This window comes from Arthrobacter sp. HMSC08H08 (assembly GCF_001807575.1).
GTDB lineage: Bacteria > Actinomycetota > Actinomycetes > Actinomycetales > Micrococcaceae > Pseudoglutamicibacter > Pseudoglutamicibacter albus.
In genome coordinates this window covers 57,672-107,095 of the sequence record NZ_KV789376.1, presented here as the reverse complement: position 1 = coordinate 107,095, position 49,424 = coordinate 57,672, and the positions used below count along the sequence as shown (strand labels likewise).

The following is a 49,424-nucleotide window of genomic DNA, read 5'->3' as shown; positions in this document are numbered from 1 at the left end:
GGCGGATTGCGTTGATACGCAATCCGCCCGCCGTTTAGTTTCTCGGTTGTTTAGTTTTTCGTTTGATGAGTTTCTTCTACCGCTTCCCGTGGGGCGGCTGGCTTGTTCTTTTTCGAGTTGATGCGGTGACGCACGGCCTCGAAGATGATCGGGGTGATGGAGAGCAAAACGATCGCGATGAAGATGATGTCGATGTTCTTGCCGACCCATTCGAAACGGCCCAGCCACGCACCTAGCAGGGTCACGCCGCCGCCCCACAAGACGGCGCCGATCACGTTGTAGAGGAAGAACTTGGCTTTGTTCATGCCGGCAACACCGATGATCACCGGAACGAAGGTGCGAACAATCGGGATGAAACGCGCCAGAATCAGGGCTTTGCCGCCGTGGCGTTCAAAGAAGTCGTGCGCCTTGACCACGTGCTCGCGTTTGAAGACCTTGGAATCGTCGCGGCTGTAGAGGGCTGGGCCGGTTTTCTCGCCGATATAGAAACCGAGTTGGTTACCCACGATCGCGGCGATGATGATCGCGGGGATCGCAACCCATAGTGGGGTTTCGATCGCCCCGGTTGCCATCAGCATGCCCGCGGTGAACAGCATGGAGTCACCCGGTAGGAAGAAACCTAGCAATAAACCGGTCTCAGCGAAGATGATGCCGACGACCAGCGCGATGACCCACGGACCTAACCCTGAATCACGCAAGAAAACGTCAGGGTTCAACCAGTCAGGTAGGAACGCGGCACCGACATTAACGACGTTGGTCACGGCCTCAGGCGAGACCAAACCAGTGAATAGATTGCTCAGCATGAGAAGAATTCTACGTGGCTATCCGTGAGGAGCCGCATCGGGGCTTATATGATCCGCATCGGGGTAGAATAGGCTCACGTGGCTGTGGATTTTGTAGCAATTGACTTTGAGACCGCTAATGGTTTTCGTGGTTCTGCGTGCGCCGTGGGGCTCGTGAGGGTCCGTGATGGGGCAGTGGTCGATACCTATGCGTCGTTGCTACAGCCGCCTGCGGGTTTTGATCATTTTGATCCCCGCAACGTCTCGATCCACGGGATCCATCCCGAGCAGGTTGAAACGGCGCCGCGTTTTGCAGACGCCTATCCTGAGATTGCCGAGTTCATCGGCGGTGACCTTGTCCTGGCGCATAATGCGGCTTTCGATATCGGCGTGATCCGTGCCGGTCTGCAGGCGTGTGGTGTTGGTGCGCAGAAGTTGGTGTATGCCTGCACGGTCCAGTTGGCCCGTAAGGTCTATGACTTGATGTCTTATTCCTTGCCTTTTGCAGCACATGCCGCGGGCTTCGACTTGACCTCACATCACGATGCGTTGGCGGATGCGCGCGCGTGCGCGGCCATCGGGGTCGATGCGGCCCGCAGGCTCGGTGCCAGCACGATGACCGAGGCTGTGGAACAGGCTGGCTTGCAGGTCTCGACGATGGCGAGCTTCAAGCCGGGGGACCCTGAGTGCAAAGCGTTGCGTGACGCGCGCGGATGGCGGGTTGCCGGGCACGCTGTTCCGCAACAGCTGGATGCTCCGTGGCCGGTTGAAGGCCCTAACCCTGAACCGAATCACGACGCAGACCCTGCGAATCCGCTCTTCGGTCAACGCGTGGTGTTTACTGGCGAGCTTGGTATTCCCCGGAACGAGGCGAAAGAGCGCGCCGCCGCGGTGGGCGCTCAAACAGCTGACAGGGTGTCTACCACCACGAGTGTTCTGGTTGTTGGCGACGGTTTCGTTGCCGAAGACCTCACATCAGGCCGCATGACGCGCAAGGCACGCCATGCATTGGCGCGCCGCGACATGGGGCAAGACATTTCAGTGATGTCCGAGGCGGAGTTCCTCCAAGCCGTTGGCGGCCACTGGCCTTTGGGTGTTTGATACCGGCCAGTGAACACGCGGCGCTAGCCAGGCCAGTGCAGGCTCAGAACATGAGTTCTGCGAGCTTCTTCGAGTATTCCTCGATGAGCGGGTAGTGGTGGCGGGTGCCTGACTTGCCGGTCACGGCGGCGATGAGAGCGGCGGCGAACATGCCGGCCTGGAGGTAGCCTTCATCGGCGAGCGCGGTCCCTACGTCGGTAGCGTGCGCCTCACTTGCATCTGTGCCTAATGCGTTGAGGGCTACACCGGCAGCCAAGGTGAGGTTCGAGCGCGCAACACCGTCGTTGTTGTGGTCTGCCCGTTGGGCATGGTGGTCTGGCTGTTGAGCGCTGGGGTCTGGTTGCTGGGTGTGTTCGCCAACTTCGGCGGCGCGTTCGAGTGCCTGGATGAACGAGTTTTCTCCGGCGTCTTGGGGCATCTGGTGGGTGGCGCGGACGATCAGTTCCGCGGCATCCGCGCACGCGGCGTGGGCCTGTGGGGATCCGTGGGAGAGGGCTGCGGCGGCTGTTGCGAAGGAACGGGTCTGCTCGGTGGGCAGATAAGGGACCACTCCGAGTGCAATGGCGCGTGCCAGGACGCCGGGACCGTCTGTTGCAGCGAGCTCGGGAACGCTTGCGGCGGGACGGTTAAACGGGCGATGCGGAAGACTCATCTCGGGGGAGCGTAACCCAACGATGTTCTGCGGGTCCCCGCCTTCCTGGACGCCGAGCGCGAGCATGTGGTCCGTGAACGGGCGCGCTGGAGGGACCGGGGCTCCGTCCGGAAGTTCACGGTCAACTGCGCGGATCCAACGCAGTGCACCGAGCCACATGCATGCTGGCTCATCGGAGGTTACCCCGTCGTGGGCCCATTCGAGGGCTTCCATGAGGCCGTCTCCGATCGAGAGCATCAGCATCGATTCAGGCCCGAGCTGATGGACCTCGGTGGTGTGGGTACGTTCAACCTCTGCCGCGGCACTGAGCACAGCGTAGACGAGCTCGGCGTATCCTGAAGGGTCGGATGGGCGTGGTGTTGGTGCGGAGTCTGCGGGAGAATTGCTCATGCCTCCAGCCTAGCGGTGTTCGTCATCAAAATCTCAGGGGTGCTGGGTAGGGTGAAGCCATGAAGTTCCTGCACACATCGGACTGGCATTTGGGCCGTAATTTCCACGGTGAGTCCCTCGAAGCGGCTCAACGTAAGGCGTTGGGTGATGTGGTCGATGCCGCCCGTGAGCACGCGGTCGATGCGGTCTTGATCGCCGGTGATGTGTATGACCGCACGGTCCCGCCTGAACGAGCGGTCACGATGTTTGAAGACACACTTGAAGAACTCGTGCGCCTGGGTATCAGCGTGGTGGTGACGAGCGGGAATCATGACTCGGCGCGCAGGATGTCTTTCGGTAGCAGCTTCATGTCCGCTGCTGGCGTGCACTTCCGCACGAGCCTGGAGGACAGCATCGTCCCTATCCGCTTCACGCAACGCAGTGGCAACGGCGGAAGGGTAACGGTTAGCAGCGACGCCGAGAACGGGGTTCATGGTGCGGGCGGCGAGGTGGTTCAGCACGTTGATGTGTATGGGCTTCCGTACCTTGAACCGCGGGTTGTCGCAGTGCAATTGGGGGTTGAGAAACTCACTCATCACGATGTGGTTGCCGCCGCGGTAGCGAGAATCCGCGAGGTTGCCCAGCAACGCGAAAGCCAAGCCGGGGAAGTTCCGGTCAGGACGGTCATCATGGCGCACCTCTTCGCGGCCGGCAGCATGCCCACCGATTCGGAAGCAGTATTGTCTGTGGGGCAACTGGATCAGGTTTCAGCCGGGCTTTTCGCTTGGAGTGACTACACGGCCTTGGGGCATCTGCACGGTCCGCAAAGCCCCCTACCGAACGTGAAATATAGTGGCTCGCCGCTGCCCTATTCCTTCTCTGAAGCGCATCAAGAAAAAGGCGGGTGGATCGTGGAGATCAACCCGGGTGAGGATGTGAGCGCATCCTGGGTTGCGTGGCCGCCAGCGGTGCCGCTCGCGATCCTTAGAGGACCTATCGAGGAGCTTCTCACCAAAGAAGAACACGCCTGGGCCGAGCAAGCGTATTGTCAGATCACGCTGACAGATGCCCAGCGCCCAGAGCGCCCCATGGAACGGCTGCGGGAACGTTTTCCTAAGACCTTGGTGCTCCAACACGAAAACCGTGCAACCTCCCACGGCGCTGAAACCTACCGGGCACGGATGAAAAAGGCGGAGAATCCGCAACAGATCGCCGAAGGGTTCCTGGAATTCGTGCGCGAGCGCAGCCCGAATGAAGAAGAGACGAAACTCATCGAAGAACTCATCGAGCAGGCACGTGTTGAACAAGCAGGTGCCCAACAATTAGGCGTTGGGCAGAGGCAGGTAGATGGGCGGAGACAGGTAGATGGGCAGAGACAGGTAGAACAGTCCCACAGCGGGGCGGACGCGCAGAAGGGCCGGGCATGAAACTCCACACCCTCACGATGACTGCCTTCGGCCCGTACGCCGGAACCGAAACCATCGACTTCGATGCGCTCTCCGGAACCGGCCTGTTCTTGCTGCAAGGGGACACCGGGGCCGGGAAAACCACCATTCTCGACGCCGTGTGCTTCGCCCTCTACGGGAAGCTTCCCGGCGCCAGAAGCGAACTGGGAACCAACCCGCCCGTCAGAAGCAGCTACGCTCCCGCATCCCTCGCCGCTTCCGTAGAACTCGAATTCTCAATTGATGCGCAACGCTATCGAGTCAAACGTTCCCCGGCATGGAACCGACCGAAGAAACGCGGCACTGGAACCACCGCAGAGAACGCGAAAGCCTACGTCGAAGAGCTGGTGGATGGCCACTGGGTCAGCCGCGGCGCCAAACCCGCTGACGTCAACGTCTTCCTTGACGGCGCACAAGGCCTCCTAGGCCTCACCCTCGACCAATTCACTCGCGTGGCACTGCTACCACAAGGGGAGTTCGCCCAGTTCCTCAAAAGCAGCACGAATGAACGCGACGCACTGCTCTCAACCCTGTTCGATGTGTCCCTCTACGAGAACCTGCAGAAAACCGCGAACGAACATTCCAAACATCTCGAAGCCCAAACCCGGGACACTCAAGAAGCCTATGAACGCTGCATCGAAGACCTTGAAGAGCTCGCCGTGCGCTTTTGTCTTGAACCAGCGGATCTGGAAGGCGCAAGCGATGATCTCGGGTGGGCTGAAGGCCTGACCGAGGCGGCATCGCAGCTCATCCAGCGGCGCAGCGAGGCTCACCAAACGGCAACACAGCACTACGGGGATGCGAAAGATAAGCTCGCCCGCCTGGAATCCGTGGCGCGGGACGCCCGTGAATATGAAAACTACCGGCAGGCCCGCGCCGAACTAGAGGCCGGAGAGGCAGAAGCCGAGAAGAAACGGCAGGCCTTAGTACTCCATGAGCGCGCACGTGAAGCTCAGCGCTTCATGGAGGCAGAAGCGAACGCGGCCAGCACGGTTGCGAAACTCAGCGATGCATTCGAGCAAGCTCGCTTGGAACTACCTCGTACGCTTCCGGTGGATCATCCCGAACAGGCCTACCCATACCGGGAACTGACCCGAGGCAATGATGCATCTGAAACTCATGCCGCGAGTCTCGCGCTCTCACAACCTGTGCACGAGTTCACCGCGTGGGAAGAAGCCATTGCTCAAGCGCGCACACGGCAGCGGGAACTCATCACAAGCCAGGAAGCATGCAAAGCATCTGCGGCTACACTTCACCGCGCCCAGGCCGAGAGCGAAAAGCGTCAAGCCCACGTTGAGCAGGCAAACGAGACCCTCACACAAGCACACACCAGCTATGAGCGGGCACTCGAACAAGTTCAAGCGTGCCAGAAGCCGGAACAAGGCGCGTCCCAGCTGGAAGAACGGCTCCACAAGCTCACCAAGCAAGCACAAGCGGCCCGGGCTGTCGAAGACGCCGAGGCAGCCCACAAGGCGGCGCGTGAACGCGGCGAAGAAACCCAAACCTCACTCGACGCTGCCCGGGCATACGAACATGACCTCTACTCCCAGCGTGAGGCGTACCTCGTGGCGAGCCTTGCCCAAGATCTCACACCAGGTGAGCCGTGTAGCGTGTGCGGCGCGACCGAGCATCCCTCCCCAGCCACCCATACACAGGCCGCGACCAATGAAACGGAGACCACCGGCTCGGATCCAACCACAGCCATCCCAACGGTCACCGAACACGACATCGAAGAAGCCCAGCAGGCCAGAAAGCGTGCCGAGCGTGAGAACAGCGCGGCACAAGACCACGCGCGTGGCAGCTACGAGGCGCTCAGTGCGGCCCGAACCCAAGCCGGCGGCTTGAGCCTGAAGCAAGCCCAAGAATCCATCGCGGAGCTGGCGAACAAGCTGGAATCGGTGCGTGAGCAAGAAGACGCATTCGAGCGGGCAGAGACCGCCGTCACTTCAGCTGAAAAAGCCGTTGACGAAGCTCGCAGCCGACTCAAACACGCACAAACCGAAGCCGCCGCGAGCCGGCAAACCCTCGAAGAAGCAAGCCAAGAGGATGAGCGGCGTCGCCACAAACAGCTCGCACAGCAAGGGGAGTGGGAGAGCATCGAGGCCCTGAGTGCGGCACTCACACGTTTCACTGACACCATGCGGCGCTGCATCGACCTACATGCCCGTACAACAGATGCACAAGAGCAGATGAATGAAGCACGCGCAAAGGCTGAAACGTACCTCACCCATCACAAACTCACCCGCACAGAAGCAGAGAGAAACCTCCTCGAAGATGAGGAAGCAGAGCAGCTGAAGAAGGACATCAAAGCCCGTGCCGATCTTGAAGCACGGTCAGAAGCGCTTGGCTCGCTCGAATCCGTTCAGCGCGCAATCCAACGCATCGAAGACCGCGAGAGCACCCCAACGGAAGAACAGCTGACCGAACAGCGCGGGCGAGTCCAGCAAGCGGCGGAACGTAAAGATGAAGCGCTCGCCGCCCACATTGAAGCCCGGCACGTCAGCGAATCGATCGATCAGGCTTGCGCAGAACTGCGCGATGCAGATTCCCGGCGCGGCGAGCTCGGGGCGCAAGCGCAACGAGCCAAAGCTATAGCGGCGGCCCTCAACGGGACCGGCGGTGAGAACCTCAAGTCCATGAGCATTCGCGCCTATGTTCTAGCGGCCCGGCTTGAAGCGGTAGCTGAGGCGGCGACCCAGCGGCTCAACGTCCTCTCCGATGGCCGCTACAGGATCCTGCATGATGACACGAAGAGCCGTAACAGGAAAGCGGGCCTCGACCTCGTGGTCGAAGACTCCTGGAACAGCGTGGTCCGCCCCACTGCGACCCTCTCCGGGGGTGAAACCTTCCTGGTATCCCTCGCGTTAGCGCTGGGCCTTGCTGACATCGTGCAGGAAGAAACCGGCGGCATCACCATCGAGACGCTTTTCGTCGATGAAGGGTTCGGGACACTCGATAAAGAAACACTCGATAAAGCGATGACCGGCATCGAACGGCTCCGGCAAGACGGACGGATGATCGGCATCGTCTCCCACGTCGAAGAGTTACGCAGCCAGATCCCTGACCAGATCTATGTCCATAAGACCCGGAAGGGTTCACAAGTGAAAGTCATCACAGCAGACCAGCCGCAAACTTGAAAGACGGCCGGACGCGTGTAGGCAAGGGCTAGCATGAGAGGCATATGACACCAGTACAAGGCCCAACTGAAGAAGCGCCCCAATCAGCTACGAGTTTCCGCCGCCTCGCTCAAGACGCCGGGGCGCTCTATTTTCCGATCTCGCTGTTAGCTCGCTTGCCGATGTCGATGCTCGGCATGGCGTGCCTGACCTACATCGTCGCCTCGGCTGAAGACTTCACAACCCCAGGGCTCGTGACCGCGATCGGCGGGGTAGGGGCAGCGATCGGCACGCCCATCTCCGGGGCCCTCTCAGACAAACTGGGGCAAAAACCAACGCTGCTCGGCCTGTGTCTTATCCATGTTCTCGCCCTCATCGGGGTTCTGTACTTCGGCTCCGGTAGCGACGGGCCGGTCACGCTCACCCCGCAGCTGATGATCATCGCGTTGATTGCGGGGGCGAGCATCCCGCCATCCGGGCCCATGACGCGAGTGCGTTGGATCAACAGGTACGGGGCTGACCTTCACCAGCTACGCACACTGGAGGCAGCGCAAAGCTACGAGTCCACGATGGATGAGCTCTCTTTCGTACTCGGCCCCGCATCGGTCGGAATCCTCGCGGCAACCTTCGGCCCAGCGGTGCCGATCTATGTTGCGATGGCGTTGTGCATCGTGATCATCCCGGCCTTCGCGTTCCATCACACCGAGGCCTATTCACGCTTCAAGAAGCCGCGCACAACCGTTACGGAAACTACGCCGGCCACCCAGAAGCCACCGCGGAGAGGCAACGCTACGCTCATCGCTATCACCGTGATCGGGATGCTCGGGGTCGGGACCGTCTTCGGCTCGCTGGCCACGATCCTCACCTACTTCGCCGACTACACCGGCAACCCGGGAACCGGCGGGCTGATCTATGCGGTCATGGGCATCACATCGGGCCTGGCTGCCCTTTCTGTAGCGCGCTGGCCTGTCACGTTCTCTCACCCAGCCAGGCTCTTGACAGGGGCTGTCACTCTCGTGCCTCTCGTGATCGTGCTGTGGCTACCGGAAACTCCGCTTTCGATGAGCCTTGCGATCCTTTTACTCGGTGTTCCTATCGGGCCTATCCTGGTCACGAACTTCACGCTCGCCTCCAGCATCACCCCGTCGCACCGGATGGGATTCGTGATGACTCTGCTCTCGGCAGCGATCACGTTGGGAACATCGGCAGGAAACTCGATTGCAGGCCGCCTCACGGACGCCGGCGGACACCACCTCGCCCTCGTGGCAACGCTGGGCGCATCGGTTCTCGTCTTCATATGCGCGTTTTCGTATACAGTCCTGAACAAGCAAAAACAGCGTTAGAGACTTGGTACAGTGACTCCTATGATGAACCGCACCTATCTGGGATCCCGTGTGATTGGTCTCGGACATTTTCAGCCAGAGAAAATTTTGTCCAACCATGATCTCGAAAAACTCGTCGACACCAACGACGAATGGATCCAGGCCCGCACCGGTATCAAAGAGCGCCGCATGGTCGGTGAGAACGACACGGTGGTGAGCATGGCCGTCGAGGCGGCACGTATGGCACTCAAGGACGCCGACGTCGCGACTGTCGATCTCATCGTGGTTGCATCCACAACCTCCCAGAACCGCACTCCGAACGTCGCATCCCGTGTAGCGGAGGCTCTCGGATTGGAGCGCCCAGGTGTTCTCGATATCAACACCGCGTGCTCGGGCTTCGAATATGCGGTTGCGGTAGCGGATCAGTTCGTCTCTTCGGGCGTTTCTGAGCGGGCGCTCGTGATCGGTTCTGAAGCGCTGACTAACTTCACGGACTACACCGACCGCACAACGTGCGTGCTGACCGCCGATGGTGCGGGAGCTTTCGTGCTGGAACGCACTGAGGAGCCTGAGATCAGCCCGGTCGCGTGGGGATCGATCCCCGAGCTAGGGGATGCGGTTGTGATCGCTGGCGAGCCGGAATACTTCAGCCAGAACGGCCGTAACGTGATGCGTTGGGCTCTGACCGGGGCGGTCAAGGAAGCGCAGAAGGTGCTCGAGAAGGCTGGTCTCACGATCGATGATATCGACGTGCTGGCTTTCCATCAGGCCAACCTGCGTATCATCGAGCCTCTCGCTAAGGGGCTTGGGGCGAAAGATCAGATTGTGATCAAGGACGTTGTGAATTCCGGAAACACTTCCGCTGCGTCCGTGCCGCTTGGTCTTTCTAAAGCGTGGCACGCCGGCGAGCTTCCGCGCGGTGGGCGGACGTTGCTTTTCGGGTTCGGCGGCGGGTTCACCTTCGCGGGCCAAGTCATCAAGTTGCCAGCCTAAACTGCGGCGGCTGAAAGCGACAACGCTTTTCGTGGCCTACAACATGTCTTGTGCATGACGCAAAAGTTTCACTCTCTATCGTGGTGATGTGACGCGTGTCGCATTAGATCTGTGTATGATGTGGTGACCGTCACAACCGAATGATCGTTCGGTTGGCAATAGTAAAAGTCAGGCCCTACCTTCATCACAAGGGTCTGCTGTGGCCAAAGAAGGACATCATGACCACAACATCTGCACCCACGGCACATTTGGATGCCGCGACCAAGCGCAAGGAAGAACGTCGCGTCCTTGCCGGAACCCTCGTCGGAACCTCGATCGAGTGGTACGACTTCTTCATCTACGCGCAGGCAGCATCGCTTGTCTTCGCGAACCTCTATTTTGATCCGCTAGCTAAAGATGCCCCAGGTTTGACGCAGGTCATCTCGCTTGCCACGATCGGTATTTCCTTCCTCTTCCGTCCACTCGGGGCCGTGGTTGCCGGACACCTCGGCGACAAGCTCGGGCGTAAGAAGATGCTCGTCTTGACCCTCATGATGATGGGCTTCGCCACCGCTGCGATCGGCTTGGTCCCAACCTATGCGACTATCGGTGTTGCTGCTCCGATCCTGCTGATGCTCCTGCGCATTCTCCAGGGCTTCTCCGCCGGTGGTGAATGGGGTGGAGCGGCGCTCATGGCTGTTGAGCACGCGCCTAAGGGCCGCCGGTCGCTCTTTGGCGCCTACCCGCAGATCGGTGTCCCGATCGGCATGATTCTGGCAACCGGTGTGATCTTCGCTCTCCAGCAGATCCTCGGCATGCAGGCCTTCCTTGAGTGGGGCTGGCGCATCACGTTCCTGATCTCGATCCTGCTGGTTGTGGTGGGCTACATGATCCGCCGGTCTGTCTCTGAGTCTCCTGTTTTCGAGGAACTGCAGGAGCGCCGCGCCGAGTCCTCTGCTCCGCTGGGCAAGCTCATGAAGCAGAACAAGCGCGAGGTCTTCCTCTCGGCATTCATCTTCATCGCTAACAACGCGATCGGCTACCTGCTTATCGCGTTCTTCATCGGCTTCCTCGCCAAGCGTGAAGAGAACCCGCTACCACTCGGTCCGGTCCTTGGCGCGACGATGGTCGGCTCCTTCGGCTGGCTGACCTTCACCTTCGTCGGGGGCTGGCTTGGCGACAAGATCGGCCGTGTACGCACCTTCCAGCTCGGCTATGCACTCTTGGCGGTATGGGCTATCCCGATGTGGATGATCATCAAGGAAGTCAAGACCGTTGACGATCTGTGGATGTACGTGCTCGCAGTGTTGCTCATGACTGTCGGCTTGGGGCTGTCCTACGGTCCGCAGGCGGCACTGTACGCGGAGATGTTCCCGTCTTCGGTTCGCTACTCGGGCGTCTCGATCGGTTACGCGCTCGGTACCGTGCTGGGTGGTGCGTTCGCTCCGATGATTTCGCAGATGATCCTCAACCGCACCGGTGAACCGAACATGATCGGTGTCTACATGATTATTGTCTCGGTTATCTCCTTCGTTGCTGTGACGATGGTCAAGGACCGCCCGGACCGCGACCTCAACGTCGATAGCGCAGACCAGATGCGCGAAGAGAACCGCCGCACCACGTTGCGTAGCTTCCGCGACTAAATCGCTGAATAGCTGACTACTCAATAGTTGGATCCGAAATAACTGAATACTGACTAACTGTGGCGCCCCGGCGGTTCAACCGCCAGGGCGCCACAGCTACGCCTGGATGAGTTCGAAATCCACTAGCTCGCCTTCATGCCCGTTGATCACCAGGCTTAAAGCCTGGGTGCCCGGGTTGTAGGTGCGTGTGCTGGTGACCCGAAACGGGTGCGTTTTGGTTACCACACGGGTTTCACCTGGCGCCAGCGTGTATTTGCCGAGGCGGAACACGCTCGGCTTCCTGGTGCGGTTCTTTTTCAAGAAGTGCACGCGATACTCTGCAAGCACGTTGGCGGGGGTACCGCCTGTGTTGGTGAGTGTCGCTGAAAGGGTCGCTTTATCCCCAACGGCAACGGTGTCGGGGAATTCGGGACGGGTTGCGGTGATCGCGGTAGTGGGCGCGAATCCGACAAGCTCCAAGGCCTCAGGGTGGCCGCACTTGATCAGCCCGCGCAACCCTTGCTCCACGACCCGCTTTGCGTGCGGCCCGCCACTGGTTGCCCAGCGTTGGGCCGTGGCGAGAGCTAACTCAGGGTGCGTGCGGCCGATATCGTTGAGGTTGTTAGCGACGGATTTGCGAACAAACAGCGACGGATCCTCGTGTAGCCGGTCCAAGACCGGAAGGATTGGGGAGGGGTCCGCAACAAACGGTCTATGCACCTTCGCCCACGGAAGGCGCGGGCGGATGCCCTCGGAGGCGAGCCGGCGCACATTATGGCTATCTGAATCCGCCCATTGATGCACGCGTGCCATCGTTAGCTCCGGGTAGCGCTCCAGGTAGGGACGCACTGCCCACTCGCCGGTAAACGCCCTCGTGAGCGCCTCGATCGCGTCTAAGGAAACCTCCGGTTCATCCACTCCGTACAGTTCGATGAATCGGCTCACCGGCCACAAGTGGAATGCGTGGTTGAAGTAGCCTTCCCCCTCCGCGAGTTCGGGCCCCAGTTTATTGAGAAGCCCGTTGACCGCGTCTGTATAGTCCCGCGCGAGCCGCTCACGAAGACCCTGAGCGAACACGGTTACGCGGTCCAGGATTTCTAAACCCTCGATGCGTGGAGCGACCCACTCGGCGTATTCTTCAGCATCGATACCAAGCTGCGCACCGAGCCTTCGCGCGGTGTCAGGGTTGAAGTAGTTCTTCATTCTGGTCCTTGATTTTGCTTTCGCGTTTGAGTCGTTTGCGTTCGCGGCGGCCTTCAACGAGCCGGTAGAGGACCGGAACAAGGATCAAGGTCAATAGCGTCGATGAGATGAGGCCACCGATCACCACGACCGCGAGAGGCTGCGAGATGAATCCACCGCTACCGCCCGTCATACCGAAAGCGGTTGGGACCATCGCGCCGATCGTCGCCATCGCCGTCATCAAGATCGGACGCAACCTGCGCAACGCACCCAGCTCGATCGCCTGGTTCAGCGGCATCGCGTCGCGTTCACCTTCAGCGCGGTGCGCGGCGGGGTCGCGGTACTGGTTGATGAGGTCGATCAGGACGATCGCGTTGGTGACAACAATGCCAACCAGCATCAACATGCCGATCAAGGACGGCAGGCCCAACGGGATCTGCGTGATCAACAACGCAAGCAACGAGCCGATGAACGCGAACGGAATCGAAACCAACAGAATGAACGGCTGGATGAGTGAGCGGAAGGTCGCGACCATGATGATGTAGACGATCGCGATAGCAAGCAGGACCGCGATCCCCAACTGCATGAACGCATCTTCCTGCTGGGTTGCCGCCCCTCCGATGCTTGCGTGGGCGCTGTCAGGCAACTCGATTTGGTCCAGCCGTTGGCTCACTTCAGCCGATACAGCGCCGAGGCCGGCGGCCGTAGGAGAGATCGTGACTTGCGCAATGCGGTCGGTGTTGCGCGAAACCACAACGGTTTCTTTCTCCTGCTGAGAAACCTTAGCGATGTCGGAGACAGTGACCTCACCGGTTGCGGTAGGGATCTTCAGCTTCTCAAGGTCCTCGAGTGAAGCGATCGTCTTACCTTCACCGATCTTGATCGTGTAGGTCTGGAAGCCGAGGGTGGTGCGGCCAGCTTCCAGGGGTTCGATGGTGCCGTTGAGCAACGCGCCCACTTGCTGCGCGCTCAACCCCTTTTCAGCTGCCTTCTTCCGGTCCACGTCAACGCGTACGGTCGGCTGGGTTGTGGTGAGGTCATTCTTGATCGCGGTCACCTCAGGGATGTCCCGCATCGTGTCCGTGACCTTCTTGGTCGCTTCCGCGAGAGTTTCAGGTGTGTTGCCTTGCACCTCGATCGTGATGTCCTGGTTGAAACCACCACCGGTTCCTGGGGCGGAGACCTCGAACTCGGCGTCCTTATCGAGGCCTTCGAGCTCTCCGATCTGCTTTTCGACCTCGGAGCGCGCTTCATTGACTTTGGATGAGTCTTCGACCACCACAATGAACTGGGCCGTGTCCGAGCCTTGCCCGCCCATCATCACGGAAAGCTGGTCGGTGCCCGAGCCGACCGTGTACTGGACGTCGCGGACACCATCGACCCCCTCAATCTTCTCGGAGACCATACGGGCTTGCTTTTCGGTGGTATCCAGCGAGGAACCTGCAGGCAGGGCGAGCTCGGCGTCGAAAGAGGTCTCACCCATGTCACCGAACATGTTCGTTTTGATGAACGGAGTCAACGCGATAGACCCGGCGAGCAACACCACGGATGCCACGAGCGTGATGACGGGATGCTTCTGCGTGGAACGAAGGACGGGACGGTACGCCCGCTGCAGGGCCGGTAAACGCTCGGCGGCATCAGTATTGCGGCTCTTGCGGTTCCGAGAGGTCTTTTCGCCGGAGATGAACCAGTAGGCGAGCACCGGAACGATCGTGAGCGAGACCACCAGGGATGCAAGCAGCGCGATGCTCACTGTGAGGGCGAACGGACGGAACAGTTCACCGGCAAGTCCGGATACGAAAGCGATCGGCGCGAACACCGCAACGGTCGTCAACGTCGATGCGGTGATGGCTCCGGCCACTTCGCGGACAGCGTGGATGATGCTCTCACGGCGGGAGACGACAGTTCCGTCGCGTTCGGTCCGCGCATCGAGTGCGTCATTGGCGAGGTGGCGACGAATATTTTCGATCACAACGATCGCGTCATCGACCACTCGGCCGATCGAGATGGTGAGCGCACCCAAGGTCAGCATGTTCAGTGAATAACCGAAACCGAACAGGCCGATGAACGTGGCAAGCAAGGACAGCGGGATCGAGATCGCGGTGACAAGCGTTGCCCGGAAAGAAAGCAAGAAGATCAAGATCACGAGGATCGCGAAGACGAGGCCAAGCAGGCCTTCCTTTGTCAGGTCAGAAACCGCATCGGTGATCGGTTCGGCTTGATCGAAGATCACCACGCCTTCGGCGTCGGCGTCCTTGAGCAGGCCCGGCAGGGTTTCCTTGATCTTCTCGACGATCCTGACGGTGTCAGCCTCGGGTGTCTTGGTGATGGAGAGCGCAAGCGAGAGCTCCCCGTTGGTGCGGGTGATCGAGGAGCTGGCCTCATCCGCAAGCTCGACTGTGGCAACATCACCCAGCAACGAGACCTTGGGGTTGCGGTCTTGCGGTGCCTGCGGGGCTGAGCCCCGCGGCGCCGCGGCGGCTATGGGGAGTTTCCGCCACGCATCGAGGTCCGCTGGGGCACCGTTGGTCTCGGCCGGCAGACTCAACGTACCTTTTTCAATCGACCCCAGAGGGACTGAGCTACCGACTTCGCTGATCGCTTTCTGCAGGTCTTGCTCGCTCAGGCCCGCATCTTTCATCTTCTTTTTGTCAGGGGTGACCTTGACGTACTGGGAATCAGCGCCCGTGAGTTGGGCCTGGCGGACCCCGTCGAGACGTTCAATCTCAGGGATGACGTTGGCGCTCACACGGTCTGCGACAGCGGAGAGCGAGCCGTCACCGGAGACGGCGTAATACACGACCGGGAAGTCGCTGAAAGACCCTGCGAAAGAGGTGGGCGAGACGCCCTCGGGCAACATGTCGCTGGCGTTCGAGATGGCTCGTTCAACCTGGTTTCGTGCACGGTCCATGTTGGTCCCGTAATCCAGGGAAAGCTGGATGGTCGTCAGCCCTGTCCGGGATGTCGATTTGGTGGATTCAAGCCCCTCGACCGCCTGCAGTGAGCGTTCCAGCGGTTGCGCCACCTGTTCGTCCATGACTTGCGGGAAGCTCCCGGGTGCTGCGCTGCCACGGAGATCATCGGGAACTCAACCGATGGCATGAGCTGTTGTTTCAACTGGTTCATCGAAACAACGCCGAACGTGCTCACGAACAGTGTGATCAAGATGATCAGAGCCCGGTTTCGCAGCGAGACTTTCGCCAGGTGGTGCATGAGGATCCTTGATGTAAGGCCGGAAAAGGGAGATGGGGGCGTGCCCGCAACGAAACGTTACGGACACGCCCCCATCCTATGCGTTGTTGGAGCGAGTAGTGGACAGACCTAGTTCAGCCCCAGGACCTTATCGGTGCGGTCCTTGACCTCGCTGTAGAGGGAAGCGTTGTTGTTGAGTTTCTGACCCAGCGATGGAATGAGCTCCTTGACCTGGTCTTCCCAGCCAGCCCACTTATCAGCGAAGCAGGTCTTGAGCAGGTTGACCATGATCGGTGCTGCAGTGGATGCGCCAGGGGAAGCGCCGAGTAGGCCAGCGATGCTGCCGTCAGCCGAGGAGACAACCTCGGTACCGAATGCGAGGACCGCCTTGCCGTTAGGGCCCTTCTTCATGGTCTGGACGCGCTGGCCCGCGGTGATCATCTCCCAGTCGCCCTTCTGAGCGGCGGGGTAGTAGGCGCGCATCGCTTCCATCTGCTGGTTGCGGGTCTTAGCGAGCTCGGATACGAGGTAGGTCACGAGGTCGAAGTTGGACTTCGCGACACCGAGCATCGTGCCGAGGTTGTGTACACGAACCGAGAACGGAAGGTCGAAGAAAGAACCGGACTTGAGGAATTTAGGCGAGAAACCGCCGTAAGGACCGAACATGAGGGACTTCTTGCCGTCCACGTAACGGGTGTCCAGGTGTGGAACGGACATCGGAGGGGCACCCACGGACGCCTGGCCGTAGACCTTGGCTTCGTGGCGGGCGATGACCGATTCGTTGGTGCAACGCAGGAATTCACCTGAAACTGGGAAGCCGCCGTAGCCCTTGATCTCATCGATACCGGACTTCTGCAACAGTGGGAGAGCGCCACCACCGGCACCCACAAAGACGAACTTGGCGTTGACTTCGAGGGTCTGCTTGGAAGCCTTGTCCTTCACGGTCACAACCCAGCCGTTGCCTGCGCGCTTGAGGTTGGTGACCTTGTGGTTGTAGAAGACGTCGGTGGAGTTCTTAGCGTCCATCGCGTCGAGTAGCTGGCGGGTTAGGGAACCGAAGTTGACGTCGGTGCCGGATGCGGAGCGGGTCATCGCGACGTTGTTGTTGGTGCGGCCTTCAGCTACCAGCGGGGTCCACTCGGCGATCTGGTCGATGTCGGTGGTGTGCTGGAAGTCCTGGAACAGAACGTTCTGTTTGAGGGTCTCGTAGCGGGTCTGCAGGTAGCGCTTGTGGTCTTCACCGATCACGAAAGAAGCGTGCGGCAACGCGTTGATGAAGCTCGATGGGTCCTTGACGATGCCCTGCTCGACGAGCCACGCGTAGAACTGGCGGGACTGCTGGAACTGTTCGGCGATGCCGAGCGCCTTGGTCGGGTCGACGGAGCCGTCGGCAGCCGCTGGAGAGTAGTTGAGTTCGCACAGTGCGGAGTGGCCCGTACCGGCGTTGTTCCATGGGTCGGAGGATTCGGCGCCAGCGCGGTCAAGGCTTTCGAACACGCCGATGCTCCACCCCGGCTCCACATGGTTGAGGAAGGTTCCGAGCGTTGCGCTCATGATGCCGCCGCCGATCAGTGCGACGTCGAGGGAGATCTTCTGGTTGGTCGAAGACACGGATGCAACTCCATCTGACATGTTTGTAGGTAAACCTTAATAAGTCTACGTCTCACAGTACCGCCGGGCCCTGTATAGGTGAAACGTATGGCGGCCTTTTAAGGGCCCAAAGTTACTAGCGCCACGTTCTGCGGTAACTTCTCAGCGCCCGCCTAGTCCTAGCTCAGCAAGAGGCGCCCCAGCGTAGCTAGCGGGCGCTATCTGCGGCGAGCTTTTACCGCATTGTCACGAGTTCTAGTGGCTCTTCAAGGTATGGGTTCAAGGGGTAGTTCGTGACGTCGCTAGAGAGGCCGAGGGCCGATGCCGGCAAAAGTAGCGGGTGCAGCGGAAGATCGGCTATGAGGTCGGTTTCGATGTTTCGGTAGGTCTCGCGGCGTTGGCTCGCTGAAGCGATGGCAAGGGCCGCATCGAGACGGTGCGGGATGTCAGTCAGGCGTGCGTTGCACAGGGGCCGGGGTCCGCTGAAGAGGCGAGCGAGCATGTCGTGCGGCGAACGGTAGAGCCCGTGTAGACCGAAGAGGAAGAGCCCAGTGAGTCTTCCCTCGAGTAGCGCTGGCAGGAATTCGGTGTCCCAGTGCATGGGTTTCAACTGGGTTGTGATGTGCACTTCCGCGAGTTGTTTCTGGATGCCTTGCGCGGTCAATTCGGGTAGCGGGAAGTAGGGGAGGCGTACGCCGGTCGGGTAGGCGATCGGGATGTTTTCTCCGCCGTATTTGGCTGTCTTGAGTAGATCGGTGGTTGCTTTTTCATCCCGGATCGCGGGGCGTTCAGGCTGTACCCCTAGAGAAGCTGGCGTGTATCCGTTAGCACTTAAGGTCGATTCTGGGAACTGGTCTTTGAGCAGTTGCCGTTCGTCGATGTTTTGCACGATCGCTTGGCGCATCGCGCGTTGTTTGAGGTTCTCGTCGTTGTGGTTGAAGCCGAGGTAGACCACGGAGAACGGGTCGCGGTGCATAACCCGCAAGCCGGCTTGGGCGATCTCTTTTTGTTCTTTCGCTGCCACCGCGTCGACGACGTCGGCATGCATCGGATTGTCGTGTTTGCTTGCCAGCCACTGGGCCGGTGTCGCTGAAAGGCTTGAGTGGATGAACGCGATAGTGGCTGGGGCTTTGCCTTCGGCAGGTGCTGGACGCAACGGCACCCCGCCGTCGTGGTTGGAGTCCCGGCCATAGTCTGGGGAGCCTTGGCTCGCGCTCTCGCTGTGTGTTGCACTAGCCGATGCGGCGGCGGATTCACGCTCGCTACGGAACTCTGCGCGTAGCTTCAGGCGTGTGGTGTTAGCTTCTTCGCGGTGAGGTGCGGTCTTGGTCGCTTTCGCTTCAAGGGTGTATGCGCCGGCGCCAATAGGTGTGGCGACAGGTTCGGTTGAGTCCTTGCCGAAAGCTGCCGGGGAGAGGACCCCGAGTCCGGGGTGTGTTAGCGCGTCTGGGAATGCGAAGCATGGGCGGGCGAAGTGCACATCGAGTACGTGTTTGCCCGGAGTTTTATAGCTCTTGATGAGCGGGGCCGAAGCCGAATCGGCGAGGATCGTGTCGATCGCCGAAGGCGTGGCGGCTGTGGAAGCGATCTTCTGCCAGCGTTCAAAATTGGCTTTGAGTGCAGCGGAATCGAGTTCTGTTCCATCGGAGAAGGTCAGGCCGTGTGCGAGCGTGATGCGCAGACGAGTGCCGTCCTCGTTGAGGTTTGCCGTGCGCGCTAGGATGCCGGTGAGGTTGCCGTCGGCGGAGTTGATGCTCACTAGCGGCGGGCAGATTTGTTGGATGATGCGCTGATCGAGTGGATCGTGGATAAACGCCGGATCCCAGACCCGAGGGGGTGCTGCGGCGAGGAAAGTGAGTTCTGTGCGGCTGCTTTTGCCCGGTGAGGGGGCACCGTTGGCGCATCCTGCCGCCATGAGCGCGAAAAGCCCCCATCCTAGGACTGCGCGGCGGCTAGGGCCTGCAGAAGCGTGGTCCTCACGCGAGGAGCGACCTTTGTTGTGTGGGGGGAGTGCGCTATGTGGCATCTGTTCACCATCCCAGGGTGATGGCTTACATGAATGTTATGTGTAAGCGAATGAACGCATAAAGCAGAAAGTGCGGGCGGAGGGACTTGAACCCTCACGTCAAAGACACTGGAACCTAAATCCAGCGCGTCTACCAATTCCGCCACGCCCGCGGACGGCACCTGAGCCGGTGCCGCTGATCTATATTAGACCAGTTTCAGATCTCGTTGAAGTTTAGCAACGTGTCCTTTAGCTCGCACGTTGTATTGCGCGAGTTCTACGGTTCCGTTTTCATCGATCACGATGGTCGAGCGGATGAGGCCCTCATATTCGCGGCCGTAGTTCTTTTTGATGCCCCACGCGCCGTAGGCTTCTGCGACGGCGTGGTTTTCATCGGAGAGTAGCGGGAAGTTCAGCTGATCGCGTTCCACGAACTTAGCGAGCTTATCCACCGGATCGGGGGAGATCCCGACAACCTTGTAGCCGTGTGCAGCCAGAGATTCGAGCGAGTCACGGAAATCGCATGCCTGGGTTGTGCACCCTGGGGTCATCGCTTTCGGGTAGAAGTAGACGATGGCTTTGGTTCCGTTGGTGAGCTCACCAAGGCTCACGGTGCTTCCGTCAGCTGCAGTGAGTGTGAAGTCGGGTGCCGGTTGGCCTGGCTCAAGACGGTTGGTCATGGATCCTCCTTGAAGCGCGCTTGATACGCGAAAGGCTGAAACTGTTGTACAGTTTCAGCCTTTCATATTGGTGCGCCCTCCGGGACTCGAACCCGGAACCTATTGATTAAGAGTCAAGTGCTCTACCAATTGAGCTAAAGGCGCCCGTCTCGCGTTGTGATGCTTGTTGTGTTTGCGGTTCTTACTGAATCGCTGGGCATCGCTTGCGGCGACCTGTTCAACATTACAGTCAGTTTTCGTAAACGCCAAATCGGAGCCAACGGTTGAGCGCTTTTGTGAGATACAGCATATTGCTGGGGCTCATGAAGCCGTGCCGCGTCCTATGTTCCCGTGCTCCGGCGCGGCGCCCATTTAGGGGGCGGTGCCGGCCTCGACGGCGTCGGCGAAGAAGTTGATGAACTCTGCGAAATCGACTGATTCGCCGTACTGGTCCAGGGTCACTGCTGGGGTACGTTCGGTTCCAGAGCTTGATGCTTCTAGCAGCACGGTCGGGTACGGCGGGCAGGTGACGCGGAAGGTGCGTCCGGTGGTCATTTCGAGTTCCACTGAATCTGCGGAGTAGATCCCTACCGCGCTGATGTTGGTGAGGTTGATGCTGACTGCGGACTCGCTGGCTTGAAGAGTGTGGGCGTCGATGGGTGCAACCACGAGTTCGATTGGCTGGTTCCTGAACCCTATGAGGCACGGGCCACCCGAACCTGCCAGCCCAAACGCGTATGCGATGTTGAAGGAACCGTAGTTGGGGATTTGCTCATCGAACACTGCGCGCAAGCGGGCGCGTAGCTCGTCTTGCACTACAGGTTCGCTGGTTGGGACGGGTTCATTTGTGTCCATGTTCTTCACCATACGGGAATGCCCTGCCGCACCGGCGGAAAGCGGTGGGGCAGGGCATTCTCCATTCACTTGGGTTGCGCTTAGCTGGGCGGTTTAGAGATCTTGTGGGCGTGCGATGCGTTCCAGCGCGCTGATGTCGCGCACGGCTCCGCGGTCGGCTGAGGTGGCCATGAGCGCGTATGCGCGTAGCGCGCGGCTGACCTCGCGGTCGCGTTTGAGCGGCTGGTATCCGTGGCCGGCCTCGAGTTGAGCGCGGCGGGCCTGCATCTGTTCGTCTGAGATCTCAAGCTGGATTGAGCGGTTGGGGATGTCGATCGTGATGGTGTCGCCGTCCTGGATGAGCGCGATCTCGCCACCCGAGGCGGCTTCGGGGGAGACGTGGCCGATAGACAAGCCCGAAGTGCCGCCGGAGAAGCGGCCGTCGGTGATGAGGGCGCACTTCGCGCCAAGTCCCAGGCCTTTCAGATACGAGGTTGGGTAGAGCATTTCCTGCATGCCTGGGCCACCGCGCGGGCCTTCATAGCGGATGACAACTACGTCGCCTTCCTTGATCTCTTTAGACAAGATCTTGAAGACGGCCTCGTCTTGGGATTCGCACACCACCGCTGGGCCGGAGAACGTCCAGATGGATTCATCCACGCCGGCGGTCTTCACGACGCATCCGTTGCGTGCGATGTTGCCGTGCAGAACAGCGAGGCCGCCGTCGGCGGAGTATGCGTTTTCGGCGTTGCGGATGCAGCCATTTTCCGCGTCGGTGTCAAGGCTGTCCCACACTTCGGACTGCGAGAACGCGGACGAGGAACGCTTGCCACCCGGGGCTGCATACCAGAGCTTTTGGGCTTCTTCGCTGGCTTTGCCGCCGCGGATGTCCCATTCATCGAGCCAGCTAGTGAGGTCGGGGGAGTGTACGGCATGCACGTTGGTGTGCAACATGCCGGCGCGGTTGAGCTCCCCGAGCAGGGCAGGGATGCCGCCTGCCCGGTGGACGTCCTCCATGTAGTAGGTCCGCTCACCGGCAACGTTGGGCGCAACCTTGGCCAGGCACGGGACCTCGCGGGACTTCTTATCGATGTCCGGCAGGGTGTAGTCGACCTCGCCTTCCTGTGCTGCGGCAAGCAGGTGGAGGATCGTGTTGGTTGAGCCACCCATCGCGATATCGAGTGCCATTGCGTTATCGAAGGCTTCGCGGGTTGCGATGTTGCGCGGCAAAACGGAAGCGTCGTCGTCTTCGTAGTAGCGCTTGGTGATGTCCACGATGGTGGCCCCTGCGCGTTCGTATAGCTCCTTGCGCGCGGTGTGGGTTGCCAGAACGGAGCCGTTGCCAGGGAGCGCAAGCCCGATCGCTTCGGTGAGGCAGTTCATCGAGTTCGCGGTGAACATGCCGGAGCAGGAACCGCAGGTTGGGCATGCGTTCTCTTCGATCGAGAGCATGTCGGCATCAGATACGGATTCGTCCACGGCGTCAGCGATCGCGTTGACGAGGTCGAGGCTTTTCACGGTCCCGTCAGTCAATACGGCGCGGCCTGATTCCATGGGGCCGCCGGATACGAAGACGGTGGGAATGTTGAGGCGCAGTGCGGCTAGCAGCATGCCCGGTGTGATCTTGTCGCAGTTGGAGATGCACACGAGCGCGTCTGCGCAGTGGGCGTTGGCCATGTATTCGACGCTGTCGGCGATGATGTCGCGGCTTGGTAGCGAGTACAGCATTCCGCCGTGGCCCATCGCGATCCCGTCATCGACTGCGATCGTGTTGAATTCGCGTGCGACCGCACCTGCGTTGTGGATCGCTTCGGAGACGATGCGGCCCACGGGGGCTAGGTGGGTGTGGCCTGGCACGAACTCTGTGAAGGAGTTGGCGACGGCGATGATCGGCTTGCCGATGTCCTGGTTGGCGACACCGGATGCGCGCATGAGTGCGCGGGCTCCTGCCATGTTGCGGCCGTGGGTGACTGTGCGTGAACGAAGTGCTGGCATGTCTCTAGTCAAACATGCGCAGCGAGGCGGGTGCTGTTGATTTAAGACGTATGACGCACGTGTGAAGCGTTCACATACTGGTCTGTGGTCCAGTATGTGAGATTGTTACGGGCTCGGTTTGGATGTCCTAGATCACTATTGAGACGATTGGGAAACGTGCTTGAGGCCACATGGTAGGCCTCGCTTTCCGGCCGCGATACAACGCGAGCGGGAGTAGCGCATCCGGGATGACCTTCCAGTTGCGCATCGGCACGGGAGTACCAAACACAGCTACTAGTACATCACTCGGTGAGAAGGGACAGCATCATGGGGCAGGCGAACGCTGCATCCGATGCGTCTGCGGGAAAGAACTCCCGCAAGACACACCACCCCCGCGGGCACGCGGTGGACGTCATGGGGCCTAATCGGAGCGTAGATCCGATTGAGATGACGGGCGCGCAGGCTATTGTGCGTTCCCTTCAGGAACTAGGTATTGAGTCTGTCTTTGGTCTTCCGGGTGGAGCTATTCTGCCAACCTATGACCCGCTGTTGGAGGCACCGGAACTCAACCACGTGCTGGTGCGCCACGAACAGGGGGCTGGGCACGCGGCTCAGGGTTATGCGATGGTGACTGGCCGTCCGGGTGTCGCGATCGCAACCTCCGGGCCAGGTGCAACCAACCTAGTGACCGCGCTCGCGGATGCCCATATGGACTCCGTCCCGATGGTCGCTATTACCGGTCAGGTGAACTCCAAGGTCATCGGTACTGACGCGTTCCAAGAAGCTGACATCGTGGGTATCACGATGCCGATCACCAAGCATTCGTTCCTGGTGACCAACGCCCAGGATGTCCCGGACACGCTCGCGAAGGCTTTCTATCTGGCGACCACAGGCCGTCCCGGCCCGGTTCTGGTCGATGTGACCAAGGACGCCCAAGAAGGCCTGATGACGTTCACGTGGCCTCCGCAGCCAGCCATGGCAGGCTATAAGCCGACCTCTAAGGGTCATATCAAGCAGGTGCGTGAGGCCGCTAAATACATCGCTTCCTCGATCCGCCCGGTGTTCTATGTCGGTGGTGGCGTGATCAAGGCCGATGCGGCCGAAGAATTGCGTGAGCTTGCCGAGCTGGTGGGCGCACCCGTGGTGACCACGCTGACTGCCCGCGGTGCGTTCCCGGACTCCCACGATCAGCATCTGGGCATGCCGGGTATGCACGGTTCAGTTGCTGCGGTGTCCTCGCTTCAGCAGGCGGACCTGCTGATCACCCTCGGAGCGCGTTTCGATGACCGTGTGACCGGCGTGCTGGATTCTTTCGCACCGGAAGCACGCGTGATCCACGTGGATGTGGATCCGGCGGAGATCTCTAAGAACCGTAACGCTGATGTTCCGATCGTGGGGGATCTGAAGAGGATCCTCCCGGACCTGACCGAGGCGTATCGCGAACGCAAGGATGAGGGGGAAGCCCCGGATCTTGAGCCGTGGTGGGAGATCCTCAACCGCATCCGCGATACGTATCCGCTCGGCTACACCAAGACAACCGACGGCGCGCTCGCCCCGCAGCACATCATCCAGCGTCTGGGTGAGATTGCTGGTCCTGAAGCGATCTATGTTGCAGGTGTTGGCCAGCACCAGATGTGGGCTGCTCAGTTCGTGAAGTACGAGCGGCCTCGCCAGTGGCTGAACTCCGCAGGCTTGGGCACTATGGGCTATTCGATCCCGGCGGCGATGGGTGCCAAGGTCGGTAACCCGGACCGTGTTGTGTGGGCCATCGATGGTGACGGCTGCTTCCAGATGACTAACCAGGAGTTGGCGACGTGTGTGATCAACAAGATCCCGATCAAGGTTGCGCTCATCAACAACTCGTCACTCGGCATGGTTCGGCAGTGGCAGACGCTGTTCTATGACGGCCGCTACTCCAACACCGAGCTGAACACGGGTAAGGATTCGATCCGTGTCCCGGACTTCGTGAAGATGGCGGATGCCTATGGTTGCGTTGGTATCCGTGTGGAGACCGAAGACGAGATTGATGCGGCGATCGAGAAGGCGATGTCCATCAACGACCGCCCCGTGCTGATCGACTTCATCGTCTCCAAGGACGCCATGGTGTGGCCGATGGTCCCTTCAGGTGTTTCAAATAACGAGATTCAGGTGGCACGAGGCATGACGCCTCAGTGGGAAGAGGAATAGGACTACATCAATGGCACGCCATACTTTATCGGTACTGGTCGAGGACGTCCCCGGTGCGTTGACTCGCGTCGCTGGCCTCTTCGCCCGCCGTGCATTCAATATTGATTCTTTGGCTGTAGGCCCCACCGAGACTCCAGGGCTTTCGCGCATGACCGTAGTGGTTCAGGCGGATGAGAAGCTATTGGAGCAGGTGACTAAGCAGCTGAATAAGCTCGTCAACGTGATCAAGATTGTTGAGCTTGAGCAGACACACTCCGTGCAGCGTGAGCATGTGCTGATCAAGGTCAACGCTGACGCGGAGACACGCACCCAGGTGACGCAGGCGGCGGATTACTTCCGTGCCCGTGTGGTGGATGTTTCACCGGACACCGTGGTGCTTGAAGCGACCGGTTCGGGCGAGAAAATCTCTGCACTCTTTGACGTTTTGGAGCCGTTCGGTATCCGCGAGATCGTGCAGGCTGGAACGTTGGCTATCGCACGCGGACGCAAGTCGCTGTCGCATCGGGCTTTGCACTCGATTTCGGCCTAGCTGGGGCATCGATCTGGGGCATCGAGTTGCGACACATCGCAGCCGATAAGTGACCGAGAAAATTTTTAGACCTAGAAGAACTCAAACTGTAAGGAATGGTTTCGTGAGCACCACCATGTACTACGAAGAAGACGCAGATCTGAGCAAGCTCAGCGATAAGAAGGTAGCCGTTATCGGTTACGGTTCCCAGGGCCACGCTCATGCGCTTTCGCTGCGTGATTCGGGCGTGGATGTCCGTGTTGGTCTTGCTGAGGGCTCCAAGTCCCGCGCTAAGGCTGAAGCTGAAGGCCTCAAGGTCCTCAACGTTGCTGATGCCGCGGCTGAGGCTGACGTCATCATGATCTTGGTTCCAGATCAGGTTCAGGCCAAGGTTTACGAGGAGTCCATCAAGGACAACCTCAAGGCAGGCGACACCCTCGTCTTCGCCCACGGTTTCAACATCCGTTACGGCTACATCGAGCCGGGCAAGGACATCAACGTGATCATGGTTGCTCCTAAGGGCCCAGGCCACGTTGTCCGCCGCGAATTTGAAGCCGGCCGCGGTGTTCCAGCGTTGATCGCCGTTGAGAACGATGCGACTGGCGATGCCAAGGAGATCGCTCTGGCGTGGGCTAAGGGTATTGGCGCTACCCGCGCCGGTGTCATCGAGACGACCTTCACTGAAGAGACCGAATCTGACCTCTTCGGTGAGCAGGCTGTTTTGTGCGGTGGCGCATCCCAGCTGGTCCAGTACGGTTTCGAGACCCTCACGGAGGCCGGCTACGCTCCAGAGATCGCATACTTCGAGGTACTGCATGAGCTCAAGCTGATCGTTGACCTCATGGTTGAAGGCGGCTTGTCCAAGCAGCGCTGGTCGATTTCCGATACCGCTGAGTTCGGTGACTACGTCTCCGGACCACGCGTGATCGACCCATCGGTCAAGGAAAACATGAAGGCTGTTCTGAAGGACATCCAGGACGGCACCTTCGCCAAGCGCTTCATGGATGACCAGAACAACGGCGCCACCGAGTTCCAGAAGCTGCGTAAGGAACAGGAAGGTCACGCGATCGAGGCGACCGGCCGCGAGCTGCGCAAGCTGTTCTCCTGGATGGAAGACACCGATTCGGACTACACCGAGGGCACTGCCGCTCGCTAAGTCCAGCTCCAGCCGTTCGCTAGCATGAACGGTGAGCCTCACGGCGGGAAAAGAACCCATGGTTCTTTTCCCGCCGCCGCGTTTAAGCGCCACCAGGGGCACGAGCGGGATCAAGCCGGCAACCGCATCGTTATATTGCATTTCATGAAGCGTGCTGTGTGTCATACCAGCGAAACCTGGGTGGCAGTTGGCTGTGAGGAAGATAGCGTTAGGTGCAGTGGGATTCCGCCGGAAGTGCGCAGTGCCCGCTAAACACGCTTGATAAACCAGTGACATAACCCCATCGATCGAACAGAGGATCACGTTCGTGGCTCAGACTCAGCCTGTTGTACTGATTGCAGAAGAACTTTCGCCCGCAACCGTTGAAGCGTTGGGCCCAGATTTTGAGATCCGCAGGACTGATGGCGCGGACCGTGACCGTTTGCTCGCCGATATCGCTGATGTCGATGCGATCTTGGTTCGCTCCGCCACGCAGGTGGACGCGGAGGCGATCAGCGCGGCTAAGAACCTCAAGGTGATTGCGCGTGCCGGTGTCGGCTTGGACAACGTCGATATCAAGGCGGCCACCCAGGATGGTGTGATGGTTGTCAACGCGCCGACCTCTAACATCATTTCCGCAGCTGAACTGACGGTGGGTCACATCATCGCTGCGGCCCGCAATATTCCTGCCGCTAACGCTTCGATGAAAGAGGGGCAGTGGAACCGCAAGGCATTCACGGGTGTCGAGCTCTTTGAGAAGACCGCTGGCATCATCGGTTTGGGCCGCATTGGTGCGCTTGTTGCAGAACGGCTCGCCGCATTCGGTATGAAGCTCGTCGCATATGACCCCTACGTGACCCCGGCTCGTGCACAGCAGCTGGGTGTCACGCTCGTGGAGCTCGATGAACTGCTCGCTCAGGCTGACTTCATCACGATCCACATGCCGAAAACCCCGGAGACTACCGGGATGATCTCAACCGAACAGTTCGAGCGGATGAAAGACACCGCGTTCGTCTTCAACGTCGCCCGTGGCGGCCTCATCGACGAGGAGGCACTCTACACGGCGTTGACCCAAGGCCAGATCGCCGGTGCGGGCATCGATGTTTACAAGTCCGAGCCTGCCCAGGGCATCAAGTTCATTGAGCTTCCCAACGTTTCGGTGACCCCGCACTTGGGTGCCTCGACCGCTGAGGCCCAGGAGAAGGCTGGCGTGGCTGTCGCTAAGTCCGTCCGTTTGGCTCTCACAGGTGAGCTGGTTCCGGATGCGGTCAACGTTGCCGGTGGCGTGATCGATCAGGACGTGCGCCCTGGTATTCCGTTGGCGGAGAAGCTCGGCCGTATTTTCTCCGCACTCGCGCAGGGTGAGCGTTTGACCTCGGTTGAACTCACGGTGGCTGGTGAGATCGCCTCCAAGGACGTCACGAGCCTCAAGCTCGCCGCCCTCAAGGGTGTTTTCACCGATGTTGTCTCGCAGGGGGTCTCCTACGTCAACGCGCCTGTTCTTGCGGAACAGCGTGGTGTCGCAACCCGCTTGACTACCACCGAGGTCTCTGAGGACTACCGCAATAAGCTCGTGGTTTCGGGTGCTTTGGCCTCCGGAGCTGCGCTGTCGGTGACCGGTACGTTGACGGGCCCCAAGCAGATCCAGAAGCTCACCGCAGTGTTCGGGCAGAACCTTGAGATCCCGATCGAGGATCACATGTTGATTCTGCGTTATGAGGACCGCCCGGGTGTTGTGGGTGCGTTGGGTCGCGTCTTGGGGGAGCATAACGTCAACATTGGCGGTATGCAGGTGGCCCCGGCCGATGAGCAGGGCCAGTCCGCCGCGGTTGTCACGATTGATGACGCCCTGCCGGAGGGCCTGTTGGAAACCATCGGTGAACAGATCGGCGCGAGCGTTGCTCGCGAGGTCGACCTCGAAGAGTACTAAAACCTGACTAGGCTCTGGCGCATCAAGGCACCGCAACGGTGCAGGGCGTGGTGCAGGGCGCAGAGCTGGGAACGGTGTGAGGAACAGTGTGGGATGGGTGTCATGTACGCCCATCCCACACCTCATTTCGATAGAATCGCGGCGTGACTGATCTGGGTAAAGATAAAACGTTCTACATGACCACGGCTATCTCGTATCCGAACGGGGAACCGCACATCGGGCATGCCTACGAATTCGTGGCGGCTGACGCGATGGCGCGTTTCAAGCGTTTGGATGGCTATGACGTCTACTTCCTCACGGGCACTGATGAGCATGGCCAGAAGATGATGCAGACTGCACAAAAGCAGGGCATCACCCCGATGGAGTTGGCGCGTGTGAACTCGGATCGGTTCCAGTCCACGCAGGATGCTTTGGGTATTTCTTATGACCGGTTCATCCGCACCACTGATGCGGATCACCAGGCTGCCGCCCAGGCGATCTGGAAGGCCATGGAGGCCAATGGCGATATCTATTTGGGCCACTATGCGGGCTGGTATTCGGTACGCGATGAAGCCTATTACGACGAGGAAGAGACCCACGTAGGTGAGGATGGGGTCCGCTACGCGACCGAGACGGAAACTGAGGTGACCTGGACGGAAGAGGAATCGTATTTCTTCCGTCTCTCCAAGTACGCTGAGCCGTTGCTTGAGCTGTATAAGGAGCAGCCGGAGTTCGCGGCACCGGGTTCCCGGTTCAACGAGGTGATTCGTTTCGTTGAGCGTGGGCTTGAGGACCTCTCGATTTCGCGCACGACCTTCGACTGGGGTATCCCGGTTCCGGATGCGCCAGGGCACGTGATGTATGTGTGGGTTGATGCGTTGACGAACTACGTCACGGGCGTGGGCTACCCAGATACCGCGGGGGAGAAGTTCAGCAAGTACTGGCCAGCCGACGTGCACATTATCGGTAAGGATATTTCCCGTTTCCACGCGATTTATTGGCCTGCGTTTTTGATGTCTGCTGGCATCGAGTTGCCCAAGCGCATCATGATTCACGGGTTCTTGCACAATAATGGCGTGAAGATGTCTAAGTCTCTCGGTAACACGGTGGGTCCGGCTGACTTCATCGAGAATTATGGCTTGGATGCGATGCGGTACTTCTTCTTGCGTGAAGTGCCGTTCGGTGCGGACGGCTCGTATTCGCATGAGGCGATTGTGAACCGCATGAACGCGGAGTTGGCTAATAACCTCGGTAACCTCGCGCAGCGTTCCCTTTCGATGGTCGCTAAGAATCTTGACGGGAAGATGCCAGCACTTGAGAATCTGACGGAGGCTGATACGCAGCTGTTGGATTCCGCCAAGGGTCTGCTGGACTCGGCCCGAGCTCATTACGATAAGCAGGCGTTCTCGCTGGCCCTTGCTGAGCAGTGGAAGGTACTGCACGATGCGAACTCGTATTTCGCTGAGATGGCTCCGTGGGTTTTGCGCAAGGAAGACCCGCAGCGCATGTCGGTGGTGTTGGCTGTGACCTTGGATGTGGTGCGGCGGGTCGCGTTGCTCGCTCAGCCGGTCATGCCGGATTCGATGACCCGCATGTTGGATGTGCTGGGTGTCCGCCAGGGCGCGATGCGCACGTTCGCGGCGTTCGATAGCACAGTCGAGGCGGGCACGCCGCTGCCGAAGCCGCAACCGATCTTCCCACGCTATGAGGAGCCCCAATCTAGCTAACGCTGTGGAACCACAGCGTTAGCTAGCGTAACTGGACTACAACGGTGGGGCAGGTTCACATGAATGTGAACCTGCCCCACCGCTTTTATGTAGCTAGCCTGTGTAGCTAGCCGCTGTAACGCTTCGTGAGCGTTTACTCGACGGCGAGCCCCTCAACTGGAGTGATCTTGGCCGCGCGGCGTGCTGGCAATACCGTTGCCAGCATGGTGATCGCCACGGTTGCTACCCACAGGATGAACAGCGGGATCCACGGGATCGTGAACTCTGCACCATCCATTAAACGGAGCAGAGCGGTGGACCCGAAGTAGCCGAACAAGGTACCGAAGAACACTGCCGCCAGCGCTGTGATGCCTGCGATCAGGAACGCTTCGAGGAACAGCATTGAGCGTAGCTGCTTGCGGGTGAGGCCAAGGGCTCGCAGCAAAGCGTTCTCGCGGGTGCGTTCGAGGATCGAGAGTGTCAGGGTGTTAGAGACACCCACCAGCGCGATGAGGACCGCGACACCGAAGAGCCCAACCACGATCAGCGTGAAGGTCATGATGGTGGCGTCGTACGCTTCCTTTTCCTGTGCGGCCAGTTCAAGGTTCTGTGGGGTTACGTGTGCTGCGTTGGCGATCACCTCAGAGGCGGTCGTCGGCTTGACGTCTTCGTCCAGCTTGGCCCAGATCTGTGTCTGCTCATCAAGCGTCTCGATGTTGAGCTTCTGAGCGGTCTGGATATCGATCATGCACGGAACGGCTGCCCTCGAGGCGGTACCGTGAGGCTTGAGCGTGGTGCCCTTGATCTTCAGCGGAAGAGCTTCCTCAAGTTTTCCGACCGGGCCGAACTCGTTTGCCCCAGGCAACGGCACGTTCGAAGGCACGACCTTCTTCAACGCCTCGACATCGCCAACATAGAGGGCGCTGCAGGAGGTCTCGGCCATCTGGTCTTCCGTGAGCTTCGCAGGTTTGACCAACACTGCTGCCTCGACCTCGTTAGCCTTGGCAACGTTCTCGAGCGTCTTATCCGTCGGGAGCTTGTCCTCTTCGAAATAGACTTTGGCATCGATCGGGAACTGGTTGGAGATCATGTTGTTCATCGTGGCCCTGAGGCTGAACATACCCGTGAGGCATGCCGCAACCAACACCACACCGATCATCAGTGCGGAGCCGACCGCACCTGTGCGGGCTGGGTGGCGTACCGCGTTGAGCCCAGCGAGCTTTCCAGCCGGTTTCCCAGCGAAGAGCTTACCGGCCTGCCCCACAAGGAACGGCACGAGGAAGGTCGCGACAACGAGCAGGCCGAGGAAGGCCAGCACGCACCCTAGGAAGACGACCAAGAAGAACACCGCGGCAGTGTCGGCGTCATCTTCGACAGGGAGAACCGCAGGCCCAGCCATGCCGATGCCGATGAAAACGGCACCCAACAGGATCAGCAGCACACCGGTGGTGATGCGTTTCTTGCCCTTACGGCTACCGACCGTCACGGTTTGTTGCGGCTGGAGGGCAGCGATCGGGGAGAGGCTGGAGGCCTTCTTTGCCGGACGGATCGAAGCAAGCAATGTCATGACCACTGCCAGGACCATGCCGGCTGGGATGGACCACCAGTTGAATGCGAACTGGAACGTCGAAGACTTAGTAACCCAAGCCATGATCGAACCACCGCCGGCGATCAGTGCGATGCCGAGCGCAACACCAACCACGCCGCCGATCAACCCGACCAGGAGGCCTTCGGTGCGCATCATGGACTTGATCTGCTTCGAGCTAGCGCCGATCGTGCGAAGCAACGCAAGTTCGCGGGTGCGCTGAGCCAAAACCACGGTGAACGTGTTCGATGTGACGAGCACACACACCACTGCCGAGAGCAGCACGAACGCGAAGAGCGCTACGGTGAGGAAAACCATGGAGGAGCCGATGTTCTCCATCGACTGCTCGAGCAGCTGTTCCGGTGTCGCAACCGTGACGCCCTCGATGCCGGCTTTCTGCACGGCGGTCTTGATTTGACGTACGATCTCATCCGGGTTGCTACCCGGGGTGAGCTTGAGCAGGTACACCGGCTCGGGAGAGCCCATCAACAGGCCTGAGGCTTCAGCCTGCTTATAGTCCATGAAGACCAGAGGCAAACCAAGGTCATCGATCATCATAGAGTCTTCAAATACACCGTTGGCCTCGTATTTCTGCGGCTTAGCTTCCTCCGGGTCCTGCTCCTGCCCGTCAGAATCCGGCGAGTATCCCAGGGTCAGCGCCGGCGCGCTTGAGTCCTGAGAACCCTTGAAGCGCTGTTTGATCTCCTTGGAGATACCGATGCTCTTGCCATCAGGGAATTCGCCTTCGAGTTTCTTGAAACCGAACAGGCTCCAGTCTCCCTTGACTGCATAGAGGGTCAGAGGATCGTAGCCTCCGCCGAGTGAGAAGATCATTGCGCTCTGATACATCGCATGATCAGCAACCGAACCGTTCGAGGTCACGATCTTGTCGATTTGCTCCAGCCCCTGTGCTGCTTTTTCAGGGTCCCCCTGAGACTTGCCGGTATCCTTCACCTGCACGACAACATCAGACTGTGAATAGACCTGGCCTTGGGAATTGGCGAGGCTCGCCTTCGAGGAGGTCGAGAAGTTCATGACAGCGCTGAGGAACGCAACACCGATCGTCACAGCGAGGATTACCGCTATATAGCGGCGCAGATAAGCGCGCACATTCGCGCGTGCAATCGTATTCATTATTTGGCCCCCAACTGAGCGAGCGCTTCAGCCACACCCTGGGCTGTCGGGTGGTTGATCTCGCCGGCAATAACACCGTCAGAGAGCAACAAGACACGGTCAGCGTAGGATGCGGCCTGCGGATCGTGAGTCACCATGATCACTGTCTGGCCGTATTCGTGCGCTGCACGCTGCAGCAAGGTCAGCACCTGGCTGCCGGACTCCGAATCCAAGTTACCGGTCGGCTCGTCACCGAAGATCACATCGGGACGGGACAGCAATGCACGTGCCACAGCAACACGCTGCTGCTGGCCACCAGAGAGCTCGTGTGGCTTGTGGTTCAAACGTTCGCTCAGACCCAAACGTTCAACGAGCTCGTTGAACCAAGCCATGTCCGGCTTTTGTTCGGCAAGCTCAAGCGGAAGAAGAATGTTCTGCTTGGCCGTCAAGGTTGGAACCAGGTTGAACGCCTGGAACACGAAACCCACGCGCTCGCGGCGCATACGGGTCTGCTCGTCTTCATTCATGGTGTCCACGCGAGTATCACCCAGTGACAATGCCCCGCTCGTGGGGCGATCCAGGGTTGCCAGCATGTGCATCAACGTGGACTTACCCGAACCCGAAGGGCCCATGATCGCGGTGAACCTACCGCGGGTAAAACCCACAGTCACGTTATTCAAAGCCGTGACCTGAGTGGAACCCTCACCAAAGACCTTGGTGAGATTCCATGCTGCAACTGCCGGCTGAGCCGCGTGCGAACCGATGTGTGCTTCAGATGATGGAGGTTGTGTAGTCATGCTTCTACAGTAATTTCCACGCGATCTGTGATCATCGACCACCAGGATGGAAAAACGCAAGGCCATGTCATACTCAGGTATGACATGGCCTTGAAGCGTCAACAGATGACGTGTTTAAGGGGTCACGACGCCTGTCTTATACGCAAGGACGACAGCCTGAACGCGGTCACGAACCTCAAGCTTGGACAAAACACGGCCCACGTGTGTCTTGACGGTCGCCTCAGATAAACACAGCTGCTCGGCGATCTCCGTGTTAGAGAAACCCTCAGCCATGAGCTTGAAAACCTCAGCCTCCCGCGCAGTCAGAAGCTCCAGAAGGTCCTGAGCCGAAGCCCCGTCTTGTTGAGCCTGAGAACGCAAGAGAGGCGCCATATGGTCCAGAAGCCGCTTAGTAGAACTCGGCGCAACCACCGCACCACCATGGAACACAGTGCGGATAGCCTCCAGCAGATCCTCCGGAGGAACATCCTTGAGCAAGAACCCGGCAGCCCCAGCCGAAATCGCATCAAGAACGTACTCATCCAAATCAAACGTCGTCAGAATCAAAACCCGCGGGGCCTCCACACCACGCCGAGCCGCATCCGAAAGCAACTGCGTGGTCGCGGCAATTCCATCCATCCCAGGCATACGGATATCCATCAAAACAACATCCGCATCACCAACAGAGGCACCACTTCCCGGCGGCCTGCACACCGCAAGACCATCAGAGGCCTCCGCAACCACACACAAATCAGGCTGCGAATCAATCAACATCCGAAAACCAGAACGCACCAGTTGCTGATCGTCAACCAGCGCAACCTTAATCCGCTCCATGGAAGCCTCCAAACCCACAACCTTCCAAGCCCAAGCTCGGCTCAATCACTTTCATACCTAACGATTTACTGATTCAAGGATCGCGTGCTCACGCACTAGCAAGCTCATCCGAGGCGTACGGGATGAACGCGTACACCTGATAGCCCCCGGGCAAAACCGAGAAAGCAACCTTACCCCCATACAGCTCAGCCCGCTCACGCATACCAACCTGCCCTCGCCCACTCGAGGGCAACGCGGCGGCAACCCCAACAGTCACCGGACGCTGCGCCCCCGAAGCATCTGCCACCGAATCGCCCTGTGTCGAATGATGCTGCGCCTGCGAATCATTCGCCACCGTCACCGCAAGCCCGCGAGCCATCCACGTCAGAACAACATCCGTACGCGTAGGCGCAACCGCGTGCTTACGAACATTCGTCAACGCCTCTTGAACAATCCGATACACCGCCAACTCAGCACCGGGAGGCAACGTACCGGCAGGGGAATGCTTCCAATCAATCGAGGTCTCAATACCACTCGCGCTCGCGGTGTAGGCGAGTTCATCAAGCCGATCAAAACCAGGGGCGGGGGCTCTGCGGGCCTCATCGCCCTCATCCCTCAAAATCCCCAATAGTGAGCGCATCTCGGTCAACGCTTCACGCCCCGTTTGAGAGATCGTCTCCAAAACCTCGCACGCTACTTCCGGGCGTTGGGCGGCCGCATACCGGCCGCCGTCTGCCTGAGTCACGATGACCGAGAGCGAATGAGCCACCACATCGTGCATCTCCCGGGCAATACGACGACGCTCATCCGCTGCAGCGAACTCACGCTCCCTGACCTGCTCGTCGATGAGCCTCTTCATGCGCAGCTTTTCAGCTTCGAAACGTGCGCGCCGTTCAAAAGATAGGCGACCAAGAAGCCACGCGACCGTCACAATGAGCCAATGCCCGATCAGAGCCGCCGCGTAGTCAAGGGCTTTCCAATCGTTGTCGCCGTGCGGTACGAAGAATAGGATCGCCAAAACGGAACCGAGAAGCCCTGCCACTAAAGCCGTATTCGAGACCCAACGGCTCCCATGCGCGGCCGAAGAATAAATAATGGGCGGCACGAGGATCAGCATGGGGGACTGGTCAGCGACAATGAACACTTGCGCAAGGCATGCGATCACCGCGGTCACCAGCGCGGCGCCCGGATTATAGCGGCGAATAGCCCACGCAACGCACAACGCTACCGGCACCAAAATCAGGGTGATGTAACGCACGGGATGGGGGAATCGCGGCCAGAAAGGCAGCGCAAGTGAGCCCTGAAAGAAATCACCGCTGGCTGGGTCTGGCGAGCGCGGCCCCAACGGGAGAGGGCCCGACGCCCAGAAGATGAAACCGATGAACAGAACCATGCAGGTGGCCTGAATCACGTCCATCCTCACCGGGTGGGTGCGGATCCACGTTTCCGTGCGCCTAATCCTGCCTGGGCGAGTGTTAGCGGTCTGGGCCATACACCACACTCTAATGAGTAAGAGGCACTTTTGACTGCGACCAGGGTATGACGCGCGGCGGCGCCACGGAGCGACGGTACTTGGGTGCATAGCCGTGCTGTGCCGAGGCCGTCATAAACGCGTCCCACATAGTGGGATGTTGGCTCATATTGTGGACGAGGGCGTATTGTGGAAGCCATGACGCGCACACTTGATTTGGCAGTGATCCCCGGCGACGGCATCGGCCCCGAAGTTGTTAGCCAAGCCCTCAGAGTCATCATGGCATCGCTGGAAAACACCGATGTTGACGTAGCGACCACCGAATACAACCTCGGCGCTGAGCACTGGCTCGAAACCGGAGAAACCCTCACCACGGAAACCCTCGAGCAACTCCGTGAGCACCAAGCGATCCTCTTCGGCGCGGTAGGTGCCGCCCCCAACGACGAACGGATCCCATCAGGCATCCTCGAACGCGAGATCCTGCTCAAGCTTCGATTCGCCTTCGATCACGCCGTGAACCTGCGCCCATCCAGGCTCTTCCCAGGTTCCGTGGGCCCACTGAGTGAACCTGGCCAGATCGACTTTGTTGTGGTCCGCGAAGGAACCGAAGGTCTCTATGCAGGTAACGGCGGCCAATTCAAAACGGGAACCGAGCACGAGATCGCAACCGAAGTATCGATCAACACGGCCCACGGCGTCCGCCGCGTAGTCCGCGACGCCTTCGAACGCGCCACCGCACGCCGCAAGAAGCTCACGCTGGTCCACAAACACAATGTTTTGGTCAACGCCGGCAAGCTCTGGAACCGCATCGTCAACGAAGAAGCCACGAACTATCCAGACGTCATCGTGGACTACCTGCACGTCGACGCGGCAACCATCTTCATGGTCACAGACCCAGCCCGCTTTGACGTGATCGTGACCGATAACCTCTTTGGCGACATCCTCACCGACCTCGCAGGAGCCGTCACCGGCGGCATCGGGCTCGCCTCCTCCGGCAACATCAACGTGGATGGAACCGCGCCGTCGATGTTTGAGCCAGTCCACGGATCCGCGCCAGACATCGCAGGAAAGAACATCGCAGACCCGACCGCCGCGATCCTCTCCGGTGCACTCCTGTTGCGCCACGTAGGGCTGGGCGAGCAAGCCGACGCGATCGAAGCGGCAGTCGAACGCGACCTCGCTGCACTCGTTGATGCGCCCGCCGCGCCGCAGCGAGCCACCACCGAAATCGGCGATGCGATCATCGCGCAGCTGAGCGCATAGCGCGGCCTCAAACTCCCATCATCGGTCTTGCTCTACCGCATAGGGTAGGCGCGGGACTAGGGTTACCTAAAGGGGTTACCTACAGGTGCATGCAGACTCAGCGTCTGTGTCGCCGCACAAACACATCACGAGCCGCCACCATGAGCGGCGAAACGTATCGGAACTGGAGCACAACAGTGGAATTCACCCGCACGCTCACGACCAACCCGACCTCGGACGAGGAACGCGCAAAGATCCTGCAAGACCCGGGTTTCGGAACCCACTACACGGATCACCAAGTCATTATCGACTGGGATATTGACAAGGGCTGGCACAGCGCGCGAGTAGTTCCATATGGCCCGGTCGCGCTGGACCCAGCCGCCGCTGTTCTGCACTACGGCCAAGAAGTCTTCGAAGGACTCAAGGCCTACCGCCACAAGGACGGCGGCGCGTACAGCTTCCGCCCCGAATCCAACGCACGCCGTCTGAACCGCTCAGCGGTCCGTTTGGGAATGCCTGAACTGCCAGTGGACGTCTTCTTGCACGCCATCAAGGAACTAGTGAGTGCCGATGAGGCGTGGATCCCGGACGGTGACGGCGAATCGCTGTACTTGCGACCGTTCATGATCGCAACCGAAGCGTTCCTGGGGGTGCGGCCATCGCATCGTTATGAGTTCCGCGTGATCGCCTCACCTGCCGGTAACTACTTTGGCGGCGAGCTTAAACCGGTTCAGATTTGGCTCTCTGAAACCTATGCCCGCGCAGGTCACGGAGGTACCGGCGAAGCCAAGTGCGGCGGCAACTATGCGGCCTCGCTCATCGCCCAACTCGAAGCTGAGGCCAACGAGTGCCAACAGGTCATCTTCACCGACCCAACAAACGATCACGCGGTCCAGGAACTCGGCGGCATGAACGTGTTCTTCGTGATCGATAACGGCAAGACTCTAGTCACCCCAGCGTTGGACGGCACAATCCTACACGGCGTAACGCGCTCCTCAGTGCTTGAGCTCGCACAAGAGAAGGGCCTGGCTGTCGAGGAACGCACCTTCACACTCGGTGAGTGGAAACAGCGCCTCGATGAAGGAACCCTCGATGAAGTATTCGCGTGCGGAACCGCCGCAGTCATCACACCGATCTCGCAGCTACGCGGCCGTGACATGACCCTCACGATGCCGGAAGTGAAGCACGATGGCGTGTGGGCAACAATCCGTCACGACCTCCTCGGTGTACAGACCGGTGCGGTCGATGACACACGCGGATGGCTGCACCAGCTCGCCTGACCGCGCAGCCCCTTGACATCCCCGCACCCAACTGAGCTCCAGTAGACCCAGTAGGCTGGTTTCATGCGTATTGCCCGTTGTGTCATTGATGATGATCCGTTCTATGGACTCGTAGAAGACGAGCAGGTTATCGAGCTAGCTGGTGACCCGTTCTTCCACGGCGTCCAACCAACCCAGACCGTGCACGCATTAGATGATGTGCGTTTAGTCGCACCGATCATCCCGCGTTCCAAGGTCGTGGGTTTCGGCAAAAACTATGCCGAGCACGCACGCGAGATGGGTGGGGAAGCGCCCGCCCGGCCAGTCATGTTCCTGATCCCGAACACCGCGGTTTTGGGGCCGGGGGAGCCCATCCGGTTCCCGGACTTCTCCGACGAGATCTCCTATGAGGGGGAGCTCGCTGTTGTGATCGGCCGTATCTGTAAAGACGTCCCGCCGGAGAACGCCCACGAGGTCGTGTTCGGGTACACGATCGCCAATGACCTCACCGCGAGGGACGCCCAACGCAACGATGGTCAATGGTCCCGCGCTAAAGGCTTCGACGGGTCGGTTCCATTGGGTCCGTGGATCGAGACCGAATTGGACCCTGATGCGTTGGCGATCACCACCGCAGTGGATGGCGAGACGGTCCAAGACGGCAATACCCGTGACATGCTGACCCAGGTCGCGGGCCTGATCGCGCAAGCCTCCGAAGCGTTCACGCTGCTTCCAGGCGATGTGCTGCTCACCGGAACCCCGGCAGGCGTTGGGCTGCTGCAGGAAGGACAGACTGTTGAAGTCACCATCGAAGGCATCGGCACGCTATCGAATCGCGTGATGTAGCCGGCAACCGCTCGGTTGGCGGCCCCGCATCGTTGCTTGCCGTCATTGTTGGTTGCCCTCATCGTTGATAACGACCTACTAAGATAAAGGATCATGAGCTTTACTGCGTCGCTTCCTACGGTTTCCGATTCAACTCCTGTTCGCGTTCGTTTCTGCCCTTCACCCACCGGCACCCCGCACGTCGGTATGGTCCGCACCGCCCTGTTCAACTGGGCTTATGCGCGCCACACGGGCGGAACCCTGATTTTCCGCATCGAGGACACGGATGCCGCGCGCGACTCTGAAGAGTCTTTCAACCAGGTCATCGACGCGATGGAGTGGCTCGGGATCGACTGGGACGAAGGCATCCGCGTGGGCGGGCCGCAAGAGCCGTACCGCCAGTCCCAGCGCATGGATATTTACGCTGATATTCTGCGCAAGCTGATCGACGGCGGATACGTGTATGAGGACTTCTCGACCCCGGAGGAAGTCAAGGCACGCCGCCAGGCAGCTGGGCAGGACGTCCAGTTAGGCTATGACAACTACGATCGCGACCTCACCGAGGAACAGAAGCAAGCCTTCCGTGACGAGGGCCGCAAGCCCGTGTTCCGTCTGCGGATGCCGGACGAGGACATTACGTTCGAGGACCTCATCCGCGGTGAGATCACGTTCCCAGCCGGTTCGGTTCCTGACTTCGTGGTGGCCCGCGCCAACGGCGCGCCTCTGTATACGCTGGTCAACCCGGTTGATGACGCGCTCATGGGTGTCACGCACGTTCTGCGCGGCGAAGATATCTTGTCCTCGACCCCACGTCAGATCGCGCTCTACCGCGCGCTGATTGAGCTGGGGATCGCTGAATACCTGCCGCGTTTCGGCCACATGCCATACGTCATGGGGCAGGGCAATAAGAAGCTGTCCAAGCGTGACCCGGAATCATCGCTGTTCAACCTGCGCGACGCCGGCTTCATCAAGGAAGGCCTCGTCAACTATCTCGCGTTGCTGGGGTGGGCGATCTCCGGGGATGAGGACATCTTCACGACGGAGGAGATGGTCAAGGCCTTTGACATCAAGGATGTACAGCCCAACCCTGCCCGCTTTGACGTCAAGAAAGCCGAAGCCATCAACGGAACGCACATCCGTAGGCTTTCGCCTGAAGTTTTCATTGAACGTTTGATCCCGTACCTGCGAGACGCTGAGCTTGTCTCGGACCCGCTGACACAAGACGAACAGCGCATCCTTGAAGCGGCGGCGCCTCTGGTCCAGAAACGCATGCAACTGTTGGGCGAGGCGCCTAAGATGCTGGACTTCCTGTTCAAGCCAGACGCTGAGATCACGATGGATGACGACGCCCTCAAGCGCATGCCAGAGAACCTGGGCGAGGTCATCGACGTTGCAGCGGACGCGCTCGAGAAGGTCTCCGAGTTCACGGTAGACAACATCGAGCAAGCCCTGCGGGAAAGCCTCATTGATGGCCTTGGGCTCAAGCCACGCCTAGCGTTCGGCCCGGTCCGCACCGCTGTTTCCGGGCATCGGGTGTCCCCGCCACTGTTCGAATCCCTCGAAATTCTGGGTAAAGAATCAACCCTGGCGCGGCTGCGTGCATTCCGCGAGAACCACGCGGAGTAAACCCGGCGTTAATGTGGCGTTCGACACGAGGGAGGAAGCCGATTTGGTTTCCTCCCTCGTCTCGGGTAGGCTAGACAATCGCATGCCGTCGCGAGAAAACATTTGATCGCAACGAAAAACACTCGGTGAATGCGAGCAGTTTGAGAATACTGATTCGCAAAACCGGGTAAGCATAATTGAATATGAGAATTCATATTGATCGTGCTACGCTGTAGTGCACATTGGGATATGGTGTAATTGGCAACACGACTGATTCTGGTTCAGTTATTCTAGGTTCGAGTCCTGGTATCCCAGCGAAGATCTCACCGCTGTTATGGAAGCGGGTAGCCCTCACGGCAGAAGAGATCAGCGATTCCCCTTAAACCCCACACGTACTTGTTCTGGCAAGCAGTGGGTTAAAGAGATGGGGAGTAGCATTTGGCCCCATCGTATAGCGGCCTAGTACGCCGCCCTCTCACGGCGGTAACGCGGGTTCGAATCCCGCTGGGGTCACGTCGCAACACACGGTTCACTAATTCAATATGTGATGCAGATTCATTGAGGATCTGCGTAGCGTGTCGCGAAAGCGGCCCCATCGTATAGCGGCCTAGTACGCCGCCCTCTCACGGCGGTAACGCGGGTTCGAATCCCGCTGGGGTCACGCAAGAAAAATCCCGGTGATCGCATCACCGGGATTTTTTATACCCTAATCTGGCTAGTGACTCATTCACGTGCGCAGAAATGTGCGCAGAAACGGGTGCAGAATCGTGCGCAGAAAGGGGAAACCGGTGGGGACCGTCAGCGGATTAGGCGAGGCAGCCATCATCGCCTCCATCAACCGCGCCTTCGCGCCCAACGCTAGCTCAGCGGGCTCCGTGAACTCAGCGGTCCAAGGCCCTGATGAGGCTCGGGGTCGCGGAGCAGTGCTTGTTGGTAACGGCGATGACGCCGCCGTACTCGCCGCAAACGCGCGCCTGGTCTTGACGATGGATACCTCGGTTGAAGGCCAAGACTTTATGCAGGCGTGGCCCAGCGGTGTCGAAACATCCCCGCGGCTACTTGGTTTCAAGTGCGCGGCGCAGAACCTTTCCGATATTAACGCGATGGGTGGGCGGGCCCGTTTTCTTCTGATGTCCCTGTCACTCTCGAAGAATGTTGCGGCGAGTTGGCCCAGCGAATTCGCCGCAGGCATGCGGGACGCCTGCGAGGTACTCGGGGCAGAAGGTGTGGAACTACTCGGTGGGGACGTATCTGCTGCTGAAGCGATCTCGATCACGATCACTGCGGTCGGGGAACTCGATAGTAAGGCCCGGCCCATCGTCCGCAACGCGGCCCGGCCAGGGGATCAGCTCTATATCGCAGGCAGGCTGCCAGGCACATCCGGCACTGCCCTGAACCGGCTCCTGGACTCCAGAACGCAACAAGAGCCTTCCCTAGAGCACATGCCGAGGCAGCACGCTCAGCCTGACGAAGACGAATTGGCTCGCGCTCTCGAGGCGCACTTCATGCCCACCCCGCCGCTGGAGCTCGGACCAGCACTAGCTGCAGCTGGCCACCGCATCGCCGGCATCGACGTTTCCGACGGTCTAGTGCGGGACGCCACGCGCATCGCCGAAGCCAGCGGGGTAGACATGGTCCTGGATGAGGCAGCTATTGAACGGATGGCGGCACAGTTGGGGCAAGCGTGGGCCCTGCAGAGCGCAGAAGCGCGCCACAACGTTCTCTACGGAGGAGAGGAGTTCAACCTCTTATTCACCGTGCCCGCCGGAACGGAGTTGCCTCAGCTACCGGGCGTCAGCATCGTACGAATCGGCGAGGTTACACAGCTGAACCAGGCAGGCCGGCAGTCTGGGATTTATCTGGAGGGGCAGCGCCTGGATGAAAACCTAGGTTTCGATCACTATTCGACAGATAAGCCCTAAGCAGTACGAGCCCTCAAGGTGCCAGGGGTGCGAACTTAGACTGAGAACCTAGATTGCAAACCTAGACCGCGATTGAGGCGCTGAGATCATGAGCGACTTGCGCGACGATGCTTCCGTAGCGTTTCCCCGGGTCATTGCTGATGCGTTGAACAGGCCCGGACATCGAAAGCGCGGCCACAACCTTCCCGGTCGGGCTGAAGATCGGCGCGGACACGGAGGCCACACCGCGTTCGCGTTCTCCCACGGACTGTGCCCAGCCGCGCTTCTTGACGCGCGCGAGGTCATGCGCAGTGAACCGCGCCTCTTCAAGACCCTGCACGATGCGGGCCTGATCCTCCCACGCGAGCAAGATCTGGGCAGCCGAACCTGCGGCCATGGACAGTTGCGTACCCACCGGGATAGTGTCGCGTAGGCCAGTGGGGCGCTCTGCGGAGGCAATGCATACACGCAGATCGCCTTGGCGTTTGAAAACCTGGGTGCTTTCGTTAGTGAGTTCCCGCAAGCGCTGTAGAGCTGGGCGCGATGCGGAGACAAGCCGGTCTTGACCTGCGGCGGCCGCTAGCTCAGATAGACGTGGGCCGAGGACGAACCTGCCGTGAAGGTCTTTGGTCACAAGGCCGTGATGAACCAGGGCTTGGGCGAGCCGGTGGGCTGTTGGCCGGGCGAGGTGGGTCGCTTCCACGAGGTCCGCGAGGCTTGCAGGTCCAGACTCGAGGGCATCAAGGATCATCGTCGCTTTATCGATGACGCCCACACCACTGTTTTGTGACATGCTAGAAACCATAACGTCTCAATCTTTGAGACACAAGATCAGAATGTGGAATAGCCTGATGTTAGCGTGGTCGTGAACACACGCCGCGATCACAGCAAGCATCGCAGCTGTGAGCATCGTGACTGAGACCATCACAGCTGAGAACATCGTGACTGGGAACGCACAGCACTCAGAAGGGAAGAACGACATGTCGAGCACAGGAGCCGCGCGCACCTTGGCAGAGAAGGTGTGGGAAGACCACGTCGTAGCTCGAGGCGAGGGTGAAGGCCTCGACCGCCGCCCTGATTTGCTCTACATCGACCTACACCTCGTGCACGAGGTCACCTCGCCGCAGGCTTTCGAAGGCCTGCGCCTAGCGGGCCGAAAGCTACGCCGGCCTGACCTGACCATCGCGACCGAGGACCACAACACCCCAACCCTGGAGATCGACCGGCCCATCCAAGACCCGATCTCCGCAAAGCAGATCGAAACTTTGCGCGCTAACTGCAAGGAATTCGGTGTCCGCTTGCACTCGCTGGGCGATAAAGAACAAGGCATTGTGCACGTCGTTGGCCCACAGCTGGGCCTCACTCAGCCCGGTATGACGATCGTGTGCGGTGACTCCCACACATCAACCCACGGCGCGTTCGGTGCGCTGGCCTTCGGCATCGGAACCTCGGAAGTCGAACACGTCATGGCAACCCAGACGCTGCCGCTCAAGCCGTTCAAGACCATGGCGATCAACGTTGAAGGAACCCTGCGCCCAGGCGTGACCTCGAAAGACATCATCCTCGCGGTGATCGCCAAGATCGGTACCGGTGGCGGGCAGGGCTACGTGCTGGAATACCGCGGCTCTGCGATCGAGCAGCTTTCGATGGAAGCCCGCATGACGATGTGCAACATGTCGATCGAAGCCGGCGCGCGTGCGGGCATGATCGCCCCAGACCAGACAACCTTCGACTACATCAAGGGCCGCCCACACGCCCCACAAGGCGAAGAATGGGATGCCGCGGTCGAATACTGGAAGACCCTGCGCACCGACGATGACGCGACATTCGATGCAGAAGTGTTCCTCGACGCTGACGAGCTCGAACCCTTCGTAACCTGGGGCACCAACCCGGGCCAGGGCGTTTCGCTCAACGACGTGGTTCCGCACCCAGAAGAATACGGTGACGAGAACGAGAAAGCTGCAGCCCAACGCGCGCTTGAATACATGGGGCTGGAAGCCGGAACCCGAATGAAAGACATCCGCGTAGATACAGTATTCTTAGGCTCTTGCACCAACTCCCGCATGGAAGACCTCAGGGCCGCGGCGGATGTGATCCGCGGGCAAGAAAAAGACCCGAACGTACGCATGATCGTGGTTCCCGGGTCCGCACGCGTGCGGCTTGAAGCAGAAGCCGAAGGCCTGGATCAGGTTTTCAAGGACTTCGGTGCCGAATGGCGCTTTGCCGGTTGCTCAATGTGCCTGGGCATGAATCCAGACCAGCTCTCCGAAGGCGAGCGCTGCGCATCGACCTCCAACCGCAACTTCGAAGGCCGCCAGGGTAAAGGTGGGCGAACACACCTCGTGTCCCCGCTCGTAGCAGCGGCAACCGCGGTCCGAGGCACACTGTCCTCGCCATCGGACATCATCGAAAACCACGCCGCAACGGCCTCTGCATAACCGCACGCTGGTAGAGAAGGACATTCATCATGGAGAAATTCAGCACACACACCGGCGTTGCCGTGCCACTGCGAGCATCCAACGTCGACACCGACCAGATCATCCCGGCGGTCTACCTCAAACGCATCACCAAAACCGGCTTCGATGACGCGCTGTTTGCCCGCTGGCGGCAAGACCCGGAGTTCATCCTGAACCAAGAGCCGTATAAGAATGGCAGCGTTCTGATCGCCGGCGCGGACTTCGGTACCGGATCCTCACGCGAGCACGCCGTGTGGGCGCTCAAAGACTACGGCTTCCGGGTAGTGATCTCATCGCGTTTCGCCGATATCTTCCGCGGAAACTCCGGCAAGCAGGGCCTACTCACGGCACAAGTTGAGCAATCTGACGTTGAACTGCTGTGGAAGCAAGTTGAGCAAAACCCTGGGATGGACATCACGGTCGACCTTCCGAACCGCACCATCACCGCGGGCTCGTTGACCGTGGGCTTCTATGTCGACTCCGATACCGCGTGGCGTCTCGCTGAAGGCCTCGACGATATCGACCTTTCGCTGCGCCAAGAAGAGGCGATCGCTGAATACGAAGCACGCCGTCCATCGTTCAAACCAACCACACTCCCAGCCCGCTCTTAAAACGGACTCCAGGCTGTGCTGCAGGATTGAATCTCCTGTTCGTTTTCATAGCATTGCCAGTCTGAATCCCCAGTCACTTGCAGATGTGAGATTATGAATCACTCAATGCATGTGGCTGGGGATTAGCTTTTCCATGCCACACGCCCTGACCTATATGATGGTGAGGAACTAACGGGGTCATCCCGTGCTTAACCACTGCCCGCTGATGACAAGGAAAGCTAAAGCGTGACGACCAAGGTCCTGTCCATTAATGGTGGCCGCCCACTCACTGGTGAGGTGACGGTACGTGGTGCCAAGAATCTGGTGCCAAAGGCGATGGTCGCGTCCTTGCTGGGTAGTGGGAAATCGATTCTGCGCAACGTCCCTCAGATCAGGGACGTCGACGTGGTAGCTGGCCTGTTGCGCCTGCACGGCGTGACGGTCGATATCGATCACGACAAGGGCGAGCTCGTGATGGACCCCTCGGGCGCCAAGACTGCCTCGAGCGCCGAAATCGATGCGTTCGCAGGGGACTCGCGCATCCCGATCCTGTTCTGCGGCCCGCTCATGCATACGATCGGGGAAGCCTTCATCCCGGACCTGGGTGGCTGCCGCATCGGCGATCGCCCGATCGACTACCACTTGCAGGTTCTGCGCGAATTCGGCGCCGTCGTTGAGAAGGCCCCGAACGGGATCAGCATTTCCGCGCGCAACGGCCTCTACGGCGCCAAGGTCGAGTTGCCTTATCCTTCCGTAGGTGCGACCGAGCAGGTTCTGTTGACCGCGGTGCGAGCCCAGGGCATCACCGAGTTGAAGAACGCGGCGGTTGAACCTGAGATTCAAGACCTCATCTCTGTTCTGCAGAAGATGGGCGCGATCATCGACCTGCGCGGCGAACGCACCCTCGTGATCGAAGGCGTCGAATCGTTGCGCGCCTACGACCACACCGCCCTGCCAGACCGCAATGAGGGCGCATCGTGGGCTTCCGCTGCCCTAGCCACCGGGGGAGACATCCTCGTGAAGGGCGCGGACCAGAAAGACTTGTCCGCGTTCCTGAACTGCTACCGCCGCCTCGGTGGCGAATTCGAAGTCCAGAGCGAAGGGATCCGGTTCTTCCACCCAAGCGGTGACCTCAACCCCCTCGTCGTAGAGACCGATGTGCACCCTGGTTTCATGACGGACTGGCAGCAGCCGCTTGTAGTGGCTCTGACCCAGGCCACGGGTGTCTCGATTGTGCACGAGACGGTGTATGAGAACCGTTTCGGCTTCACTGACGCGCTCAAGCGCATGGGTGCAACGATTCAGCTGCACCGCCAGTGCCTCGGATCTCTGCCGTGCCGCTTCGGCAACCGTGACTTCCTGCATTCCGCGGTGATCACCGGTAAGTCCAATCTCAAGGGCGCTGACTTTGTGATCCCGGATCTGCGGGGTGGATTCTCCCACGTGATTGCAGCGCTGGCAGCCGAAGGCGTGTCGAATGCCACCGGCATCGACCTCATCAACCGCGGCTATGAACACTTCACCGATAAGTTGCGTGGCCTAGGTGCCGATATCGAGCTGAAGGAACAAGCGTGATGGCGCGGAAGGGATCTAACGAAACCCTCGCCGCACGCATCACTTTCGGGACCGCCGCAGCTTTCGTACGCCCTGCCCTGGCGCTGTTGTTGCGCCGAACCTGGGTTGGTATGGGTTCGATCAAACCGGGCTCGATCATCGTTGCGAACCACATCAGTGAACTTGACCCGCTCATCATTGCCGAATCGGTATATGTGCAGGGATTGCTTCCGCGTTTCCTCGCGAAGTCACCGCTGTTCAAGATCCCACTGGTTGGCCGCGTTCTGAAAGCGACCGGCCAGATCCCGGTAGAACGCGGAGGGCCGGGTGCCAAGCTCTCGCTCGAAGCGGCAGCTGAAGTGATCGGACGCGGCGGTGTGATCATCATCTATCCGGAAGGGACCTTGACCCAAGACCCGGATAAGTGGCCTATGCAGGCCCGCACGGGTGCGGCTCGGCTCGCACTGAAAACCAACGCACCAGTGGTCCCTGTTGTCCACTGGGGGGATCAGGAACTTTTGGGCGGCAAACCACGCAGGCTCAAGCTGTTCCCGCGGAAAGCGACCGTGGTCATGGCAGGTTCGGAGATTGACCTCGATGACCTGCGTAGCGGACCAATGACCCGCTCGGTGCTGGACGAGGCAACCACCCGCATTATGAAACACATGACGTACCTGGTCTCTGACTTGCGCGGTGAAGAACCCCCGGAAGCGCCGTGGAATCCTACGGCCGATGCCGATGAACAGCTCAAGCAGCGCGAAGAAGAAAAGCGCCGCCGCCGTGAGCAAGAAGACTGGTAGAAAAGCGGTGAAACCGCGCAGTAGATACCCCGCAGTAGACACCGCGCAGTAGACGCTTCAGAAGAGAACACAGCGTTGGAGGCATACGCGTGAAGAATCTCACCGTGATGGGTTCAGGCTCGTGGGGGACCACGTTCGCCAAAGTTTTGGCTGACGCCAACCCGGAAGCGACCGTAACGTTATGGGCCCGTCGTGACGAGGTGGCCCAAGAGATCGCGACCAAACACACGAACAGCGGCTACCTCGGTGAATTGATGTTGCCGCTCAATGTCACCGCAACCTCGGATCCGGGCGCGGCACTTGCTGATGCGGACATGGTGGTTCTCGCTGTACCGGCTCAAACCTTGCGGGAGCAGCTCACCCAATGGGTGGAGCACATCCCGTCTGAGGCGATCATCGTTTCGTTGATGAAGGGCCTGGAACGAGGCACGGGTCTGCGCATGACCCAGGTGGTCCAGGAAGTTCTGGGAACCAAGCAAGACAAGCTCGTGGTCCTCTCCGGCCCTAACCTTGCACGCGAGATCGCGCGTGAAGAACCCACCGCCTCGGTGGTTGCGTGCGCTGTCACCGAGACCGCTGACGCCGTCGCGAAGGCCTGCACCGCCCCATACTTCCGTCCCTACACCAACCGGGACGTGATTGGCGCTGAGATCGGCGGGATCGTGAAGAACATCATCGCGCTCGCGGTGGGTATGTGCGATGGCATGGGCATGGGGGATAACACGAAGGCCACCGTGATTACCCGCGGGCTTGCAGAAACCACTCGTTTGGCTGTGTCTCTTGGCGGTAAAGCGGAGACGATGTCGGGGCTAGCCGGTATGGGTGATCTTGTGGCTACGTGCGCCTCATCGTTGTCCCGAAACTATACGGCTGGGCGTCTGTTTGGTCAGGGGCTGAGCATGGAGCAGGTGATCTCGAAGATGACCCAGGTGGCAGAAGGCGTCAAGAGCTGCTCGGCTGTTTTGGAACTTGCTCACGAAAACGGTGTTGATATGCCGATCGCTGCGGCGGCTTCGATGGTTCTGGATGGATCCGAGCCGGTGGTGAAGATGCCTAAGCTGCTGTTGGACCGGGATCTGAAATCGGAAGGAGCGTAACCAGTGTCAACGCCTCAACGGAAGGTTTTGCTCCTTTTCGGTGGCCAGTCGAGCGAACATTCGGTTTCGTGTGTGACC

36 protein-coding genes and 5 tRNA genes (1 of these 41 only partly in view) are annotated in these 49,424 nt (G+C 59.7%); 25 read left to right on the top strand and 16 right to left on the bottom strand.

What is annotated here, in order from left to right; translation table 11 throughout:
- Window positions 1-50: 50 nt before the first annotated feature.
- Entirely contained in the window at window positions 51-803 is a 753-nt protein-coding gene (locus HMPREF3175_RS01805) for a VTT domain-containing protein (protein ID WP_083285360.1), read from the bottom strand.
- A gap of 84 nt (window positions 804-887) precedes the next feature.
- Between HMPREF3175_RS01805 and HMPREF3175_RS01800 the strand changes: the two genes are divergently transcribed.
- Window positions 888-1,883, top strand: coding sequence for a 3'-5' exonuclease (locus tag HMPREF3175_RS01800; protein ID WP_370991805.1), 996 nt, complete (start codon window positions 888-890; stop codon window positions 1,881-1,883).
- 43 nt (window positions 1,884-1,926) lie between these two features.
- On the opposite strand, the gene HMPREF3175_RS01795 is transcribed toward HMPREF3175_RS01800, so the two are convergent.
- Window positions 1,927-2,925 (bottom strand): hypothetical protein, encoded by a 999-nt coding sequence (locus tag HMPREF3175_RS01795; RefSeq protein WP_035754626.1) that lies wholly within the window; start codon window positions 2,923-2,925, stop codon window positions 1,927-1,929.
- A gap of 59 nt (window positions 2,926-2,984) precedes the next feature.
- Here HMPREF3175_RS01795 and HMPREF3175_RS01790 point away from each other — a divergent pair, with 59 nt between their 5' ends.
- The 5 genes from HMPREF3175_RS01790 to HMPREF3175_RS01770 all read left to right on the top strand — a co-directional run bounded on the left by HMPREF3175_RS01790 (window position 2,985) and on the right by HMPREF3175_RS01770 (window position 11,402).
- Window positions 2,985-4,331 (top strand): exonuclease SbcCD subunit D, encoded by a 1,347-nt coding sequence (locus HMPREF3175_RS01790; RefSeq protein ID WP_070490400.1) that lies wholly within the window; start codon window positions 2,985-2,987, stop codon window positions 4,329-4,331.
- A complete protein-coding gene (locus HMPREF3175_RS01785; RefSeq protein WP_070490398.1) occupies window positions 4,328-7,486 on the top strand; it encodes an AAA family ATPase in 3,159 nt (1,052 codons plus the stop codon). The genes HMPREF3175_RS01790 and HMPREF3175_RS01785 overlap by 4 nt, the downstream gene beginning before the upstream one ends.
- Before the next feature lie 44 nt (window positions 7,487-7,530).
- Window positions 7,531-8,808, top strand: a complete 1,278-nt coding sequence (locus HMPREF3175_RS01780; RefSeq protein WP_070490396.1) for an MFS transporter — start codon at window positions 7,531-7,533, stop codon at window positions 8,806-8,808.
- A gap of 21 nt (window positions 8,809-8,829) precedes the next feature.
- Window positions 8,830-9,780 (top strand): beta-ketoacyl-ACP synthase III, encoded by a 951-nt coding sequence (locus HMPREF3175_RS01775; protein ID WP_310246838.1) that lies wholly within the window; start codon window positions 8,830-8,832, stop codon window positions 9,778-9,780.
- A gap of 218 nt (window positions 9,781-9,998) precedes the next feature.
- Complete coding sequence (locus HMPREF3175_RS01770) at window positions 9,999-11,402, top strand: MFS transporter (protein WP_052048247.1); 1,404 nt, start codon at window positions 9,999-10,001, stop codon at window positions 11,400-11,402.
- 96 nt (window positions 11,403-11,498) lie between these two features.
- Here the strand turns inward: HMPREF3175_RS01770 and HMPREF3175_RS10085 are convergent, their stop codons facing one another.
- The 9 genes from HMPREF3175_RS10085 to ilvD form a co-directional block, all read right to left on the bottom strand.
- Window positions 11,499-12,584: a DNA alkylation repair protein gene (locus tag HMPREF3175_RS10085; RefSeq protein ID WP_070490394.1), complete on the bottom strand. Its 1,086-nt coding sequence runs from the start codon at window positions 12,582-12,584 to the stop codon at window positions 11,499-11,501.
- Window positions 12,562-15,600, bottom strand: coding sequence for an efflux RND transporter permease subunit (locus HMPREF3175_RS01760; protein WP_070490392.1), 3,039 nt, complete (start codon window positions 15,598-15,600; stop codon window positions 12,562-12,564). The genes HMPREF3175_RS10085 and HMPREF3175_RS01760 overlap by 23 nt, the downstream gene beginning before the upstream one ends.
- A gap of 284 nt (window positions 15,601-15,884) precedes the next feature.
- The gene (locus HMPREF3175_RS01755; protein WP_052048249.1) at window positions 15,885-17,387 is read right to left on the bottom strand and encodes a malate:quinone oxidoreductase; all 1,503 of its coding nucleotides are present in this window, start codon (window positions 17,385-17,387) and stop codon (window positions 15,885-15,887) included.
- A gap of 193 nt (window positions 17,388-17,580) precedes the next feature.
- Window positions 17,581-19,371, bottom strand: coding sequence for an ABC transporter substrate-binding protein (locus HMPREF3175_RS01750; protein WP_083289346.1), 1,791 nt, complete (start codon window positions 19,369-19,371; stop codon window positions 17,581-17,583).
- Between the two features lie 71 nt (window positions 19,372-19,442).
- A tRNA-Leu gene (locus HMPREF3175_RS01745) sits at window positions 19,443-19,523 on the bottom strand.
- Between the two features lie 33 nt (window positions 19,524-19,556).
- The gene (gene bcp / locus HMPREF3175_RS01740; protein ID WP_070490388.1) at window positions 19,557-20,030 is read right to left on the bottom strand and encodes a thioredoxin-dependent thiol peroxidase; all 474 of its coding nucleotides are present in this window, start codon (window positions 20,028-20,030) and stop codon (window positions 19,557-19,559) included.
- Between the two features lie 68 nt (window positions 20,031-20,098).
- Window positions 20,099-20,174: transfer RNA gene (locus HMPREF3175_RS01735), tRNA-Lys, on the bottom strand.
- Between the two features lie 207 nt (window positions 20,175-20,381).
- Entirely contained in the window at window positions 20,382-20,864 is a 483-nt protein-coding gene (locus HMPREF3175_RS01730) for a hypothetical protein (protein WP_070490576.1), read from the bottom strand.
- A 93-nt stretch (window positions 20,865-20,957) separates the two neighbouring features.
- Window positions 20,958-22,838, bottom strand: a complete 1,881-nt coding sequence (gene ilvD, locus HMPREF3175_RS01725) for a dihydroxy-acid dehydratase (protein ID WP_070490386.1) — start codon at window positions 22,836-22,838, stop codon at window positions 20,958-20,960.
- Between the two features lie 306 nt (window positions 22,839-23,144).
- Between ilvD and HMPREF3175_RS01720 the strand changes: the two genes are divergently transcribed.
- The 5 genes from HMPREF3175_RS01720 to metG all read left to right on the top strand — a co-directional run bounded on the left by HMPREF3175_RS01720 (window position 23,145) and on the right by metG (window position 30,283).
- The gene (locus HMPREF3175_RS01720) at window positions 23,145-25,004 is read left to right on the top strand and encodes an acetolactate synthase large subunit (protein WP_070490384.1); all 1,860 of its coding nucleotides are present in this window, start codon (window positions 23,145-23,147) and stop codon (window positions 25,002-25,004) included.
- 10 nt (window positions 25,005-25,014) lie between these two features.
- A complete protein-coding gene (gene ilvN, locus HMPREF3175_RS01715; RefSeq protein ID WP_070490383.1) occupies window positions 25,015-25,533 on the top strand; it encodes an acetolactate synthase small subunit in 519 nt (172 codons plus the stop codon).
- A 115-nt stretch (window positions 25,534-25,648) separates the two neighbouring features.
- On the top strand, window positions 25,649-26,668 hold the full coding sequence (ilvC, locus tag HMPREF3175_RS01710) for a ketol-acid reductoisomerase (protein ID WP_035754776.1): 1,020 nt from the start codon (window positions 25,649-25,651) through the stop codon (window positions 26,666-26,668).
- A 307-nt stretch (window positions 26,669-26,975) separates the two neighbouring features.
- On the top strand, window positions 26,976-28,577 hold the full coding sequence (serA, locus tag HMPREF3175_RS01705; RefSeq protein ID WP_070490381.1) for a phosphoglycerate dehydrogenase: 1,602 nt from the start codon (window positions 26,976-26,978) through the stop codon (window positions 28,575-28,577).
- Between the two features lie 143 nt (window positions 28,578-28,720).
- Window positions 28,721-30,283: a methionine--tRNA ligase gene (gene metG / locus HMPREF3175_RS01700; protein ID WP_370991803.1), complete on the top strand. Its 1,563-nt coding sequence runs from the start codon at window positions 28,721-28,723 to the stop codon at window positions 30,281-30,283.
- Window positions 30,284-30,416: 133 nt separating this feature from the next.
- Here metG and HMPREF3175_RS01695 read toward each other — a convergent pair whose 3' ends face one another.
- From HMPREF3175_RS01695 to HMPREF3175_RS01680, 4 genes are all read right to left on the bottom strand, one after another.
- Window positions 30,417-32,981 (bottom strand): ABC transporter permease, encoded by a 2,565-nt coding sequence (locus HMPREF3175_RS01695; protein ID WP_070490379.1) that lies wholly within the window; start codon window positions 32,979-32,981, stop codon window positions 30,417-30,419.
- Window positions 32,981-33,757, bottom strand: coding sequence for an ABC transporter ATP-binding protein (locus tag HMPREF3175_RS01690; RefSeq protein WP_070490378.1), 777 nt, complete (start codon window positions 33,755-33,757; stop codon window positions 32,981-32,983). Before HMPREF3175_RS01690 ends, HMPREF3175_RS01695 begins: the two co-directional genes overlap by 1 nt.
- 114 nt (window positions 33,758-33,871) lie before the next feature.
- Window positions 33,872-34,570, bottom strand: coding sequence for a response regulator (locus HMPREF3175_RS01685; protein ID WP_070490574.1), 699 nt, complete (start codon window positions 34,568-34,570; stop codon window positions 33,872-33,874).
- An 88-nt stretch (window positions 34,571-34,658) separates the two neighbouring features.
- Window positions 34,659-36,041, bottom strand: coding sequence for a sensor histidine kinase (locus HMPREF3175_RS01680; protein WP_176745108.1), 1,383 nt, complete (start codon window positions 36,039-36,041; stop codon window positions 34,659-34,661).
- Window positions 36,042-36,218: 177 nt separating this feature from the next.
- Here HMPREF3175_RS01680 and HMPREF3175_RS01675 point away from each other — a divergent pair, with 177 nt between their 5' ends.
- From HMPREF3175_RS01675 to thiL, 8 genes are all read left to right on the top strand, one after another.
- Window positions 36,219-37,283, top strand: coding sequence for a 3-isopropylmalate dehydrogenase (locus tag HMPREF3175_RS01675; RefSeq protein WP_070490572.1), 1,065 nt, complete (start codon window positions 36,219-36,221; stop codon window positions 37,281-37,283).
- A 140-nt stretch (window positions 37,284-37,423) separates the two neighbouring features.
- The gene (locus tag HMPREF3175_RS01670; RefSeq protein ID WP_070490376.1) at window positions 37,424-38,542 is read left to right on the top strand and encodes a branched-chain amino acid aminotransferase; all 1,119 of its coding nucleotides are present in this window, start codon (window positions 37,424-37,426) and stop codon (window positions 38,540-38,542) included.
- Window positions 38,543-38,605: 63 nt separating this feature from the next.
- Entirely contained in the window at window positions 38,606-39,364 is a 759-nt protein-coding gene (locus HMPREF3175_RS01665) for a fumarylacetoacetate hydrolase family protein (protein WP_035757201.1), read from the top strand.
- A 93-nt stretch (window positions 39,365-39,457) separates the two neighbouring features.
- Window positions 39,458-40,969 (top strand): glutamate--tRNA ligase, encoded by a 1,512-nt coding sequence (gene gltX / locus HMPREF3175_RS01660; protein ID WP_070490374.1) that lies wholly within the window; start codon window positions 39,458-39,460, stop codon window positions 40,967-40,969.
- Window positions 40,970-41,191: 222 nt separating this feature from the next.
- A tRNA-Gln gene (locus HMPREF3175_RS01655) sits at window positions 41,192-41,263 on the top strand.
- Window positions 41,264-41,388: 125 nt separating this feature from the next.
- Window positions 41,389-41,461, top strand: a tRNA-Glu gene (locus tag HMPREF3175_RS01650).
- A 75-nt stretch (window positions 41,462-41,536) separates the two neighbouring features.
- A tRNA-Glu gene (locus tag HMPREF3175_RS01645) sits at window positions 41,537-41,609 on the top strand.
- A gap of 127 nt (window positions 41,610-41,736) precedes the next feature.
- Complete coding sequence (gene thiL / locus HMPREF3175_RS01640; RefSeq protein WP_070490372.1) at window positions 41,737-42,870, top strand: thiamine-phosphate kinase; 1,134 nt, start codon at window positions 41,737-41,739, stop codon at window positions 42,868-42,870.
- Between the two features lie 61 nt (window positions 42,871-42,931).
- On the opposite strand, the gene HMPREF3175_RS01635 is transcribed toward thiL, so the two are convergent.
- The gene (locus tag HMPREF3175_RS01635; RefSeq protein ID WP_070490571.1) at window positions 42,932-43,642 is read right to left on the bottom strand and encodes an IclR family transcriptional regulator; all 711 of its coding nucleotides are present in this window, start codon (window positions 43,640-43,642) and stop codon (window positions 42,932-42,934) included.
- A 187-nt stretch (window positions 43,643-43,829) separates the two neighbouring features.
- On the opposite strand from HMPREF3175_RS01635, the gene leuC reads away from it, so the two are divergent.
- From leuC to HMPREF3175_RS01605, 6 genes are all read left to right on the top strand, one after another.
- Entirely contained in the window at window positions 43,830-45,287 is a 1,458-nt protein-coding gene (leuC, locus tag HMPREF3175_RS01630; protein WP_035757251.1) for a 3-isopropylmalate dehydratase large subunit, read from the top strand.
- Between the two features lie 29 nt (window positions 45,288-45,316).
- Window positions 45,317-45,916, top strand: a complete 600-nt coding sequence (gene leuD / locus HMPREF3175_RS01625; RefSeq protein WP_035757197.1) for a 3-isopropylmalate dehydratase small subunit — start codon at window positions 45,317-45,319, stop codon at window positions 45,914-45,916.
- A 225-nt stretch (window positions 45,917-46,141) separates the two neighbouring features.
- Window positions 46,142-47,470 (top strand): UDP-N-acetylglucosamine 1-carboxyvinyltransferase, encoded by a 1,329-nt coding sequence (gene murA / locus HMPREF3175_RS01620; protein WP_035757195.1) that lies wholly within the window; start codon window positions 46,142-46,144, stop codon window positions 47,468-47,470.
- A complete protein-coding gene (locus HMPREF3175_RS01615) occupies window positions 47,470-48,249 on the top strand; it encodes a lysophospholipid acyltransferase family protein (protein WP_070490371.1) in 780 nt (259 codons plus the stop codon). The genes murA and HMPREF3175_RS01615 overlap by 1 nt, the downstream gene beginning before the upstream one ends.
- Before the next feature lie 89 nt (window positions 48,250-48,338).
- Window positions 48,339-49,346 carry an NAD(P)H-dependent glycerol-3-phosphate dehydrogenase gene (locus tag HMPREF3175_RS01610; RefSeq protein WP_256173851.1) on the top strand — a complete coding sequence of 336 codons (1,008 nt, stop codon included), beginning with the start codon at window positions 48,339-48,341 and terminating at the stop codon, window positions 49,344-49,346.
- A 3-nt stretch (window positions 49,347-49,349) separates the two neighbouring features.
- On the top strand, window positions 49,350-49,424 hold the beginning of the coding sequence (locus tag HMPREF3175_RS01605; RefSeq protein ID WP_035757189.1) for a D-alanine--D-alanine ligase family protein. 1,059 nt of this gene lie beyond the right edge of the window; the window shows 75 of its 1,134 coding nt (coding positions 1-75); the start codon lies at window positions 49,350-49,352; its stop codon lies off the right edge, out of view.

Excerpts from the sequence above, each read along its gene's own strand:
- HMPREF3175_RS01805 (WP_083285360.1), bottom strand. The coding sequence starts at position 803 with ATGCTGAGCAATCTATTCACTGGTTTGGTCTCGCCTGAGGCCGTGACC.
- HMPREF3175_RS01795 (WP_035754626.1), bottom strand. The coding sequence starts at position 2,925 with ATGAGCAATTCTCCCGCAGACTCCGCACCAACACCACGCCCATCCGAC.
- HMPREF3175_RS01790 (WP_070490400.1), top strand. The coding sequence starts at position 2,985 with ATGAAGTTCCTGCACACATCGGACTGGCATTTGGGCCGTAATTTCCAC.
- HMPREF3175_RS01785 (WP_070490398.1), top strand. The coding sequence starts at position 4,328 with ATGAAACTCCACACCCTCACGATGACTGCCTTCGGCCCGTACGCCGGA.
- HMPREF3175_RS01780 (WP_070490396.1), top strand. The coding sequence starts at position 7,531 with ATGACACCAGTACAAGGCCCAACTGAAGAAGCGCCCCAATCAGCTACG.
- HMPREF3175_RS01775 (WP_310246838.1), top strand. The coding sequence starts at position 8,830 with ATGATGAACCGCACCTATCTGGGATCCCGTGTGATTGGTCTCGGACAT.
- HMPREF3175_RS01770 (WP_052048247.1), top strand. The coding sequence starts at position 9,999 with ATGACCACAACATCTGCACCCACGGCACATTTGGATGCCGCGACCAAG.
- HMPREF3175_RS10085 (WP_070490394.1), bottom strand. The coding sequence starts at position 12,584 with ATGAAGAACTACTTCAACCCTGACACCGCGCGAAGGCTCGGTGCGCAG.
- HMPREF3175_RS01760 (WP_070490392.1), bottom strand. The coding sequence starts at position 15,600 with ATGGACGAACAGGTGGCGCAACCGCTGGAACGCTCACTGCAGGCGGTC.
- HMPREF3175_RS01755 (WP_052048249.1), bottom strand. The coding sequence starts at position 17,387 with ATGTCAGATGGAGTTGCATCCGTGTCTTCGACCAACCAGAAGATCTCC.
- HMPREF3175_RS01750 (WP_083289346.1), bottom strand. The coding sequence starts at position 19,371 with ATGCCACATAGCGCACTCCCCCCACACAACAAAGGTCGCTCCTCGCGT.
- bcp (WP_070490388.1), bottom strand. The coding sequence starts at position 20,030 with ATGACCAACCGTCTTGAGCCAGGCCAACCGGCACCCGACTTCACACTC.
- HMPREF3175_RS01730 (WP_070490576.1), bottom strand. The coding sequence starts at position 20,864 with ATGGACACAAATGAACCCGTCCCAACCAGCGAACCTGTAGTGCAAGAC.
- ilvD (WP_070490386.1), bottom strand. The coding sequence starts at position 22,838 with ATGCCAGCACTTCGTTCACGCACAGTCACCCACGGCCGCAACATGGCA.
- HMPREF3175_RS01720 (WP_070490384.1), top strand. The coding sequence starts at position 23,145 with ATGGGGCAGGCGAACGCTGCATCCGATGCGTCTGCGGGAAAGAACTCC.
- ilvN (WP_070490383.1), top strand. The coding sequence starts at position 25,015 with ATGGCACGCCATACTTTATCGGTACTGGTCGAGGACGTCCCCGGTGCG.
- ilvC (WP_035754776.1), top strand. The coding sequence starts at position 25,649 with ATGTACTACGAAGAAGACGCAGATCTGAGCAAGCTCAGCGATAAGAAG.
- HMPREF3175_RS01695 (WP_070490379.1), bottom strand. The coding sequence starts at position 32,981 with ATGAATACGATTGCACGCGCGAATGTGCGCGCTTATCTGCGCCGCTAT.
- HMPREF3175_RS01690 (WP_070490378.1), bottom strand. The coding sequence starts at position 33,757 with ATGACTACACAACCTCCATCATCTGAAGCACACATCGGTTCGCACGCG.
- HMPREF3175_RS01685 (WP_070490574.1), bottom strand. The coding sequence starts at position 34,570 with ATGGAGCGGATTAAGGTTGCGCTGGTTGACGATCAGCAACTGGTGCGT.
- HMPREF3175_RS01680 (WP_176745108.1), bottom strand. The coding sequence starts at position 36,041 with ATGGCCCAGACCGCTAACACTCGCCCAGGCAGGATTAGGCGCACGGAA.
- HMPREF3175_RS01675 (WP_070490572.1), top strand. The coding sequence starts at position 36,219 with ATGACGCGCACACTTGATTTGGCAGTGATCCCCGGCGACGGCATCGGC.
- HMPREF3175_RS01670 (WP_070490376.1), top strand. The coding sequence starts at position 37,424 with ATGAGCGGCGAAACGTATCGGAACTGGAGCACAACAGTGGAATTCACC.
- HMPREF3175_RS01665 (WP_035757201.1), top strand. The coding sequence starts at position 38,606 with ATGCGTATTGCCCGTTGTGTCATTGATGATGATCCGTTCTATGGACTC.
- gltX (WP_070490374.1), top strand. The coding sequence starts at position 39,458 with ATGAGCTTTACTGCGTCGCTTCCTACGGTTTCCGATTCAACTCCTGTT.
- HMPREF3175_RS01635 (WP_070490571.1), bottom strand. The coding sequence starts at position 43,642 with ATGTCACAAAACAGTGGTGTGGGCGTCATCGATAAAGCGACGATGATC.
- leuC (WP_035757251.1), top strand. The coding sequence starts at position 43,830 with ATGTCGAGCACAGGAGCCGCGCGCACCTTGGCAGAGAAGGTGTGGGAA.
- leuD (WP_035757197.1), top strand. The coding sequence starts at position 45,317 with ATGGAGAAATTCAGCACACACACCGGCGTTGCCGTGCCACTGCGAGCA.
- HMPREF3175_RS01615 (WP_070490371.1), top strand. The coding sequence starts at position 47,470 with ATGGCGCGGAAGGGATCTAACGAAACCCTCGCCGCACGCATCACTTTC.